The sequence below is a fragment of the [Clostridium] symbiosum genome (assembly GCA_036419695.1).
Classification (GTDB): Bacteria; Bacillota; Clostridia; order Lachnospirales; family Lachnospiraceae; genus Otoolea; species Otoolea symbiosa_A.
In genome coordinates this window covers 3,056,447-3,114,117 of record CP143946.1, presented here as the reverse complement: position 1 = coordinate 3,114,117, position 57,671 = coordinate 3,056,447, and the positions used below count along the sequence as shown (strand labels likewise).

The following is a 57,671-nucleotide window of genomic DNA, read 5'->3' as shown; positions in this document are numbered from 1 at the left end:
TTATAACACAGTTTACGTAGGAATGGATGTTCATAAGGAAAGTTTTTCACTTTGCAGCTTCACAATCGAAGAAGACAAAGCGTCCCATGTCCAGAAAGTCGAATCGGATTACAAACAAGTCCTAAAATATCTCGAGTTTCTGCGTACCATTTACGGAAAGGATGCGTATTTCATATGCGGTTATGAGGCTGGCTGTCTCGGCTTCACTTTATATCATCAGTTAACGGAACATCATGTTAACTGCGTAATCCTCGCTCCGACTACCATGTTACAGAAGCGTGGGAAGAAAAAAATAAAAACAGACAAACGCGACGCTGCCCTGATTGGCCGCTGCTTGGCCCAGCATAATTATAGCCCGGTCCATGTCCCTACGGAGCAGGATGAAGAAATCAAGGAATATCTCCGGATGCGAACCGACCACAAGCTGGCGCTTAAAAAGATAAAGCAGCAGATCCTGGCATTCTGCTTGCGCCATAATTATCGCTATGAGAGAGGCGGCAGCCACTGGACTCAAACCCATATCAAATGGCTCAGGGCATTGACCCCGGATGGCCTGTACAAGGAGATTCTCGACGAATATCTGTTGACCTTCGATCAGCTCAGCAATAAACTGGAGCGTCTTGAGCAGCGTATTGAGGAGCTTGGGTCCAGGGAGGAATATCGGGAAGATGTCAAAAAGCTCACCTGTTTACTTGGCGTCAAAACCCAGACCGCCTTGTCTGTCATAGTGGAGGTTGGCGATTTCAAGCGGTTTGCGACAGCAGACCGGTTTGCATCGTACCTGGGGCTGGTACCAGGCGAAGATTCCAGCGGGGACGGACGACAGAGGCTTGGCATCACCAAGGCAGGGAACACCCACGTGCGCCGGTTGCTGGTTGAAGCGGCGCAGAGTTATAGCCGTGGGCAAATCGGATACAAGTCTAGGGAATTAAAAGCCCGCCAGAGTGGAAATACACCACAGGTGATTGCTTACGCAGACAAGGCCAATGAGCGCCTAAGGCGGCGCTATTACAAAATGGTGCTTGGACAGAACAAGCGCAGCAATGTAGCAAAAACAGCAATCGCAAGGGAACTGGCCTGTTTCATGTGGGGAATGATGACGGATCACATAGCCTGATACGGTTACAGCACCGTGCGGCTCCGGTCAAGGCTGCTGCGCACCGCCTGCGGCGTCAGGGCCCTGACAGTAACCGCCCGCTACAGTAGCGGGTAAACAAGCCGATGTAAGCTGGCTAGCGCCACATACATCTAGCCACAATCCAAAGTAACAACTGAAGACATCTTGAAAGGGTTTCGGCCATTTCAAGGTTCGGGCTATCTACGCCTCAACTATGTAGGCACAAATATTTGTGATCCACGCAATTAGACGGTAGAGCCCACGGCGGACCATTGACCTGTAGGTAACCAATCCACGAATATCAGAGTGGCCAATGCCGGGAACTGACACTCCGAAGCTCTTTCCAGATGTCTTCAGAAACAAAAAATAAAAGTATGTGGTGAAGTTCCGCAATTTACACTTGACAAAAGTCATTACATATCAGTTGAGGAATGAGAACGCCGCCGGGACGGCCGGGGGCGGGATGGTGAGAGGGAGGTTGTGAGTCTTCAGTCACGGCTTGCAGGTTGTCGTGGGTGGGGAATCCGGGCAGAAAAAGTTCCTGCGGGAAACGCTTGCGCTCTTTGGAGTGCATAACGGTACTAAGACGTCAAAGAACGCCGTCTAAGTGCCGATGGACTCCCAGGTTCCCTCCGGAATCTTTTTCTCCCTTCTTCCCCACAGGAAGGTTATGGCCCGGGACTGAAGACGCGTTGGTTTTCGCCATCCCGAACCCCGGCCTGCGGCCGCTGAATTGTTCTTATTCCTTCAAAGGGGGAGGAGGAGCGTCGCAACCACTATGTTTCTAAGAATGCTTCAAAATTTCTGCTATCCGGTCTCTGACTGGTTTGGTGAGATACCGTCAGACCGTAAAAGTATCGCAGCTTCGTAGTGGCCGCGACAGGGCCCTCCCCATTTAAGGTTAGAGACAATCAGCGTCCGGAGCGGACTATGTCCAGTGCCGTGCCCCCCGCCTGAGTCTTTTGTCCCCGGCGATAACCTGCCGGATTCCCCCCCTCACGACAACCTCCAATCGGAGACAAAAGACTCAGCCAGCCCCCTCACCACACCGGACATGGTCCGTTCCGGACGCGTTCTCCTCGCCTCCGTTAAATCCTTATGCGGACATGATTAATAATCAGCTAATCGTCTGGAAGGATGTCCCGCTGCTTCTGATCTTTAATCTGGTATTATTCGTGCCGTTTATTTTTACAAAGGAATTTAGGGGGCCGGAAAAGAAGGTTAACAGCCTTTAGAAAAATTTAGAAGAGTTCAGCCTGATGCGGCAGATTTAAAATGAGACGTTAAAATGTTTTGAGCAAGACGATAAGCCGGGTTATGTCGTTGAATGGCCATCTATCTAGTTTTACCGTCGCCGGTAAATTCAAGCGACCTACCCGGAGGCAGACGGGCCGCCTTACGCCTCCTGTTCGGTCTTGCTTCGGATGGGGTTTACATGTGCCCCGGCTGTTACCAGCCAGGCGGTAGTCTCTTACACTGCCCTTCCACCCTTACTGGAACCGGCACAAAGTGCCTGTCCAGCGGTATATTTCTGTTGCACTGTCCTTGGAGTCGCCTCCACCAGACGTTATCTGGCATCCTGCCCTGTGAAGCCCGGACTTTCCTCACCTGCAGCCTTTCGGTCCTGCAGCCGCGGCCATTTGTCTTACTCAAAACGTTACAAGTTTATCATATTTTTCTGCTTTTGTCCAGGGATTTAGTTGAGATGTGAGGACGCCTCTGTAAGACGGCGGACGGGGGAGTGGGAGGTTGGATATGAGTCTTCAGTCCCGGTTTGTAGGTTGTGGTGAGGGGGAATCCAGGAGAAAAGATTCCTTCCCCGGGCAGGTTGTCGACGGGACTGAAGACTCAGGGAAGTGTGTTGCCCCGTCCGCCGGCTTCAGGGGCTGATTGTCTCTTTCGTCAAGTGGGGAGGGAGGTATTGTCGCGTCCACTATGGAGTCGTGAAGCTTTTACCTTTTGAAGATGTTTCGGGCTGAATTCAGAGATAAATCTAAAGCTAAATTATATGATGAATCAAAAATTCAACGGTTATTCAAGGATAGGTAAAACACCAAAGAGCATATTCATCAATTGAATACCATACAGGAGTCATTCTTCTGGAATTCGGGGAAATGTAGTGGCAGCGACAGTACCTCCCCCCTTTGAAGGAATAAGAACAATTCAGCGGCCGCAGGCCGGGGTTCGGGATGGCGACAACCTTCGCGTCCTCAGTCCCGGCCATAACCTTCCCGTGGAGGATCCGGGAGAAAAAGATTCCGCAGGGAACCTGGGAGTTCATCGGCACTTACCGAGGTATTTTCGAGGTTAGTGTCCGCTATGTACTCCAAAGAGCGCAAGCGTTTCCCGGAGGAACTTTTTCTGCCCGGATTCCCCACCCGCGACAACCTGCAAACCGGGACTGAAGACTCATAGTCCCCCTCTCACCATCCCGCCCCCCGACCGTCCCGGCGGCGTTCTCATTCCTCAATAAAATCCTTATTTTGAATATTTCTCCTCACAGTACTGGCATCTGTAGATTTCTTTTTTCTCATCCGCAAGATAGAAGATATGCGGGAGCTCCTGCTCGATGGAGGTGATGCAGCGAGGGTTTTTGCAGTAGATTACATTGGTGATTTTCTTCGGCATCTTCACCCTCTTTTTTTCTACGATATGGCCGTCCTTGATGATATTGATCGTGATATTGTGGTCGATATAGCCCAGGATATCCAGGTTCACCAGGTCGAGTCCGCCGTCGATCTTGATAATGTCTTTTTTGCCCATCTTCCGGCTCTTGGCATTCTTGATAATGGCGGTCTGACAGTCCAGTTTTTCCAGACCCAGTTTAAAATAAATATCCATGCTTTTTCCGGCCTGGATATGATCCAGGACAATGCCTTCTGTTAATCCGCTGATATTTAACATGGTTTCTCCACCTCCAGTAATGTCATAATCAATGCCATCCTCACATACACTCCGTACTGCACCTGCTTAAAATAAGCGGCGCGCGGGTCGTCGTCTACTTCCACGGAGATTTCATTTACCCTGGGAAGAGGGTGCAGGACAAACATATCGTCTTTTGCGAGATCCATCTTCTTCTTGTCGAGGATATAGCAGTCCTTCATGCGGATGTAATCTTCCTCGTTGAAGAAGCGCTCCTTCTGGACTCTGGTCATATAGAGGATGTCCAGTTCGGGCATTGCGTCGTCCAGGTTCTCGAGCTCCCTGTATTCAACATGGTTTGCGTCCAGCACATCCTCGCGGATGTATTCCGGCACGCGCAGCTCCGGCGGGGAAATCAGCACGAAGCGGATTCCGGTATAGCGGACCAGGGCGTTAATCAACGAATGGACCGTACGCCCGAACTTCAGGTCACCGCAGAGTCCGACCGTCAGATTGTCAATTCTTCCTTTTAAAGAGCGGATTGTCATGAGATCGGTTAATGTCTGGGTGGGATGCTGATGGCCGCCGTCGCCGGCATTGATAACTGGAATAGAAGATTTGGTAGAAGCTACCATAGGGGCGCCTTCTTTGGGATGACGCATGGCGCATATATCTGCAAAGCAGGAAATAACCCGGATTGTATCAGAAACACTTTCGCCCTTGGCAGCAGAACTGGAATCGGCGGAAGCAAAACCTAATACGCTGCCTCCCAGGTTTAACATTGCCGCTTCAAAGCTTAAACGTGTTCTGGTGCTTGGCTCGTAAAACAGTGTTGCTATCTTTTTGCCGTCACATACGTGGGCGTACCTGCCGGGGTTCTTCTCAATGTCAGAAGCCAGATCAAGCAGCAGCTCGATCTCCTCGACAGAAAAATCTAAGGGATTTAACAAATGTCTCATTTGGCTCTCCTTTTTTATGCTTTTTGAAAAATATTATATAGCATTTCAGGTCAGATTACCATAGGTTTTGTAAAAAAAATGGAACACAGTGCGGCGCTGCGTCCCTGATACTTTGTATTCGGGTCCTTTTATGGAGCATTTTCTTTTAAATGGTTCTGTAGTATGATTGAACAAATAGGCGGGGAGGAGAAGTACGGGAATACAAAGCTTTTTATAAGCCGTACGCAGTTTTTGGAAAGTCCGGCAGTAACGGTAAATCAGTCTGCGGCCAGCCACCCGGCAGCGCCTCAGGGCAAGCGTTTTTCAGAGGCGCTCCGGCGTCTTATCCTTTTGGTTCGGATTCTCCGGCGGGGGCATTTTTTTTCCTGGACTGTCTGTCTTCTTCCACAAGCCTTTCTAATTCCTCCAGCATTTCTTCAGACATCATTGTAGGCTTTTTTCGTTTTGTCACAATGTGAATGATGTGAAAAACAAAGCCGGTTACAACAACATCAGCGGCCGATAAATAATACAGAATATTGTTTTTAAACTGGTGCCATTTACGTTTCATTTTTTCTCCTCCTGTTTTTGCGTAAACACGGTATATAAATGGATGATACGGCAAAATCGCAGTCCGTAGATTAACCGCAGTCAGCTTATACCCTCCTTATAGAAAATAGTTTAGTAAATATATGTACTAAAATCAATAGTAAATATGTTTACTATGTTATTCTTTTTTCACCAAAGGGGATAATGGAATTATGGAATATGTAAAAATTATCAAAGACCTGAGAGAGGACTGCGACATGACACAGCAGATGGTTGCCGATTATCTGGGCACCAGTCAGACAATGTACGCGAGGTATGAGAGGGGAGCGTCGGAACTGCCGATCCGACATCTGCTGAAATTGTGCGACTTGTACGGTGTGAGCGCGGATTATATCTTGGGCAGAGGAAAAAGATAGGGCAGCCTGAAGCGTGGGCTGCCTTTTTCGCAGGCAGATTCCGGAAAAGGAAATCTGGAACGGAAATTCAGAAAGGAAAAAACTGGCAAAAAGCAAAGTGGAATGAAGATTCCGGTACGGATGGTTTGATGATGAAAGAAAAGTTGCGATATCTGCATGGGAGAACGAAGGAAATCGAAAATATAGATTTTAGGGAGAGCCGAGAACCGGCATCTGCCGGTTTTCGGCTCTCCCCGCCCCTGATTATTTAGCTGTGAGGAGTCCTAAGGCCATCAGGTAGCCGCCCCTGAAGCCGTACTCCTCCCAATCGGCGATTACATCCACCAGGAGCGTCTCCATGACTTCCCCATCAGGATGGGCGTGCATCATTTCTATCAGTTTTTTTTCTGCATTGGTAGGAGCATGGTTGCCGGCGATCTCTTCGCGCGGTCCGGTTGCGTACCAGGAGTAGATTTCTTCTATATTCATAATGTTACCCCCTTTTCATTTGTATGTGCTAGGATTTACGAGCTTCCAGCCTGAAAGTTCAGCACAGGCAGCCGGGAAAGTATGAAACCTGAAAAACAGGGACAACAGGGCAGACGGCTATTGTTTATCTGCTTCCTCCGCAATTTTTTTCAGTTCATTCAGTATTTCATTTTGGCTATATCTTGTCCTTTTTTGAGGTAATTTTCCTGTTTTAATAAAATGGATGATATAGCCGGAGAGTCCGGTTAAAAAAACATCAAGGACAGACCAATAATAAATAAGATTATTTTTTATATGGTTCCTCTTCATACTCTTTTCCTCCCTACTTTAAAGAATATCACTGTGTTCCCCTATTTTCACTGGTAAATATTGGAAAATATTTTATGGCCAAAACAGGGAAAATATTGTGTACTTAAAATAAGTCCATTTGCAACATTGTATCATAAAACGTACTTAAAATGTACTTGATATTAAACTTTGGAGGAAAAAAACATGGAAAAGAATAAACATCTTGGATTGAGAATAGATGAAAATACGCACCGGAAGCTGACGATTCTGGCGGAATACGAGGGACGCTCCATCAACGGAGAAGTCCTGTATCTGATCAGACAGGCGATTGCGGAACATGAGAAGCAGCATGGGAAGATAGAATAGATAAGGCGGCAGGGATTTTCCTGCCGCCTTTAGAGTGTCGACAAAGTCGCCACTCTGTAGAATTCATGGCATATGCCATAAATTCTGGTCACTGAAGGTAGAACTGCCGATTTCCTCGCACAAGGGCTAAAGCCCCTGGAAATCGGCAGTTCAGCACTACGGCGGAACTACATTCTTGCCAGGAGAGTGTTCCTCCACAGAAAACTAGTGAGTTGAGGACTTCCCTTTCGTATTCATTTTATTGGTCAGATAATCGGGAAAAATAGCAGTGAAGCAAAAGATAATTATAAAAAAATAGTTTAATAAAGGTGAGCTGAATAAAAAAGAAGTCTGTGTGAGTAAAACAAAGACAATTCATTGAAGAATATCGGATTATTCATAAAATCACTCAGATCCTGCTTCATTTAGCTCTCATTAATATCTTGAATATTAAAATAAGTACAAAGTTAAGGGGTGTTGAGAGATAGTTGTTTTTCTTACGATGTTGTTTGGCCTTCTATTTATATTCTATAATATGCCGAAATTTATATGTGTTATTTGAGGAGGATTTTCTTGGAGTGTTTGGTTTCTTGGGAAAAATGGAGAGGAGTAATTTATGAGGTCTTTACTGGATATAAAAAAAGAGGCTTTGATGTGTGCTAAGAGGCATAATGTTTCCAACGAAATTAAGTGTATGCAGTAGAAGCTTAGAAAAGAGATTAATGGTGATAGGAATATTTATTTGTATTATAAGGTTGAATGTGAAAAGGGATTAGAATATGAAACAATAACGTTTTCTCTTTCTGCAATAGAAATGTTCTTGATTGACCTAGTAGTTAAAGTGAGCTTGCTGCTATATATATGCTTTTGAGAGTGAGCTGAATGTAACAGATATTATAAGATTGTGTTAGTAACAACCTCAACGGTTTTAACGGATTTCTGCCGCCTCCCGCGTAAGAAATCTTTAAGGAACTTTAAGAAAAATGAGGTGGGACAATGGGAGTCTATTATGTATAATAATATAGAACAGCAAAACCAGGATATGACACAGGAGGAAACAATGTGGAACTTAGCCATGAAGAACTTGTAAAAGAGAAGATTCCCGCCATACAGGTGAAGAATTTATACAAGGTCTACCGCGTTGGTGAGACGAAAGTATACGCCCTGAACGGTGTTGATTTTACAATGTATAAGGGAGAATTCTGCGCGATAGTCGGAACGTCCGGTTCCGGTAAATCGACTCTGTTGAATATGCTGGCGGGTCTTGAGAAGCCGACGAAAGGCGAGATAGTCATCGCGGGAAAGCATATTGAGAAGCTGAATGAAAACCAGCTGGTATCCTTCAGACGGGAGCGGGTCGGATTCATCTTCCAGTCCTATAACCTTTTAAATACGATGAATGCGGTGGAGAACATCGCTCTGCCCCTTTCCTTTCAGGGAATTGGCAAAAAGAAAAGAATCGAGCGGGCGAAAAAGTACCTTGATCTGGTAGGCCTTGATAAGGTGGGCAACCATATGCCGAACCAGATGTCGGGCGGCCAGCAGCAGAGGGTCGGAATCGCCAGGGCGCTGGTGGTGCATCCCCAGATCATCTTTGCCGATGAGCCGACGGGAAACCTGGATTCCAGGACGACGATGGAGGTGTTGAAGCTGATGCAGAAAATCGTGCGGGAACACAACCAGACGCTTGTCATGGTTACCCACGACGACCACCTGGCTACATATGCAGACAGAATATTTCATATTATCGACGGAAAGATCGTAAAGATAGAAGAAAATCACCAGCGTGCCGGTGGTGATACGGAAGACGGGGAGGAAAAGACTGAATGAAAATGTGGAAGAGAGTGCCGGTGATTGCATTGATTGTCGTACTGCTGGCAATGATGGGAACGCAGGTGGCGACGGCGGAGATGCTGGATATGAACCAGTTTAACGACGATACAATCACAGTGAGTAAAGTGCCGAAGGGAAAAGCGGGAAATAAGATTTCCATCAAGATGACAATCCATAATAAGGGCACAAAGGGAGACAACAATTTAGAGAAGATCAGGCTGGCCAACTCCTATGAATATGAGCGGATTATGGAGCGGCAGTTCGGTGAGGCCGACGACTCGGACGAGGGAGAACTCCGGTGGTATGACAAATCATTCCCCTTTGAGGCTGATTCCACCACGTTTAAAGAAAAAGACATCAATGTAAAGCCGGGTTCCTCCAAGAGCGTTACGCTGAGCTATAAATTAAGACGGGATTTGACGGCAGGCTATTACCAGGCGTTTTTTATCATTGACGACAGTATCGAAGTAGGCGTCAATATCTGGGTTTCCGCCTACGATGGTTCCACGGAAGAGGATGAGAATACAAAGCTGGACTACGATTTTGCAATCGGTGAAAATCAGTTCACCCCGTCCGCTGCCTATTCCCAGGTGATGAACTTTGGAGTGAATTTAAGGAACAGCGGCCTGAAAAAGGTCTATGATGTCCGCGTAGACATGCAGCTGGATCCCGACATCACGAAGTTCCCGTTTGATATTAACGAAGGGAATTACCTCCGGTACATGGGAGACATGGATCCGGAGCAGACAGTCACCGTTCCTTACAGCATGGCGGTGAGAGAGGAAGTCAAATCGGGTTTCTTCCCAATCCATTATAAGATTTCGTACAGGGAAGAGAGCGGGGGCGATTTCATCGATCCGATCGATAAAGTATTTTATGTCAGGGTAGTGGGCAAGGATGAGGATGAGCTTTCCGCCGACGCCGGGGAAGAGGACAGAACCAAGGCCAGAATCATCGTAGACAGCTTTTACACGGTTCCGGATGTCGTTTTTGCGGGCCAGCCCTTTGAACTTCATGTCACAATGAAGAACGCCTCATCCAATGTAACATCCAGCAACATCATGTTTACATTTGCTTCGGAGGAAGTGGAGAGCAGCCCTGTTTTCACATCAGATACGGGTTCCACCTCCGTGGTGGTAAACCAATTGGCCCCCGGTGCAACGACAGATTTAAAGATGACTTTTAAATCATCGCCGACGGCCAACCAAAAGTCCTATACGATGACAATTAAAGAACAGTATGACAGCCCGGAGTTCAAGAATGCCAAAGAAGAAGTCAAGATATCGATTCCGATCAAACAGGAACCGAGGCTGAATACGGGTACCATTGAGGTCATGCCGGACAGTATCAGCGTGGGCTCCGAGACGAACGTAATGTTTGGAATTAATAATACCGGCAAGGTGCTGCTTTACAATGTCATGGTGCGTTTTGAGGCCGATTCCATCCAGACGACCGACGCCTATGTGGGCAATATCAAGCCGGGCGAGACAGGCAATCTGGATACCATGGTGACCGGTGTGGCTCCGACTGAGGACGACGGGAAAGTGAAGATCATCATTTCATATGAGGATGAGAATGGACTGGCGACCGAGATTGAGAAGGAGATGATGCTCTATGTCAATGAGGAGTCGGACGACTTCGGAGATATGGAGGCGGGAAACATCGACGGCATGGAGGGGATGGACGGCATGGAAGGGGAACAGACCTTCTTCGGTAAGTATAAGATAGTGATATTCCCGGCCGTCGCCCTTATTATTATCATTGCGGCCACAACGGTAATTGTAATCAGGAAAAAGAAGAAGGCGGCGCAGGAAGAAGGAATGGACGATGAGATTCTTTGATCTTTTGTCAATGAGTGTCAACAGCCTGCTTCGGAGAAAACTCAGGACATTTCTTACGGTTCTGGGGGTTGTGATTGGTACGGCTTCCATTGTGGTCATGATTTCTCTGGGAATTGGACTGAACAAGTTCACGATGGAGCAGTATGAATCGTCGGGGAGCCTGACCGCGATCCGGATCTACAATTACGATCGCGGCAATTCCAGTGATAAGACCAATCCGGAAGACAGCTTTATGACGGATGATACGATGAAAGTGTTTGAGCGGATCCCACATGTGGTTTCCGCCTACCCAAAACTCAATATGTATGTGATTATGAAACAGGGAGTTTATGAGGGGAATGTCCAGTTAGTTGGAATCCCCTTATCGGCCATGAAAGACATCAAACTGGGTGAGGGAAAACTTCCCGACGCCGACTCTCAGGATTTGGAGATGGTGGTCGGAAATATGGCTTCGCAGAACTTTTATAATTCAAAGACCGGGGACGGATTTGACTACAGGACGGGCAAGGGCCCCGATGTGGATTTCATGAATAAACCGCTCTTTACGATCTTTGATACCGATGCCTATTACCAGTCGAAATACCCGTCCGGAGGTGATGGGACGTCTCCGGCAAAGCCGCCGAAAAAATATATGCTGAAGACCGCCGGAATGGTGGAAGGCGGACCGGAGGACTGGAATGAATACAGCTACGGCATTTACGTCGATATCGAGAAGCTGAAAACACAGCTCAAGCAGATTTTTAAGAAAAATCCGATCCCGGGACAGCCGACCAACAAAAAAGGCAAACCGTACAACTATTTTGTCTACGAACAGGCCACTGTGAATGTTGACGATATGAAGAATGTTGTGGAGGTCCAGAAGACCATCAACAACATGGGGTACGAGGCAAACAGCCAGATGGAGTGGCTGGAGCAGTCCCAGAAGCAGTCCAACATGGTGCAGGCCGTGCTCGGCGGCATCGGGGCGGTCTCTCTCTTTGTAGCGGCCATCGGTATAGCCAATACGATGATGATGTCTATCTACGAGAGAACCAAGGAGATAGGCGTTATCAAGGTGCTTGGATGCGCAATGGGAAATATCAGAAGCATGTTTCTGATTGAGGCCGGATTTATCGGTTTTGTCGGGGGTGTAATCGGAGTGCTCTTAAGCTACGGAGTCTCTTTCCTGATTAATAAATTCCTGGCAGGAGCCCTGTTATACGGAATGACCAGCAAGCTGTCGATGATACCGCCGTGGCTGGGCTTTGCATCAATCGGATTTGCCGTATTGATCGGTATGATTGCGGGATTCTTCCCGGCCCTCAGGGCGATGAAGCTGAGCCCGTTAGCGGCAATCCGGAATGACTGAAAGAATATTAAAAAGGGACGCTTTTTCGGGCGTCCCTTTTACTGAGTGACAATGAAAAGTCCGCAAAGCGTGCTTTTCATTGTTGAAATCGTGAATCTGCGAAATAAATGCGGAATACGGCTGTCCGGTTCTTTGGACTACATCATTTTATAAAAGTTACAGATGAATCCTGCATCAATAAGTCACATTTCTTTAATGACTTTACTTTATTAAAATGGTATCTTTTAGTTATAGAAGAATTCCACTTAAAAAGAAGTCTTGCGGGAACCGGTAAAATATCATAGAATTGTTATATCAGGCGTCATTTGGAGAATGGAAGCTTATGGAATATGGAGAGACAGGGGATGAAAAAATCCCGTTATACAGACAGATATCCGATGAAATCAGGAAACAGATTGAGGCGGGGGAGTTAGAAAGCGGTATGCGTCTTTTGTCCGAAGCCGCCATGTCCGGACAAAAGGGAGTGTCGGTTGGCACGGTAAAGAAAGCTTATGCGGAGCTGGAAAAACTGGGGTATATTTATAAGGTGCGTGGTGGTGGAGCCTACGTTTCGGGGAAGGCAAAGGAGGCGCTGCCGGAGAGCGGAACGCCGGAGGAGATTATCGCGGAAGCGGTCAGGGAGCTGTCTCAGTGCGGACTTAAGATGAACCGGATTTTTTCTATTATCCGGGAACAGAGCGGACAGGTGTTTTGCAGCGACCGGAGGATCCGGGCAGCGCTTGTGGACAGTAACCCGGAGGTCATGCATTATGTGATGATGGAGCTGAAGCAGTTTCCCTTTCTGGACGTAACACCGTACCAAATCGGCGGACTTCTCTCAGGGGAAACAGTGCCGGGGGCTGATTTCGACCTTGCCCTCGTATCGCACAAATATTACGATGAATTTATCAGCTACGCGGATTCCATCCGCCTGAGGACGGAGAGGATATCGCTCAGAGAAAGCCGTGAGACAATCGCCCGCCTGGCAGTTCTGCCCGACGGGCAGGATATCTGCGTCATCTACAGGAGCCGTGAATTTTTGGAAGAGGTACGGTATGTGCTGAAGGAATTCGGCAAAAAGAATAAACTGCTCTGCATCAATGAGGAGCGTTTCACAAGCGAGGATGAACGTTATATTTATGAGAAGTTTCCGCTCATCATTCCGCCCGATTACATGGATTACAGCGGGCCGGGAATTCTGCAGCTCATCGTGAGGGCGCAGAAGGTCGGCTGTCTGTTGATTCCCTTTGAGATTAAGATCGATAAAGGTTCCCTTATCCATCTAAAGCAGACGCTGGAACGAATACAGACCAGGGAGGCAAAGTTTATCATATGACATTTGCAATTGATAAGAGCTCCGGAATCCCGGTTTACGGCCAGATTGCCGACTGGGTGGAAAGACAGCTCGAAACCGGTTTTTTTAGGGAGGGAGAGCATCTCCCCTCAGAGCGGAAAATGTGTGAGATGACGGGAACGGCCAGAAATACGGTGAAACGGGCTTATGAGGAGCTTTCGCGCCGCGGGATTGCCGGGAACGATAAAAACGGCAGAATCTACGTGAAGAGCCGCGATACAAAGCTCCGGGAGAAAGACGCGGAAAAAAAAGCGCGGGAGTTCATTGTGAGACTTAAGGAATGCGGACTTTCCTGGCACAAAACGGAATATCTGTTTCTGGAACAGATTTGGGAGCACCTTCCGGCGTCGGAAAAGCTCCGACTGGTATGGATCGACTGTAGCGACGAGATACTAAAGGATACGGCCGAGAAAATTGAGAAAAGCTGCAATGTTCTCGTGACTCCCCTGCTCATGGATGACCTGGAACTGAACCCTGATCTTTTGTCGGAAGGGGGATATGATATTGTGGCAACCACAATTAACCACTATGACGAAGTGATGCAGTTGTGGGAGCGCGAAAAGGGAGAGCCGCCCCGGTTTGAGATAGATACGGTGGTCCTGACGATCAGCCGGGAGACAATCAGCCGGATCGCCAGGCTGGAGCCGGATATGCAGGTTATTGCAGTCTACAAGAGCGAACTGTACCGATTCAGCCTTCAGTGTTACCTGGAGGAATTTGCAGTACAGGGGAAAATCGTCTATGTGCCTCTTGATGAGGCGGGAACTTATTTAGAACAGAATACTGGACGTAGGGCGGTGATCCTGCCTCAGGATTTATCATATCAGGAGGGGGAAGTAAGACGCATTTTTGAATACTGCATGGATCACAATATTTTTTGCCTGACGTTCCAGCAGATTATCGACAACGGGTCTCTGGCGCATCTGAAGAAGCGGATTCAGCAGAAGTGGAGCGGAGAAGGGGAAAAGAACCGGGAAGGCTGAATTTACGCCGTCCCCGGTTCTTTTCCCTTTTTGGGAGAAATCAGCAGCAGGATCCCGGCCAGTACGGAGAGCGAGCCGAACAGTTCCGGAAGGTGCATCGGTTCATGAAAGAGGAGGACGCCGAACAGCACACTGGTGGCGGGTTCGAGAGCCGAGGCCATGGCGGCCGCAGCGCCTCCTGCAAGCCGCACGCCTTCCTGAAACAGAAGTCCCGCAATCATGGCGCAGAGGGAGTTAACCACCGTAAAAATGTAACCCGCGGCAGTCATTGTGAGGGAGAAGCCGCCCGACAGGAGGCCGTAAACTCCGACGACAATGCCCATTATAATGGAAAAGAAAAACAGGAGCCGGCAGGTATCCATCTCCTGAAGTGTGGAGTGGCCTAAAAACATGATATAAAAGGTGTAGGTCATGCCGGATAGCAGAGCGAGAGCCACACCCAGGGGAGCAGCCGAGGCAGTGTTCCAGGAGAAACATACCACGCCTGCGGTCACAAGCAATAGCGCGGCCCTGGCGCCCCCGTTTAGGCGTTCGCGAAAGATTATGGCGCCGCACAGCGATGTCAGGGCAGGATAGGTAAAATGCAGCGTTGTGGCAAGCCCACTTCCGATACGGGCGTAGGAGCCGCTGAGCAGGAGAGCGGTGGCGGTCATTCCCACGGCGCCCGCAAGCAGCAGGTCCCGGAATTCATTAAATTTCACACGGAATGTCATGCGCCGGTACAGGATGAAAGCAAACAGAAACGGGATGGCGGCGAAGGCCCGGAAAAAGGTTACGGAGAGCGGTGTGCCCCCTTCTTCGTAAGAATACTTGCAAAATACCGGGCACAGGCCGAACAGGACGGCGGAGCTGAGCGCACAGACGAGGCCCTTAAAACGATTATTCATAATAGTAAACTCCTTTTAAAGACAGCCGCCCTGTTATGGGCGGCTGTTTCAATCTCATTTTGTATGTACTGCTGATGCATAGACAGCACCGCCGGAAGTTCGGGCTTCTATGCCTCCTCGTAGCTGATCTCCATGTGTACCTTTCCCGATTTCTCACGGAAATACGCATATCCGACGCCAAAGATCAGAACCGCAACGTTACCGACGATTTCCCAGGGAGCCAGGTCGCTGAAGAGCAGGAAGGTCTGTGCTACCAGGGAGATAAATCCGATGGTTGAAAAGGTTTTGAGCACTTTCCGGCTCACATGGAATCTCGATTTTTCCCAGAGCTCAGGGATCCTGTCAGGAAGATTTCCCGCGCTCCAGGCAAGGATTGCAAAGAATACGTTACTGAGGATAACCGCCAGGTTTCCGAGCGTGGAGATCGGCACCTTAAACAGAATCACGATAATGCATTCAATGTAGAACATGGTGAGGATCACGACGGGTGTCTTGTATTTTTTGCTGATCGTAGCCATTTTTGCCGGGAACCAGCCGTCGACAGAGGCCTGGAGTATTGGCTTTGTCACCCAGCTCAGGGCCGAGTTGAGCGTGGTGGAAAGGGCAAACATGGCGCCGCCCACGATGAAAAATACATGGAGCGGGTAGGGAAGAACCTCTGCCGATACGAGTGTGAGGGGCTGGCCCGCCACTACCGATACGGGCAGGACGCCGGAAGCCACTACCACGAGTCCTGCATAGAACAAGGCGATAATAGATGTTGCGGCAATGATGACAAACGGGATATCCCTGGTCGGGTTTTTACACTCCGCGCCCAGATGGATGACTACATTGGCGCCGCCAACCGCCCATGTAAACAGGGCGCCGGTCGAAAGAACGGACTTGATGCCGCCGGTCATGAACTCCGGCTGTGCGAAGTAATCGGGCGTCACCCGCGGAAGTCCGTAGGCGATAAATACCGTCAGCGCTACCACCAGGATTGCCATCATCGCGTTCTGAAGCTTTGCAGCCCCTTCAATTCCCATCATGTTCGTCACATAAAATATTGTCATTACGACAACGGCGATGAGAGTTTTGTAAGGCGCCACAGCCGGAAGCAGACCGAGCATATAATCGGAAAAGCTGATTGCGTAGATTGCCAGAGCGGTCCAGGACAAAATATGTACGATTACGAAGAATCCCGCGCTCACATTGTTGGCAAGAAGAGCGAGCTGGGTGTAAAAGCCGCCTCGCAGCCGCACCGTTCCGGCAACGAATAACAGCGGCAAATCGGTAAGAATGGTAAATACAGCCGCGATCAGCATGGAGATACTGGCAGATCTGCCGGTCATTGCAATTCCGATGCCGACCATAGCGAAGATCCCCGAGCCGATGGTCTGGCCGACGCCAATTGATAAAAGTTCCTTTCTTCCGAGCACTCTCTTAAGCTCTTTGGTCGATGTCATTTCAGACATATTATTTCCCCCTTAATTTGTGTTGGTTCGATACCTTCTCTTTGTTATGCGCCGTTATGCGTTCCTGCCTGCAAAATATCCGCCGCAGATGGCCTGACGGATCTGGCCGGCTTTCACGCAGTCTCCGACGGGTATGAACTCAGCATCCATGGTCCGCAGTTTTTCCACTTCCCTGATTTTTGCCTTCATTCCCGTTGCCAGGATAACGGAATCGGCTTTATAAACCGTTTCATTCCCATTTCTGTCCGTGACATGGACGCCGTCATCGTCAACCAGGGTGCATTTTACGCCTGTCACAACATGCAGACGGTCCTTCCGTTTGTCGTATTCCAGCATCATGGCTTTTTTGTGGAGGATGTCGGAATCCTTCGCCACATCATCCATCATCTCCAGGACGGTTGCATCTTTTCCCTCCATTGCAAGAGAGAGCGCTTCCTCACAGCCCAGCAGCCCGCCGCCGATCACAACGATTTTATCACCGAACCGGAGATCCGGGCGGTCCAGATCTGTTACTTTGATTACTTCTTTTCTGTCGAGTCCCGGAATATTCGGGATCACCGGTTCCGCACCTACCGCGCAGATTACGGTGTCCGGCGAGATTTTTTCTATCAACTCCGGCGTGGCCTCCGTGTTCAGCATGACAAGGATGGATTTCTGTTCCACCATGCGGATCATGTATTCCATAAAACGTTTCAAATCCTGTTTGAACGGGATTTCTCTCGCAGCGACATGCAGCATTCCTCCGAGGTGGCTGTTCTTCTCCACGAGAATCACCTCATGCCCCTGGGCCTCTGCTTTTAACGCAGCTTCCATGCCGCCCGGGCCTCCACCGATGACAAGCACCTTTTTCGGACGCGGTTTCGGCTCATACATGGATGATTGCAGTTCCCGGCCTATTTCCGGATTGACTGTACATTCGGAAATGCCGGAGCACATATCCACATAAGGCACGAAGTCGAGAGAGAGGCAGTGGTTGCAGCGGACACAGGGCCTTACCTCATTAAAACGCCCCGCCTTCACCTTATTCGGAAAATCAGGATCCGCCTGAAGCTGGCGTCCCACTACCACGATGTCGGCTTTACCGGATGCGATAATGTCCTCCATGTAAGCCGGATCGGCCAGTGCGCCGACCGTGGCGACCGGGGTCTTAACCGCTTTCTTGACTGCCTCAGCCAGATAGACATTGCATCCATGGTCCAGAAATGCGGATGGGAACATCCGGCAGCCGGAATTTACATCCCGGAAGGAGGTGGCAGAGACATGGATTAAATCTACCCTGCCGTCCAGCATCCTGGCGAATTCTACGGCCTCGTCAAGCCCGTAACCACCCGGTATGAATTCGTCGCCGGACATGCGGAATTCAATTGGGAAATCCGGTCCTACAGCCTTGCGGATACGGTCGATGACCATAAGAGGGAATCTTGCCCTGTTCTCAATCGAACCGCCGTACCGGTCGGTTCGAGTATTGTAAAGCGGTGACAGGAACTGGCTGAGCAGCCATCCGTGGCCGCCGTGGACCATTACCATATCGAAACCGCCGTATTTTGCCACGAAGGCGCCGTGGGCAAAGGCATCGGCTATCTCATTCATAAAATCTTCATCCATCGGAGTTACATCGACGCCGTAAACGCCCGGCTGGGCGCTGGGACCGTAGATAACCCCGTTCGTAAACTGAGGATGTGCACGGGCCCCGGCGTGAAGAATTTCAATATTTGCCAGTGCGTTATGCTGATGGATCCGATCCGTAAGCTGCAGATGGGAACACATAAAGTCTTCGTTGTCCAGATTGCATAAATTTCCGTGGGCGCTTCCTGTATGGGCATGTACCAGAGTCTCTCCCCTCGTCACGACGGCTGCTCCTCCCTTTGCCCTTCTTTCATAGGCCGCCAGGTTTTCCTGGGACAGATAACCGGTTTTATTGGGATCTGTTCCCATGGGGGCGGCTTCAATGCGGTTTTTCAGTGTAATATTGCCGATTCGTAGCGGGCTGAACAAATGTGGATATTGTGATGTCATAATACTTCTCCTTTTGGTATATATTAATTTTGAAATTCGCCTATTTCCCGGGAAGGCATTGATTTATTTGGTATATCCTTATGATAGCATTTTATATAATAATTTTCAATATCTATCATTAATTTCGTGGTTTTACTCTATTTTTCCTTGGATTTTTAGAAAAATTGAATAAAAAGAAATAGTATATTTATAATTAGTATATACCATAATTTTAAATTAATATAGTCCATAATTCGTGGACGAGGAAATTATCGTGGGCTGCTGGAAATATTATTTTAGTGCAGCCTATGGGATACGGACCGGATAGGGAAGGTGGACAGGAGATGAATGAAGCAGATTTAAGAGGGTACGGCAACAGCCGGGCGGGAAGAGAAAGGGGAGAATGAAAAGAGAAGCCATTGTAAAAACAGCCGGATAATCTGTTTTTGCAATGGCTTCCCATTTAATCAAAGCTTACATCTTTTGGCAGCGGAGCATTGTACAGCCCCTGCTTATGAAACTGGAACCATTCCATAATTTTATCCTCGGGAGCGGCTTTCAGGGTGAGGAGGACTTCTTTTGCAAATTCCAGAGGCGCCGTGCCGTTTGCAGTAATGATATTCCGATCACTCACCGCCGGTTGAAGTACATAGTTTTTCTCTCCCGTATATGCTTCTTTCGACCATGTCTTCAAATCATTCAGATCATTGCTGGTATGCTTTCCGTCATTTAATACACCACATGCGCCCAAGAAAACAGAGGCATCGCAGATACCGGCTAAAATCCGGCCTTTTTCGAGGCACTGTTCGACGAGCGGCTTAACCTGCAGCGCCGATTTTTCTCTCCATGATAAGCCGCCGACTAAAACGAGAGCCTCATAATCATCGGGGACGGAGTTTACCGTATAGTCGGGCAGGGCGCGGAAGCCTCCGATAGACCGGACGGCCCCTTCGGTCAGGGATACCGTTTTGACTTCATATTCTGTCTGGCCGAGCATATAGAGGGCGGAAGACAGATAAGCCGCCTCCCAGTCCGCATATTGTTCCAGAATCACAAATAAAATTGTTTTCTTCATTGATTTTCTCCTTTTCAGATGTCATATCGTTTCTATTATAACACGTCCCGCTGTTTATTTATGCTTTTTCTCAAAATGGAAGTCACAGAGTTCCCCACCCGTACCGAGAGACTCTGTTCTCTTAAATTGGATTTTTGACAGCCCTCTGAAATTCTCCCAGTCACTGTCGCAAAAGATTTTGCAGAGTTCGGGGCAGCCGCATTCCGCACAGGTGTCGTACCAAAGGCACTTATGGATCGTAAATCCGAAGCCATCCCTGGAAGGAGGGCCTGGCTTTGTCCGCCAGTTTTCACTGTGTGACATGGAAAAAAGGAATATGCGCTTAAAGAGATGATAGAATCCGGGGATGCGTTCCATTTTTAAATACTGCCTGTTCTTTGGAGGACACACCACCGTCCTGGTATAAGTCCAGGTAACGTCATAGGCCTCGCGGGCGGGCATAATTTCCTGTAAAGACTGGTAAAGGGCTATTCTGGGAAGGATTGCCGTCTTCATGGTATTCTCCTGGGAGGCGCTTTTTCCCATGCAGAAGCGTTCTAAGGCCAGCCGTCTTTTACCAATGTCTGCAATGATTGTCCCACCCATTTCCGTGCCGAAGCGCGACAAAATAAATTCTTCCATATGATCCCTCCATGTCGTTTGATTGATTTGTTCTAGGATAGAGTATAGCGCAGGTTATGCAGAAAGTCAATGAATGATATTCATTCAAAATCTGGTGGAATGACAGGCCAAAGGCGGCGGGAAAGCATCTGCTTCCACCGCCGCCCTTACAATATTTGTGTAACCTTAGTCTACCGTCACATGCTGTCTCCATCTCCCTGAAAGAATATAGAAAAATACGAGAATCCCCCCTCCAAGGGTGGCTGCCGGGACTGCAATTCCGATCCCGAGGATCCCCATATGAAATCCAAGGGCGAGCAGATAGGCGGCTGGAACCCGTATGATGAGTCCCTGCAGCGTGTTGCTGCACAGCGTAATCAGCGTGTGGCCGGTTCCGTTGATGAAACCGTTGGCCGAGAACACGAATGCAGTCAGAAGATAGTCCGCGCAGAAACCACGGATGTACAGGGTGCCGTAACGTATCACGTCCGGTTCACCCCGGGCAAGTACACTCATGAACTGCGGTGTGAAACAAATGGTTGCCAGAAAGAGAGGAATACCGATAAGGAGGGAAAGACTGATTCCCTCTCTCAGGCAGGAGAGGGCGCGCTCCGGTTTTTTTGCGCCGATATTCTGTCCCGTCATGACGGCCATGGCTCCCGACATTGCGGAGCTGGGCAGCATGGCGATGTTGTTGAATTTGCCTGCCAGTTGGGCGGCAGCCGAAGCGGCGTATCCGTACTGGTTGATCAGGGCCGTCAAAAACATGAAAGAGACGGAGGAGATGCTGTTCTGGACGGCGGCCGGAAAGCCGATCTTGATAATGAGAAAGACTTTGGCGCGCCTGAACCGTAAATTCCTGCGTGACAGCCGGAAAATATTGCTCTTTTTGACAAGGTATACTGCGGAGATAAAAAAACTGACTGCCTGGGAGATAACTGTGGCCCAGGCGGAACCGTCCGGGCCCATCCTGAATCCGGCGACAAACAGCAAATCCAGGAACACGTTGAGCGTTCCCGACACGGCCACAAAGAACAGGGGCCTTTTGGAGTCGCCGGTTCCATTTAAAACTGAGCTGATGGCATTATATTCAAAGACAAAGAAATTGCCAAGCATACAAATGCGCATATAGCTGCAGGCATTGTCAAATGATTCGGCAGGAGTTTTCAGGAGTATCAGGAAAGGGCGGGCTGCAAGGTACATGACAGATGTCATAAGCACGGCGCAAAGGGCAAACAAAGTAAGCAAGGTTCCAATGGTCTCTTCTACATCCTCCCTGCGCTGTGCTCCGACGTACTGGGATATTAAGACGGTTCCGCCCGAAGCGAAACCGATAATTAAAAATGTAAAAGCAGATACAACCTCGCCGCCGATGCCGACTGCCGAACTGGCGGCGGCTCCGCCTACCCACTGAACGATCAGCATGTCAGCAGTCATGTACAGATTTTGAATCAGGCTGGACAGGAAGAAGGGGAAGCTGAAGAGGATCAGCTGTTTTCTTACGCTGCCCTCGGTGAGACTGTGTCCAATCTGCATGAGGTGAAACTCCTTTTCCTTTAATTATGGTGATGTAACCCGTGCGCAGTGCGTACGGAGTATTCGTGTTTGAGGCGGTAAAAAGCCGTAATACATGCTTTTCACCGCCTGATATAAAGATGATGGATTGTGACCTTTATAAGTCCATGGCTGCAAAGTAGCCGTAATGAAGCGCTTCCAGAATCTTAGCCGGTTTCTTGCAGTCGCCGACTACGTAATATTCATCGACACAGCCGCGCAGACGGTCGGTTACGTCGTCTAATGCCTTCATTCCGGCAGCGACGAGAACGGTTCCGGCAGGGAATGCCACTGCGTTTCCTTCTGCGTCTGTTCCGTGTACCCCGTCGTCTGCAATTTCCGAACATGTAATCTGAGTCCGCAGCGTGAGTTTTTCTTCCTTTTCAAGCTCAATCATCAGAGCTCTCCAGTGCAGGAACGGGGCATCGGTGGCGGCGGCGTCCTTCATCTCAAGGATCGTGACGTCATATCCTTTTTCCTTTGCCAGGTGAAGGCCTTCCTCACAGCCGACAAGTCCGCCTCCGATTACGACAACCGGTCCCTCGATCTTTACGTCATCCTCTAAATGGGCGGCGAGATGGACAAAAGGTTTCTCCATGCCGGGAATCGGAGGAACGGCGGGAGCGGCGCCGACGGCGATAATCAGTGCGTCCGGTTTGATGGAGCTTATCAGTTCCGGGGTTGCCTCCGTATTCATCAGAATCTCGATTGGGCGGTTCTTTACACGGTTTTCCAGTACCTGCATCAGCTTTTTAATATCTTTTTTAAAGTCAGGGCGGACAGCGTAGTTTAAAGCGCCGCCGAGAACGGAAGATTTTTCAACAAGTGTTACGTCGTGGCCTCTGTCGCTGGCCGTTACGGCAGCCTGCATGCCCGATGGGCCTCCGCCCACAATGACAACCTTTTTGCTGACAGGAGCTTTTTTCGGCTGCCTGCTTTCCAGTTCCCTGCCGCAGAGTGGATTAACGGTACAGCGGCTGACCCTGGTCGGGTATTTTATGTAAGGAACAAAGTTGCCGCTCAGGCAGTAGTTGCAGCGGATACACGGTGTGATGTCGTCCGCATGGCCTGTTTTGGCTTTTACCGGAAAATAGGGATCGGCTACGATGCCTCTGGCCATTGCTACCATGTCGGCGGTGCCGGAGCTGATGATTTTCTCAAGCTCTTCCGGATCGTCGAGCGCGCCTACGGTCGTTACCGGTGTGTTCTTCACTGCTTTTTTAACCGCCTCCGCCAGATAAACGTTACAGCCCCTCGGAAGGAAGGTGTTGGGGAACATTCTCTGTGCGGCGTCCTTATCATGGAAGCTGGTTGCGGATACGTGAATCAGATCCACCTTGCCGTCCAGCATTTTTGAGAGTTCAATGGCCTCATCCAGGTTGAAACCGCCCGGCATAAATTCGTCGCCGCTGATACGGTATTCAATCGGGAAATCTTTGCCGCATTTTTTACGGATATTATCAATGACCATCATGGAGATTCTGGCCCTGTTTTCAAGGCTGCCTCCAAAACGGTCGGTACGCTGGTTGTTGACGGGAGATAAGAACTGTCCCAAAAGCCAGCCGTGGCCGCCGTGTACCATACACATATCGACACCGCCCAGTTTTGCCATCTCCGCGGCATCACCGAATTTTTCCACGATATATTCGATCATGGCTTCATCCATCTCGATGACCTGGCCGCCGTAAATGCAGTCACCTGCACTGGGGCCGTAGACCTTGCCGTTCGTATACTGAGGGTGTGCGCGGCGTCCGGCATGAATCAGTTCAATGGAGGCGGCGGCGCCGTGGCGTTTAATCTCGTCGGTACAGTCGATAAGATAGGGGAGTATCTCTTCTGAATCGAGGGGAACCATGCGTCCGTGTGCTTTGCCCGTAACGGTGTCTACAAGGCTTTCTCCAATGGTTACAATGCCGGCGCCGCCTTTTGCGCGTTCTCCATAGAGGGCTATATTGGCCGGGGTAAGATAACCTTCCGGCGTGAGATCGGAGACGCCCATGGGTGCCACTTCAATTCTATTTCGAATTGTAAGAGAGCCAATTTTGATGGGTGAAAATAAATTTGGATACATCATAAGTCTGCTACATCCTTTCATAAAAAAATTTCTGCATGCCGTCATGCAATGATTGACTGACGATGAAAAGTCTGCAGTGCGTACTTTTCATTGTTTTTGATAACATTAAATTATTTTGTAAATTTTCAGAAATATGCTGTTGATCGGATCATACACAAAAAAGCGCGTTAAGTCATTTCAGAAAACAGACAGATTGTTTTAATATTTGTGCATAGAAACAGAAAATGATCTAGCCCAATGTCGGAAAAGGTATATTTTTTTACGAAAATATAGTATAATTTAAAAAATAAGGTGGGATTGGTTTATGAGGATAAAAATTGATATGAAGGACAGCAAGCCTGCTTACATGCAGATGTCCGAACAGATTATAGGAGCCATAAAGGCCGGGGAGTACGGACAGGGGGACAGGCTGCCGTCGGAAGCCGAATTCTGCAGCGAAACGGGGCTCGCTAAGGGCACGGTCAGGAAGACATTTGATAAACTGGAGGCGGAAGGATATATACGGAGAGTCCATGGCAGCGGCACTTATGTGCAGGGCTGGCAGCCTGGTATCAGGCACATGGTTCTGTTTGGGGACAAGTGTGCAAAGGAGGGACTTGGGCCCGAGGAAACTTACCGGCTTATCAGTGAGGCCTGCAGCCGCTTTTTTGTGCCTGATGTACCGGAGGAGGCGGCCATGATCGACTGCACACCGGAGATTGCAGGCGACATAATCAGAGATCTGCTGAAGGTGTGGAAGTTTAACATAACTTACTACGAGGTTGGCAGCGTGAGGGCCGGAGAGGTGATTCCAAGGGAGGAGCTTTGGATCACCACGAAGACTCATTTCGAAGAGGTGCTGCCCGTGGCGGAACTGGCCGGGAAACAGCTTTTGCAGGTGAGGCTGGCCGTACCCGACACGGAGGAGGAAGAGATTGGAGAACTCGATGACGACTGCCTGCTTGGCATCGTCTATGACAGCCAGGATTTTCTGATGCACATCAGCCATACTCTTGCTCTTTTAGGAAGGCACAATACCTTTTACCTCTGCCAGAAGGAAGAGTGGGCGGATAAGAAAAAGGCAATCCGTTCCGATGATATTATATGGCTGGTATCCGTGCAGGAAGAGGAGATCATCAGGCAGATGAAGACGATGGGAAGCCGCTACATTGTGTTTAATTATGGGGTGACCAAGGAATCTTTGGAGCAGATTAAAGGATTTATGGAGCGGAGAAAGAGATGACGGAGAGAAAAGAAACACCGGTCTATGGAAAGATTGTGGATGATGTCAGGAGAAGAATCGAGTCCGGGCAGTGGCGGGAAGGCCAGAAACTCCCCGGGGAAAGAGAACTCTGTAATCTTTACGGGGTGGCGCGCGGAACCTTAAAGGCTGCGTTTTCCGAACTTCAGAAGGCAGGTCTTATCAGGCAGGTGCGCGGGAGCGGAACTTATGTGGAGAGCAGGGAGAAGGGAGTGGAAGATCTGGAGAAACAGGCCGATGATCTCGTCTCTTTTCTGGCTTCCCTGAAGTTGGGTGAAGACGAAATACTGACACTTGGAAAAACATTCATATTACAGAAATCAACGATAGAAACCAAAGACGGAAAATAAACTTGCAAAGAAAATGCAAAAATATGTTGACAATTTACAAAAAAAATAGTAAACTTTGGACAAGTTACTGATGGATGGCTTAAATAACAGATTAAAATTCATGTGATGAAAGCTCAAATCAGGATTGGTAGTGAAGCAATCTGAAATATCAAATGTGTGTGGAATTTCGGAACGTTTTGCTTACCTTTAATTGGTGATGGTGTAAGGCCGGATTATTGAGCCTTATATTGTTGATTGGCAGTGAGGAATATGCAAGGCATATTTTTCATTGTTGAGTGGCAATGAAAAGTTCGCGAAGCGTGCTTTTCGCTGCTTTGTGAAAGCAATTCTAAGGTTTTACAGTAAGGATATCAGTATTTCAGTCATTGCTTCCGTTCCTGCTAACGATTTAAGTGGAAAAGGAGAGAGGCAAATGAAGGGAATCAAGAGTTTGAAAAAATCTAACAGGAAATATCTTGCGCTGCTTATGGCCGCAGTTACGGCAGCAGCTTCTTTAAGCGCATGTTCCGGCAGTACGTCCGGGGATGCGGCACAATCCTCATCAGCAAAAACAGAAAATGGCGGGAGCAGTTCAGGCGGCTCCGTACTTCGTGTAGGCAGAACCTGGGATTCTGGCAACGGCAATTTTGATCCGGCTACCTTCTCAGGCATCTCCTTCCAATTCGGCCCGGACGTATTCGAGTCGCTTCTTCAGTATGACGAGAATCAGGAACCAGCTCCGTTTCTTGCAGAATCATGGGAAACTTCCGATGATTTAAAGACCTATACATTTAAACTCCGCCAGGGTGTGCAGTTCCACTATGATTACGGCGAGATGAAAGCTTCCGATGTAGTATTTTCGGTGGGCCGCCTCTCGGATCCGGCCATCAACAACACGGCGACAAATGCGACGAACCTTGGTCTTGCGAATATCGATAGGGTGGAGGCCCCGGATGATTATACTGTAGTATTTACCTTAAAAGAAGGCGATGTGTTCTTCCCTGATAAGGTTGCCAGATCTTACCTCACCATCACAAGCCAGAAGGCAGTGGAAGAGATGGGACTGGAAGAATACCAGAAACGTCCGATTGGAACAGGCCCATTCATGCTGGAAGACGGCGGTGTGCCGGGAGAGAAATACAGCACGGTTAAATTCGACGGATACTGGGGACAGAAAGCCAAACTGGATCGCGTGGAATACTATGTAATCCCGGATGATGTAACACTCGCCAATGCGATGGAGGCGGGAGAAATCGATACATACGACGTAAATAATCTGGAAAAAGTTGAAGAATACATGGCAAATCCAGACACTTATGTGCTTCTTAACGCCAGAGATTCCGCACAGTCCTTTATCGGAATCAATGCCAATTTTGAACCGTTAAATGATCCGAAGGTACGCGAGGCAATTGCACTCAGTATCGACCGCGAAATGGTCTGCAACGAGTATTTCAAGGGAACGGAAGAGGTGTCCAAAGGTTTCCTTCCGACATTCTGCCGTTACGCACTGGAAGATTACTGGAATCCGGAATACAACCCGGAAAAAGCCAAAGAACTTCTCGCAGAAGCCGGATATCCGAACGGTTTTGAGATTGACATGTACTCCCCGAACGATACACTGAGCTCTGGCCCGGCTACACTGGTACAGCAGTTTCTGACACAGATTGGCCTGAAAGTGAACCTTCAGACGGTAGACTTTGGAGTATGGCTGGATAAGGCAAAGGCCGGAGAAATCCCGATTTACCTGTTCTGGGATTCTTGTCCTGTTATTCCTGACAACGTATTAAAACAGTTTACAAGCGAAAGCACCATCAACTATATTGCATACAACGACCCGGAATACGACAGACTCGTTGCAGCGGCAGTTGAAGAGAACGATTTGACAAAGAAAGCGGAACTCTACAATGAGGCACAGAAGAATATCATGGATTCAGGCTGCCTTTACTCAATGACCACCTATTCCATCCACCAGGTTGTAAATCCGAAAGTAAAAGATTTAAAGATTACAACGGGTCTGATGCTGACATGCCGGGAGGCATACATCGAGGAATAATGGTTGCGCAGTAACTATGTTAAGGAGTAGTCTATGAAAAAATATTTTGGTATGCGTGTTTTGATGGCGATTCCGACCATTTTAGGCGTGTTCCTGGCTGTATTTCTGATTATCAGGATGGTTCCCGGAGATCCGGCCTCCGTCATGCTTGGAAAGACTGCAACCCCGGAAGAGATCACACTCTTCCGGGCGCAGAACGGCCTGGATGAGCCGATGCTTACACAGATGGGAATTGCCGTAAAGAAATTCTTCACAGGTGACCTGGGTGAATCCCTGTCGTCCCACAAAAAAGTGACGGTGCTTTTGAAAGAACGCTTTCCGCGTACGCTGGAGCTGGTGCTTTGGGGAATGGCGCTGAACTCGATTCTGGGAATCATCTGGGGAGTAGTGGCCAGCGTACACAGGGGCAAATGGCCCGACTATGTTATCAGCGGCATGAGTACGATAGGAATGTCCCTGCCCTCGTTCTATGTGGCGATTATCGTTCTGGTGGTGCTTGCCGTGAAGCTGAAGCTGATACCGGTTATCGGCATCCAGAGTGAAAGCGCCAACTATTTCCAGACTATTGTGGCTCCCGTGCTTACGATGGTGCTCGGCGGAAGCGCCCTGACCATACGTACGACACGTTCCAGCATGCTGGAGGTAATGGGGGAGGACTTTATCAGGACCGCAAGGGCAAAGGGACTCAGCGAGAAAGCCGTTTTATTCAAACACGCCCTGAGAAACGCGGCAATCCCCATTGCCACGATCATCGGCTATAACCTGGCGTCCAGTTTTGGCGGTTCAATCGTCATTGAGACTGTCTTCAACAGGCCCGGTATCGGAAAGCTTCTGATGGATGCGGTGACTAAGAGGGATTATCCCGTCGTTCAGGGAACGGCCGTATTTATTGCCATCCTGCTGATCGTCGTAAACCTGTTGACGGATGTCATGTACAGCATCATCGATCCGAGAATCCGTGTTCAGTCGGATAAATAGTGAAGAAAGGCAGTTGGGACAATGAGTGTAATGCAGGAATGTGTGCAGGATAACGACGATATCCTGCAGGTAGAAAATATATGCAAATATTATAAAGCAAGCAGTGGAAAATTATTTGATAAAACAGTATTCAAGGCTGTCAATCAGGTGTCCTTTTCTGTAAAACGCGGAGAAACCTTTGGACTCGTCGGAGAATCCGGCTGTGGAAAGAGCACGCTGGCGAAGCTGGTTATGAAACTGATGGAAGCATCAGGGGGAAAGGTCATTTTCGACGGCCAGGATATCACGAACATGCCGAAGCGGCAGTTAGATGCAATCCGCAAGGACATGCAGATCGTGTTCCAGGATCCTTACGACTCCCTGAATCCGCGGTTTAATTTAAAACAGATTGTTGCCGAGCCGATGGAGAATTTTGGCTACAGCAGGGAACAGATAAACGAACGTGTAAAAGAGCTGTTTCAGGAAGTGGGGCTGCCCGAGAAACTGATGGTCCGCTATCCCCACCAGTTATCGGGAGGACAGAGGCAGAGGCTCTGCATCGCCAGAAGTCTTGCCCTGTCGCCGAAACTGCTGCTCTGTGATGAAGTCGTATCGGCGCTGGACGTTTCCATCCAGGCGCAGATACTGAACCTTCTTCTGGATTTAAAGGAGAAAAACGGCCTGACCTATGTATTTATTTCCCACAACCTGGCAGTGGTAAAATTTGTTTCCGATAAGATCGGGGTTATGTATTTTGGTAAGCTGGTGGAGGTTGCTGATAAGGACGAGCTGTTTGAAAACTGTCTCCATCCATATAGCTGCGCTCTTCTCTCGGCAGTGCCGATTCCGGACCCCGACGTGAAGACGAAACGTTTGATTCTGCAGGGGGATCTTCCGAACCTCATGAACCCTCCAAAGGGCTGCATTTTCCAGGACAGATGTCCATTTGTTAAGGATTTATGCCGCTGTGAGGAGCCGGAGCTTACCGAGTTTTCACCGGGCCATCAGGTCGCCTGCCACAGGGCCGGGGAACTGGATTTAAGCATTGTACAGGAATAGGCAGGAGGATAAAGCTATGATTAAATTTTTAAAGAAAAATAAGGGGATTGCGGCCGGCCTGCTTATCCTGGCTGTCATCGTCTGTCTGGCGGTTTTTGCCAATTTTCTGACCCCTTATGCATTTGATACGATAACGCTTTCCGATAAGCTGCAGCCGCCCAGCGCCAAACATATTATGGGCACTGACAACTTTGGCCGCGATGTCTGGACCAGAGTTATCTACGGAGCCAGAATTTCCCTGACCGTATCCCTGGCAGCGGTGGCGCTGGGCCTGGTGCTCGGTTCCGTTCTCGGCCTGATGGGCGGATATTTTAAAGGTCCCTTCGACTTTGCCCTGGGCCGTGTCATGGACGTATTCATGTCATTCCCATCGATTTTGCTTTCACTGCTGATTGGAATCGCCCTGGGGCCGTCCGTCCTCAACATGTGCCTGTCGCTGGGAGTTCCGTTAATACCGGCCTTTTACCGTGTTACAAGAGGGGCGGCCCTGAACGTGGGGGAGAGAACCTATGTTATGGCGGCGAAATCCATGGGCACAAAGAGCAGTAAGATTCTGTTCCGCCATATCCTTCCGAATACGCTGCCTCAGATTTTCGTAATTCTTTCTTTCAGCGTCGGCGGTTCCATAATGGCGGAGTCCTCACTGGGATATCTGGGATTCGGCATTCCGAAACCGACACCGTCCTGGGGACTTGTTATCAGCGAAGGCAAGAGCTACATATTCAACGCACCCTGGATTGCAGGTTTCGCCGGACTGATGATTGCACTGACAATCTTTGCATTCAATCTTTTGGGCGATGGTATCAGAGATTATCTGGACCCCAAATTAAAATAATGGCAGTAACGCTTTAGGAGGTACGAAGTTGGATAATGATAAAATTTTGGAAATAAAAAATCTGTTCGTAAAATTTCCAATGGACGGCGGAGCAATCCATGCGGTAAACGGCGTGAACCTGTCACTGGGCAAAGGTGAGACTCTGGGAATTGTAGGAGAGTCAGGATGCGGCAAGAGCGTTACGATGTCGGCGATTCTGCGTCTTTTAAAGACGCCGCCCGCACAGATAGAAGGGGAAATCTACTATAAAGGCCAGAACATTCTGGATATGCCGATGAGGGATTTCACCAGAATCAGGGGAAAAGAGATTTCCATGATATTCCAGGAGCCAATGACCAGCCTGGATCCGGTTATTAAAATCGGACCGCAGATTGCAGAGAGCCTGATGCTGCATGAGAGGATGCTGAAAAATGCGGCGATGGCAAAGGCCCTGGAACTTCTCAAACAGGTGGAGATCCCCAATGCGGAAAAAAGGATCAATGACTATCCCCACCAGCTTTCCGGAGGCATGCGCCAGAGGGTTATGATTGCCATGGCCCTGGCCTGTAAACCGCAGATTCTGCTGGCGGACGAGCCGACTACGGCTCTGGATGTGACAATCCAGGCACAGATTATGGATTTGATTAAGAAGCTCCGCGGCGAATACGGAATGAGCATTATGATTGTGACGCATGATTTGGGCGTAATCTCCGACGTCGCCGACCGCGTTGTGGTATTTTACAGCGGCCAGATTGTGGAGGAGGCCTATACGGCCGACCTGTTTAAACATCCGAAGCATCCCTACACGAAGGGGCTTCTCACCTGTATTCCGACGCTTCAGACCAAGGCAAGCCGTCTGCAGGTAATAGAAGGAAATATCGCCGACCCGGCCAACCGCCCAAGCGGTTGTCCCTTCCATCCGCGATGCCAGTATGCGACGGAGCGCTGCGAAAAAGAAAATCCGAAGCTCCACCCATGCGGAGACGGACATCTTGCGGCCTGCCATTTAATGGAGGGCAACGGCTGAGAGCAGTGAGGCAGCTATGAAAGTACGGAATCATTATGTTTCATTTAAGGAGGATACTATGCCCAGGATTACAACTGTGTGCGGTGACATTGCACCGGAGGAATTAGGCTATACCGATATGCACGAACATGTGATGTTTGACGGGACCGATATGGGGGAGATTTGCCGCCCTTCGATGCCGAAGAACCTCCCAATTCAATGGGAAGACAAGATTTCACTGGAAAATATCGGCCTTTTAAAACGCAACTTTACCCTGTGCCAGGATGCAATGAATCTTGACGATGAGGAAGTTATGACGGGAGAAGTTGCCGATTATAAAGAATCGGGAGGAGATTCCCTGCTGGAACTGAGCGTTCCGGGAATCCGCCTGGATGTGGCGGCGATTAAAAGAATTTCAGAAAAGACAGGGGTCAATATTATCACGGCCACCGGCTTTTATATTGAATCATCCTGGATGGGACGTTTTGACGGCTGGAAGACAGCCGATTTCTATCAGCGTATGATGGAGGAGTTTGAAAACGGCATCGGGGATACCGGAGTGAAACCCGGCTGTGTAAAAATAGCGCTTTCAAGCTTCACAAGGAGAGAGGAGATGTCCCTGCGGGCCGGAGGCCAGATGGCAAAGGATACGGGGATGTCGATTACGGTTCATCCCTGCGGCCAGGGAGGAGGCGATCCAAGGAAGGTTGTGGAAGTCCTGAAGGAAGAAGGCGTCCCGGCAGAGAAGATTGTCATTGCACATGTTCCGATGGCGAACAACAGGGGACTGTCGGAGATGATACGGTATCCGGAGCTTTGGGCTCTTAACCTGGATGTGGCGAAAGCAATCCTTTCAGAGGGAGCCAACGTATCCGTGGAGTTCATGTCGGGCCAGATTGACCTGGAGGCCCTGGGTTCCCAGTCAAATCCGGATTATATGAAATTAGCCGGCCTTGTAAAACTGATTAATGAAGGCCACTGCCGGCAGATGGTACTGGGCACCGATATGTGCGTCAAAACAATGGCCAGACGATGTGGCGGGGAAGGCTACTGCCGTCTTACCAAATTTGCAGTACCGGCGCTCAAACAATACGGCGGTGTGTCGGATTATGCAATCAGGAGTATCATGATCGATAACCCGGCCAGAATTCTGGCGTATTGACAGGGGTACCGGATATCCGGGCGTCATCCGGCTGCCGTAAAGCGTATAGCCGGAACCGGTGGGAAAACGGGCGCCGCAGACGGGCGGCCTGACGCCCGGAACAGATGATTAAATAATGTAAATGTAAAGAATATGCTGAGATAAAAAATTTAACTACTACACAAAAATAATGAAAGAAAAAAGAGGTATAAAATCATGGCAGAAATGTATAAAGTAAAATTAACAGTATTAAAGACAGCAATCTATCCGGAACTGGCAGAGAAATATTTATCGATCGGAAAAGAACTGAAACCATGCGGAGGCTTTAAAGAGGGCCAGGAAATTATCGTAGATGCATTTATGACATGTCCGGAGGGGTTCTGTCCTCAGGCATGGGCCGCTCTTTACCCACAGATGCTGACGATCAGCCGAGGCGGTTCCTACGCACCCTGGACGAAAGAAGACGGAGTTGAGGTCGGCTGCTGTACAGACGGACTGAGACCGGTAACGTTTTTGATTGAGAGAGATGAAGTTCAGCCTTTTGATCTTTAAATGAAGCTGAGGAAAGAGGACGCGGACGGCAGGGCCGGTATTGTTGCAGCCACGGCTTGTGCCGCGAAGGATTCTGTTTACGCGTCTGGCAGTTTATAGAATTGTGATAGTACTTTATTCCGAGTGGATGATATGACACCTCCTGCAGGTGTCTATCTCATTACAAGCGGGATAAAGTACTTTTTTATTGGCCTATGCGTGCGCTGGGTATCCATGTACGCGGATATATTCTGGGGATGTGGTACTGGGGATACGGTATGAGATATGGCGTGACATAGACTGGGGAAGGTTGTATATTAAAATAGACGGCCGCTATGATGTGATAACTGGAAACGGAAAGGAATACTGGATTATGAATTATGAGAATACTCCGGCGCTTGAGACGGAGAGGCTTATTTTGAGAAAATTTACAGAGGATGACGTTAATGCTCTGTTTGCAATTTACAGTGATGAGGATGTGAATACCTTTTTGCCCTGGTTTCCGTTAAAATCGGTGGAGGAAGCCGGGGAATTTTTAATGGAAAAGTACATTTCTGCCTATCAGCAGCCCAGGGGTTATCAATATGCCATTTGTCTGAAAGAGGATAATATCCCAATCGGATACATCAAGGTCAGTGTTGAGGATAATCATGATTTAGGTTACGGACTTCGGAAAGAATTCTGGCATCGGGGGATAGTCACCGAGGCGGGCAGAGCGCTGATTGAACAGTTGAAAAAAGACGGCATGCCCTATATCACGGCCACCCATGACGTCAAAAACCCCCGAAGCGGCGGCGTAATGAGGCAGCTTGGCATGGGCTACGAGTACAGCTACGAAGAGCAGTGGCAGCCCAAAAACATCCTGGTAACCTTCCGCATGTACCAACTCAATCTCGACGGACAGAACGGGAGAGTATATAAAGAATACTGGAACAAATCAACCGTACATTACAAAGAAACAGGAATCCAGAGTTAAAATCCCCGAAGGGGACGTTGGAGTCCATCGGCACTTGGACGGCGTTTTTCAGGCGTCCTAGTACCGTTATGCACTCCATAAGCGGAAGCGGGTCCCTGCAGGAGATTTCTTTCTTCCGGAATCCCCACCCAGCGCTCCCCTTTCCCCGGGACTGAAGACAATCCCCATTTCTATTTGAATAAACCCCCCCTATATGATATAATTTCCCCAGTTGATAAAATGTTGGAGGCATTTATGGATAAACAGGACAAGATTGCAGTATTGATAGACGCAGAGAACGTATCGAAAAAGTACATTAAATTAATTATGGATGAAGTAAGTGATTACGGAATTGCTACATACAAGCGTATTTACGGCGACTTTACCAACCCCAGTGTCATGGCATGGCAGGATGCGCTGCGTGACTTTGCGCTTACGCCGGTTTTCCAGTTTAATTATACAAAGGGGAAGAATGCCTCGGACTCTGCTCTGATTATAGATGCAATGGACATCCTGTATTCGGGAAAGGTCAACGGGTTCTGTCTGGTGACATCGGACAGTGATTTTACAAAATTGGCAATCCGGCTTCGTGAGGCCGGCATGATCGTAATTGGAATGGGGGAGCAGAAAACTCCGAATTCCCTCGTTTCCGCCTGTGAGACGTTTAAATTCCTCGACTTACTGTACCAGGAGAGCCTGGAGGAGCAGGCGGAGGATAATAAGGTAACAGCGGAGAAGACCGCTAAAATCGCGGAACCGCCGGCGGCCTACCGGCCTTCGGAGGAACGGGATACGAAGAAACCTTCCGAAGGAAGGCAGAAAGCCCATCAGGTTGAAGCTCCGGACAACCAGGAGGAAAAAACGGATCATGTCAAGGACGATTTGAGACTGAACAATGTGCCGACAAAAGAAGAGATTGGTGCGGAGATTGTCTCAATCATCGAGTCGAGATCCGATGAAAACGGCTGGATCAACCAGTCCGAGATAGGAACCGTGCTTCCAAAGAGAGTTCCCGGCTTTGATCCACGTAACTATAAGTGTAAAAAACTGGGCCAGTTTATTGAGAGTTTTGATTATCTTGAGACAAGGACAATGAAGAATCCAAATAATAAACTGCTGAAAGTGGTATATGTGAAAATTAAACAGATGTAGGATATTAAAATACGTTAATCATTTCAATTTTAAACACTGCGATGATAAAAAATCCGTTCTTTCCATCAATATGGGAGGCGCGGATTTTTTAATCAGTACCAACGCTATTATTAAAGCGTCATTTAGGGTAAGAACCCTGAGCCATTTCCGGTTATACCTCAAGATCATCCGCATAACGGTCCAAAAATGAGAATATCTTACAAGATTTTTCCTCCCCGATATGATAAGGTAATCGATAAGCATTAGAAACAGAGAAAGCAGGGCAGCAGGCTGGAGCATAAAAGAGCTGCAGGAATACCGCATTTGAGTACAGGAGGAACAAAAAATGGATTTACAAAACGAGAAATGTGTCATGATCATCGATGATCAGCTTCCGCTGGGAATCATTGCAAATACCACAGCGATTATGGGAATCACACTGGGAAAAGAGATGCCTGAGGTGGTTGGAGAGAATGTAACCGACCGAAACGGCAACGAGCATCTGGGCATCATCGGAGTTCCTGTGCCGATTTTAAAGGGTTCACCGGAAACAATCAGGGAAATCAGGGAAAAGCTCTATCAGCCCGATTTTCAGGAACTGACGGTGGTGGATTTTTCGGATTTGGCACAGAGCTGCAATGACTATGGCGATTTCACGGAGAAAATGGGAAATGCCCCTGAAAGTGCCCTGCAGTACTTTGGGCTGGCCATCTGCGGGCCAAAGAAAAAAGTAAACAAGCTCACCGGCAGCATGCCTCTGCTCCGATAAGGGGAGGCTGGGCTTTCAGTAAGAGGAGGCCGCATACTTTTAGAAAGAAATAACGTTTCAACAAACGAAAAGGAAATTCCCTCCGGGCAGGTGGTGAAAAATATAAGGCTGCTTACCCGGGAGGAAGTTTATTGCGTTAAAGGACGGTACTGTTATGTTTCGCTCATCTAGCGCCGCGGCATCTGGAATCCGGCCAGAGCCCGGTTTAAATAATCATTAATGTCTTCATATAGTTCCTCCTGTGATGTTCGATTGCTGCCGGATCGGTTCTCCGGATCAGCCCTTCTAAGAGATTAGACAGTGCCGGAATCAGATTGTGACAGGAAGCCGGGAAAATATTTAATTCAGACTGTCCGGAACCGTCAGGAAGCGGTGTATTGAAAGGAGCAGATACCGGGATTCCATCATATCCGTCCGGCAGGGCTATACCACTTTGTAAAGTGTATGTATAATTATTGTATAAAAAAGCAGGTTTCTTTAATGACTTTACTTTTCGGAAATGTTATCCTTAAAACATAAAGAAATTCCACACACACAAATTTCCTTACTTATTTTAAAACAATTCTATTCAGTGATTCTTCTGAACACAGTGTGAGCTCACATATTAAAAAAATGGTGTACACCGGGAGACTGCATATCAGATATGGTATGGTTATTGTCTGTCGGTTTTTTTGTTGGAAATATGGAAGAACAGGAAAGCTTTGTGGTACACTTGATTAAAAAAAGACTACAAGGAGTGCTGCAAGATGGATTCAAACGAGATTATTATTAAAGATATTCCTGCATTTTTCAGAAAATTTAAAGGCAGTACAAAAGACGGGCAATATGATTTGTACTGTCAGGAGTTCGCCTACAGCATCATATATGGAAACCTGAACAGCAGCCATGTGGATGAGATCCTGCAGTTGGTTGGACTCAGCTGCGTTCCTGACCGGCTTCTGCTGATACAGACGGATTATAACGACGTGTTCCAGTTTTATCCGGAGTTTAACCAGTTCCCGAGACGTTTCAACATAACCCAGATCCTTCAGCGGTGTGTGAAGCGAAGTGGTATAGAGGGGCTGGTGGCATCCTATACGGGAAGAGGCGTAATCGGCGTATTCCTGTGCACCGGCCAGCAATCCTCCTCGGAAGAAAAAGAGGTCACAGAGAAAATCAGGGAACTGGCATCGGAGATGATTGTAAGGGTCAACGAAGAAATCGGAGAGGGCGTTGCAATCGGAATCAGCAGATACTGCAGCAGCCTTTCAAGATTTCCGCAGGCCTATGCCGAGGGCAAGGAAGGATTGTTCCATTGTTTCAGGCTGGGGAAGAACCATATGGTATTTTACAAGGACATTAAAGAACCTAAGACGGTTTTTTCCAGGGACGAGCTTAAAAATTTCGGCTCTGAGATTGTCTCCGGTATCACGGCGGGAGAACAGAACGCGGTGAAAGAACAGGTGGGCAGGATGATGCGGTACATGCTGTCCGTCGCGATGTCACCGACCAATATACGCCTGATACTGGTAAGTTTCACCGACTCACTGAGAGAGCGGTTCTGCGGCTCCAGAATACCGATTGATACACTGGAAAAAGCATATTTGAACACATCGAAACAGATTATCAACAGCATGTTTGCAGACGATATCGAAAAGGCGATGGAACAGTTTTGCAGTAAATTAATAAAGGAATTGGGAGCGGAAGCACAGAGTTCTGAGGAACTGCTGTTACATAAAATCGACGAGGTAATAGAAAAGTATTATCCCAACAGCGAGTTTAATCTGGACGTAATGGCGACCCTCTTTCATTACAGCTCTTACCATTTCGGGCGCCTTTTCAAAAATATGCGGGGAGAGTCTTTCAGACAGTACCTGGCGAAATACAGGATAGAGCGGGCAAAGGAGTTTCTGGCCAAGGGAGGTAAGCCGAACGAAGTCGCATTTCAGACCGGGTTTAACAGTATCAGCTATTTTTGCACGGTCTTTAAAAGCCTGACCGGTATTTCACCGAAACAGTATCAGGAGAACTTTATGAAATAATTAGCCAATGATGGAGGACAAAGGAATGTCAGTTTTGGCAGATCTTGTTTTTATGAATGGAAAGATCGCAAAAGTCGATACGGATTTTAATTTCTGTACGGCAATTGCGGTAAAAGACGGATGGATCATCGATACCGGAAGTGATGAAGAGATAAAATGCCATATCGGGAAAGGAACGGAAGTAATTGATCTGAAGGGAAAGCTGATGCTTCCCGGCGCCCAGGACTGCCATACGCATGCCTGTCTGGCCGGACTTTATAAAATGCCCTGGTTCCTGGACGTGGGGGAGGAGCATGTTTCCTGCCTGGATGACATTAAAAAGATATTAAGGGATGCGGCGGAAAAGACGCCGAAAGGACAGTGGATCATGGGTTCCGGCCTGAGCTCCGGCTGCATCCGGGAGTGCGCAGAGGAACATCGGCAGATCACCCGCTGGGATATCGATGAGGCGGTGCCGGATCATCCGGTATGGCTCGCCAACAGCGGACTTCACCATATACTTGTAAACACCAGGGCGCTTGAACTGGTGGGAATTACAAAGGACACGCCGGAGCTTAAGCGCCACGAGGGCAAAATCCAGAGACGGGAAGACGGGGAACCGACCGGGTATCTCGACGATTTTATGCTGATGGATGCGGTTGGAAAAGTGTCCACGCTTCTGAGCGATGAACAGATCCGTGACTGTATTATCCTGCTGCAGAGAGAGATGAATGAGAACGGCGTCACCACCCATACCGACATGGTCGGAATCGGCGGAGATCATCTCTTTGCCGGCGCCGGAGGTTCCCGGGTAATCGATGTGTATGAAGCAATGGGGGAGGCGGGCGAGCTCACGGCCCGTGTTTCGGTCAATATCATGGCGGGCCTTAACGGCCTTTCCACCTATGACGCCATCATCGGGGGAGCGGGAGCCGGAAGGGTTCCGGAATTAAAAGACAGAAACTGGGTCGACGCCTGCGCCGTTAAACTCTTCGGAGACAGCATGTGGCTGCGCCCGGACGGAAGAAAGACGGGCGGAAGCAGCTATTTCCCGGGAGATACGATAGAGGAACAGAGGGAAGAGATCACGAGAACCATTGTGGAACTTCACCGGATGGGATACCAGATAGGAATCCATTCCACAGGAGGATGCGGAATCGACACCATTGTGGATGCCTACGTGAAAGCAATGGAACTGTACCCTGGAAAAGATCTGCGCCATTTTGTCATTCACGGTGACGATTTTTCGGATGAGAATATGAGAAAATGTGCAAAGCACCATATCGTGCTTTCCTCGCAGGCAGTGGCTCCGTGGGGATTCATGGAATCTCTGGTGAACAGCGTGGACCCGGAGGATCCGTCCAAAATGTTTGATTACCAGCGTTTTATGGACAACGGCGTCGTGGTGAGCCAGGGGTCCGACGCTCCCTGCATGACGGTTAACTGGCTGATGGGGCTTAAATTCGCGATGACGAGAACAACCGTTTCGGGCACCTGCTATAACAAGGGCAACGGCTGCACGATTGAAGACGGAATCAGAATGTACACGATTAACGGGGCATACCAGAACCACAGGGAGAATGTGACCGGCAGCATAGAGGTTGACAAGCTGGCGGATCTTCAGGTTCTTGATACCGATATTTTTGAGATATCACCGGATGAGTTTGATGAGGTGAGAGTTGTAATGACCGTGGTGGGCGGACGGATTGTCCACTCCATTACCGTTTAGAAAAACTAAAAAATAATAGGAGAAATAAAACATGGAATACACTTATTTGGGACGCACCGGACTGAAAGTCAGCCGTTTTTGTCTGGGAACAATGAATTTTGGAACATCCACAGAGGAGAAGGACGCATTTTATATCATGGATAAGGCATTGGATGCCGGAATCAACTTCTTTGATACGGCGGACGCTTACGGCGGTTTTGCCGGAGAAGGCGAGCACGGCCTGACGGAGAAAATCATCGGCAGATGGTTTGCCCAGGAAGGCGGAAGAAGAGATCGCGTAATCCTGGCCACCAAAGTATTTGCCACAATGGAGGATCCGTTTGAGGGACCGAATGATGAAGACGGACTGTCCGCCTGGAAGGTACGCAGGCATATGGAGGATTCATTAAAACGCCTTCAGACCGATCATATTGATCTTTACTATATGCACCATATCGACCGCCATGTAACATGGCCTGAGATGTGGGGCGCAATGGAGCCTCTTGTAAACACCGGAAAGGCCACTTACATTGCTTCCTCTAACTTTGCGGCCCACGATCTCGTCAGGGCACAGTGGGAGGCCGACAAACGTCATTTCCTCGGCCTGGTAGCGGAGCAGCACCAGTATCATCTGCTTTCCAGACTGCCCGAACTGGAAGTGATTCCGGCAGCCAGGGAACTCGGGTTGGGACTCGTTACTTACTCACCGCTGGCCGGCGGAATGCTCGGGGAAAATGCTCTGAAACGGCTCAGCGGTTCACGCAGCGAGAACCGCCACTATTCGGAGGAAATGGTTAAAACACTGACCGACTTTGCAGGCTTCTGCCACGACCTTGGTGAGAAACAGTCGGATGTAGCAATGGCATGGATTTTAAAGAACCCGGTAGTCACCAGCCCTCTCATCGGGCCGAGGACGCCGGAGCATCTGGACAATATCATTCACGCACTGGATGTGAAACTGGACGACAGCGCGATGAAACGTCTGGACGAGATCTTCCCGGGACCGGGAGGAGAGGCGCCGGACAGCTATGCCTGGTAAATAAAAGAAGTAATGGGCGGATTCCCTGGTGGAGACAAGGGGATCCGTTCTCGCGTGAAGATGTAATATGCCGCTGATTTTTTGTTTATGCAATCAAAATTTCAATATCATTCTTTTTTAAAATTTCAATCCATTCGGAAGAAATCCCATCATCCGTAACAATTGTATCAATATCTGTGAGCTGGGCGAACAGAGCAGGTCTGATTCGGTTGAATTTCGAGGAATCTACAAGCAAAATCCGTTTGAGGGCAGCATTAATAATTGCCCTTTTTGTATCAATTTCATAATGATTTCTGCAGGTGATTCCAAGCAGTTCACTGACGCCGGCAGCTGAAAGGAAAACCTTGGTTGCGCGCGTCCGGTTAATCAGACTCAAACCTTCCGGGCTTTCAAACATCTGTGTATTTTCATGGTAAATCCCTCCGGCGAACAAAAGATTCAGATGCGAGCGCCGGATTAACTCACTCATGATGTTGATGTTGTAGCAGAGAACCGTAAGCGGTACCTGATCCGGTATATGCTTGGCGAAATGCTCCGTTGTGGTTCCCGTATCAATGATTACAGTATCACCGGCGGTGAGCAGTGTTGCAGCAGCTTTTCCAATTCTTTCTTTCATCTCGTTATTCACCAGCTTCTCACCGACAAGATCATAAGGACATTGCTCATTGTGGCGCTGACTGTCGGGATTAAAAATGGCAACTCCCGATATGTAATGAATGACATTCTGTTCCCGCAATTCATAAAGATCACGGCGGGCCGTCATCTCAGAAACCTGAAGATAATCGGCAATATTTTTCAGGGAAGCGCCGTTGCAATCCTTTAAAAAAGCAATGATATTTTTTAGACGAACTGTTTTTTTGTTGTTGTTATTCATATCCACCCCTGTCCTTCAGTACTAAAATGTTGTTTTTCTTTCAGTATAACATTGTAAAAATATACTGTAAATAACAAAATACATAAAATATATTTGTTTTAGCGTTTAATAATTAGAATATACTGCCGGTGGTTGACAAAAAAGAAAAAAGTATAACGCAAGAAAATGAAAATGTTATTCTGACGATAAAAATAAGGTCAAAACAGGGAAAAATGAAGCAAAAAATACTACATAATTGACAACTAAATCTTTGAAAAAATATATATTGACAGATAAAATATGATATGTTACCCTAATATCAAGAAAACTAACTAAGAAATAACAGAATATTGAAAGCCATATTCACAAATGTAAGGATTCTAACAAAGAAAGGAGAAGAAAGGAAACGGGGGCAGGAATTTTAGATTGAGAGGAATCATTGGAAAAGTTATTACCACATGGAAAGCGGACAGCTTGTCGGAACAGGCGGGGATTGCAGCGGTGCATCGTCCGTCAGAAATGAAAGAGGAGGATAAGGATGGAGAGAGAGAAAATGTTTTGGGGAGCCGGTACAGAACTTACAATCAGTTATCAGAGGGACGGTACCATCGATCATGGAGCAATCCGTCATATGGTTGACTGGCAGATAGAGAAAGGCCTCGCTTACCTGTTTGCCGGCGGGATTTCCAGCGAAGCTCATATGATGACTTATGATGAACAGGAAGCGCTTGCAAAGACAATGTGCAGTGAGGCCGGAGGAAGAATCCCGGTTATGTGTAATGTGATGGTACCGGGGTACCGGGACGCCGTCGGTATGATAAAGCGCTATGAAGCGGCAGGAGCCGACGCAATATGTATTACTCCGCCCTACCTGACAGATTATTCGGAGAAGGCTCTGGAAGAATATTTCACTGCGTTAATAGAGGCGTCAAGAGTACCGGTCTATATTTATAACGCTCCTCAGACGCATAATATGCTGTCACCCATACTTCTGTCGAAGCTTGTCAATACATACGATCATGTTCACGGATACAAAGACAGCACTCAGAGTATTACTTATCTTGAAACTGCAATGGGTTTGATACAAAAGAAATTCAATTATATTGCAGGGAGTGATTCGACTATATTTACGACGCTGGCTCTCGGCGGCTGCGGAATCATATCCTTTATAAGCATTGCTTTTCCAAAACCGATCATCGAATTGTGCGATGCCTTTTTTGCAGGAGACTTGGACAGGGCCAGAGAATGCCAGGCTTTTATTATGAAAATCCGCGATATTTTAAGAAAAGGCGGAAACAGCGCGGGGTATAAATACGCTTCAGAACTTGTGGGGTGCCCAATCAGAGGAACACGTTATCCGGACAGTCTTCTGATTCTCCCCGAAACTTTGAAAAAAGAGATCCATGACGGATTGAGGGAGCTGGAATTAGTACCATAGGGGGGATAAATGATGGAACATGTATTTGTCATCAACAGCTATTTCTGGCTGCACAGCTTTTACAGCAGTACGCTTCCGGGAAACGGGGAGACGCTGATTGGCACAGGGTACCGCCCGTCAGGAGGAGGCAAAGGCGTGAACCAGGCATTTGCCGCCGCATATGAGGGGTGTTATGTCGAGGTAATCGGGCGCATCGGCGCCGACTATGCAGGAGAGATGTGCAGGAAAGAGTGCGCATCGGTAGGAGGCATAGGCTGCCGTTATCTTCAAAGGGATGAGGAACATGCCACCGGCAGCGGATGTATTCTGCGCGATGAGGAGGGAGGCAACGCGATTGTTATTGTACCGGGCGTTTGCGATGACTTCTCAAAGGCAGATTTTGACGCAGCAAAGGAATATATTAAAAAATGCAAAGCAGGCGGTTTCCAATTGGAAGTGAATCCGGAAACAATTGGATATGCAATAAAAGAGAGCGCAGGGCTCGGTGTAAGGACGTTTCTGGATCCGGCTCCGGCTATTGTCCTTCCGGATGACCTTTATCCATATATCAGCTTTATTAAACCAAACGAACATGAAGCGTCGATTCTGACGGGCATTCGGGTCAGCAGTTACACAGACGCCAGGAGAGCCGGATATTGTCTCATGGAAAAGGGGATAAAAGAATGCGTAATTATTACAATGGGAGAAAAGGGATGTGTTGTTGTAAGCAGAGATGGTGCATATATCGTGCCCTGTCCGCAGGTTTCGGTTGAAGATCCAACCTGCGCTGGAGATTCCTTTGCCGGAAGCTTTATCGCTTCGATAGCAAAGGGAAAGACCATTAAGGAAGCAGTTATTCAAGCGTCCTGCCTAGCTGCGCTGACCGTCTCACGATCCGGCTCAATGTACAACTGTTTTTTTGATTCCAGGGAGCAGCTCGAGAAAATACAGAAAAGGTATCTGGAGAAAATCGAGTATGAAATAATAAAAATATAATTATTCGACAAGGAGATAACAATGAACAACAAAGAAATTCTGGGACATATTGATCACACATTATTACAGGCAACCTCCACATGGGAGCAAATTAAGGTGATTTGCGAAGACGCAATCCGGTTCGGCACGGCATCTGTCTGCATTCCTCCGACGTTTGTGGAGCGGGTACATAAGGCGTATCCGGAGCTGAATATCTGCACGGTAATCGGTTTTCCACTGGGATATCATACGACTTATGTTAAGACGGAAGAAGCTTTGGAGGCAGTTAGAAACGGTGCGAACGAAATTGATATGGTTGTAAACCTGGGGGATGTAAAGGAAGGGAGGTTTGAAAAGGTTACACAGGAGATTGCAGCTCTGAAAGCAGCCGCAGGATCCCGGATTCTGAAGGTAATTATTGAGACATGCTATTTGACGGAGGAAGAAAAAATACGGCTCTGCCATTGTGTGACAGACGCCAAGGCCGATTTTATCAAGACATCGACCGGTTTTGGGAGTGATGGAGCAAAGATGGAAGATATTCTGCTATTCAAACGTAATATCGGTAGCTGTGTAAAAATTAAAGCAGCGGGAGGAGTAAAAAGCAGAGAAGACTTAGAGGGATTCCTTCTTGCAGGGTGTGACAGGATCGGAACAAGTTCAGCAGTGAAACTGCTGCAGGGGGAGACAGCCGAAGAATATTAATGACGAAAACGGGTGCTGCGAATAGGTGCATATCGAGGAGATTTTTGCAGAGAGAGGGGAGGTTTTTATGGTTAATTTTGTACTTCGAAACTATACGGACATGATATACGGAAAAGATCAGGAGACAAAAACGGCAAAGCTGATAAAGGATTTTGGAGGAACCAGAGTTTTGATACATCATTCCGGAGAGGATTTTGTTCTGGAACTGATAGAGCGTGTGAAGGGATATCTGGATGAGGAGGGACTTGCATGGGTGGAGCTTTCAGGCGTTGTCCCAAACCCGCACATTGAACTGGTCTATGAAGGAATTGCATTATGCCGAAAAGAAAACGTAGATTTTATCCTTGCTATCGGCGGCGGAAGCGTAATCGACAGTGCAAAGGCGATAGGGATTGGAACCCTCTATGAGGGCGATGTCTGGGATATTTATGAAGGGAGAGACAGACAGAAAAGGAGCCTGCCGGTTGGTGTCATTTCCACATTTGCAGGAACCGGCAGTGAGGCGACGTTTGGGAGCGTTATCACCAAAGGCAAGATCAAACACGGAATTGAAGATCCTGACGATTTTGTACTGATCCGGCCGAAGTTTGTAATTATGAATCCTGAAATCACCTATACGGTTCCCAAATTTCAGACAGCGGTGGGGATTGCCGATATGCTGACTCACCTGACGGAAAACTTTTTTACGGCTGATCCTGATAATGATTTGTCCGATCACCTGGCCTGTGCCGGGATCAGGACGGTTTTAAAATTTGCCCCTGTTGTTATGCAGGATCCCTGTAATTATGAAGCAAGAGGAGTGCTGATGGTATTAAGTCCTCTGGCAATCAACGGAATCATGAAGGTCGGCCGGTGGGGAGACTGGGGCTGCCATGATATCGAGCATGAAATGTCTGGAGAGTGGAACATTTCCCACGGCGCAGGCCTGGCTATATTGATGCCGGTATGGATGAGATATGTTTATAAAGACCATATGAAATCATTTATCAAATTTGCCGTGGAAATGTTCAGGATTCCGCTTGATGTGGATGAACCTGAAAAGACGGCCCTGGCCGGGATTCGGGCTTATGAGGATTTTCTCTATAATATGCTCGGACTTCCGTCTTCTCTCAGCGCTTTGGGAATTCCACCGGAGGAACTTGGGGAAGAGGTCATTCACAAAGTGGCTGAACAGGTGTTTTACCGGGGAAATGAGACGACGGGCAGGACGCATCCTCTTCGTAAAGCGGATGTTGTCCGGATTCTCAGACAGTGTACAGGGCTGATATAGAGCCGGACGCAGCGGAAGAAGGAGGTTACAGATGATTAATTTTGAACTTAGGAATATGCCGGATTTCTTTTTTGGGAAAGGGATGGAAAGAAGATGCGGGGAACTGCTCAGGGAATTTGGGGGAAGCCGAGTATTGATACACCATTCGGGTGAGGCGTTTGTACGGCCGCTAATTGAGCTTTTAAAAAAAGACATAGAGCGGGCCGGGCTTACCACTATCGAACTTGGGGGCGTGGTGCCGAATCCGAGGCTTTCAAAAATCTATGAGGGTATCGAGCTGGGAAAACGAGAGAAAATTGACTGTGTGCTGGCTGTTGGAGGCGGAAGCGTTATCGACAGTGCCAAAGGCATTGCAATGGGCTGCGCATACGACGGAGACGTCTGGGATTTTTACTGTCAGAAGGCGGTGCCTGAGAGAATGCTGGTGCTGGGAGTGGTTTCCACCTTTGCAGGCACAGGAAGTGAATCCAGCAGAGCCTCGGTGGTTACGAATGACAAGACGCAGCTCAAGAGATCGGCAGATGATTTTGATTTGATGAGGCCGGATTTTGCAATATTGAATCCGGAGCTGACGCAGAGCATTCCACCATTTCAGACGGCATCCGGTGCGGCCGACATCTTTTCTCATCTGTGTGAAAATTACTTTTCTGCTACAAAAGATATTTATCTGAGCCGCCAGCTTCTGACGGCAGGAATGAAAACAGTCCTGAAAAATGCGCCGATCGCGGTCAGGGAACCAGATAATTATGCGACAAGAAGCGCTCTGATGATGACGGCTCCCCTGGCAGTAAATGGAATTATGCGCCTGGGGCTGGTGGGGGACTGGGCCTGCCACCTGATTGAACATGAGATGTCGACAGAATGGGATATACCCCACGGGGCGGGGCTGGCTGTGATTACACCCTGCTGGATGGAGTATGTGTACAGGAGAGATGTAGAATTGTTTGCCAGATTTGCGGTAGAAGCTTTTAACTGCGAGTACGACTTTGATAATCCGGAATGGACGGCAAGGGAAGGAATACGCAAAGTCAGAGGATTTTTCAGAGACTTGGGCCTGCCGGGCAGAATTCAGGAATTTGCCGGTGAAGTATCAAGCGGGACCCTGAAGAAGCTGGCGGCCAGAATTCCTTATGACAAAAACGGGGACAAATGGGAAATTGGCTGTACCTTCCATCTGGAAGAAAAAGATGTTTACGAAATTTATAAGATGGCGCTGTAAAAAAGGGGGAAGGTAACGTACGTAGGAAGATGTGTACATTGAAATGTGGTAATTGTGAGGGCGCTGAACAGATATATAGGGTACATATACACTTCAGGAGAAGGGAGTTTGAATATGAATTTGACGTTATTAATGGCAGTTTTGGGAGTTTATTTTTTATTAATGATCGCAATCAGTGTTGTGGGAAGAAAATATGCTAAAACATATGACAGTTATCTGAATATCGGCCGTAATGCAGGCGTTCTGCTGATTATGGGCGGAGCCATTGGCGGGCATATAGGAAACGGATTCGTGGTGGGCGGAGCCGGATCGGGAGCCGAGATGGGAATCGGCGGTATATGGTATGGAATTGGCTGTGCCCTATCATATGTAGTCTTATCGTTTACAATTAATGATTTTCTTTACAAAAAGGGGTATATCTCGCTTTCGGATTTCCTGAGAGAACGTTATGGTGACCGGGTTACGACACTTGTATACAGTTTAAGTACGGCATTTTCGTTTATTGGCAATATGGCTGCACAGATTATGGCAGGCAAGGCTCTGTTTATCGCTCTTGGCCTTGACGGAAATGTGGGGGCTGTTGTTATTACAATCGTAGTGCTCCTATATTCGCAGATCGCAGGTTTATGGGGAGCCTTCGCCACTTCCGTTGTCCAGACGGCAATCATACTTACCGGTCTAATCGGCACTACCGTTTTTGTTATGATGCAGGGGGGAATAAGAATCATCCTGGAAGCAGTGGAAACAGGCGCCCTTCCACAGAGCTTTTTTACCGCCGTGCCTTTTGATAAAGCTACATTAATTATGCTGATTGTTCCGACCTGTCTTGCCATATTTACGGATCAATGTGTATTCCAGCGTGTCAGCTCGGCAAGGAGCGCACTTACCTCCAAAACAGCTCACCTGCTTTCTACAGTTGTCATGATTCCTCTGGCTGTGATGCCCGTATTTATAGGAATGTATGGAGCGGCTAAATTCGGTGTACGAGACACATCCGCATTTTTTGCAGTTGTTTTGGGCAGCCTTCCAGCTCTCCTTGCCGCGGTTCTTGTGGCGGCGGTAGTGGCAGCGGTTATGTCCACGATAGACACGCTGTTTATCGGCGTATCGGCAGTAGTGCTTCACGATTTGTATAAAGGTTTTATCAATCCCAATGTATCGGAAGAAGCGATTAAGAAGATGAATGTGGTTTTAAATATTATCGTTGCCTGTTTTGCACTCCTGATATCGCTGAGCTTTACGAGTATCGTGGGACTTCTGTCATCTACCTATACATTCCTCGCCTCCTCCTGTCTCGTTCCATTTTTGGGCGGCCTCCTGTGGAAAAAGGGAACGGCTAAGGGGTCTGTGTCAAGCTCGGTAGTCGGTATGATCGTAGTTATTTTAAACATGGTGGGACTTCTGCCGCTGCCGTATGCAAGTGTATTTCCGATTCTTCCGGCATTCATCGTGTATGTGGTGGTAAGTCTTTGTACCCAGCAGAAAAGTTTGGAGGGATAATATGACAAAAAATAATAAGGCTTTTATACTCGGAAGTTACCATTGCTGCTATTCGTTTACAGCAAAAGAAATGCCCTCCATGGGAGAAACCGTTATGGGTTACAGGTTTAAGATGTCGGGGGGAGCAAAAGGACATGGCCAGATGCTGGCGGCTGCATTGGCAGGCGCAGAAATAAGCGGAATCATGAGAGTAGGGGATGATGAATACGGCCACCTGTGTATCCATGATTTTGAGAGAGCCGGTATCGACTGTACGCATGTAAAAATTGATAAGGAACATGCGACCGGCGCAGCCGGAGTTATGCTGAACGAGAAAGGTGAAAATATCATTATTGTGGTACCGGGAGCTAATGCGGAAATTACAACGCAGGATATCGACAACGCGGAACCGATGATTCGGGAATGCGCTGTGGCCGGTTTCCAGTTTGAAAATAACTTTGACGCGATTGAGTATGCAATCAGGAAGGCTCATTCACTTGGAGTAGAGACAATGGTAGATCCGGCCCCGGTCGTGGAATTTAATGAGGAACTGTATCATTTTATTACATATATGAAGCCGAATGAGCATGAGGCATCCTTACTCAGCGGCATCCAGGTGGTAGATTATGATACTGCTGTTCAGGCGGGAAGGATCCTTCTTAAAAAAGGAGTAAATAAAGCCGTAGTTATCACGATGGGCGGCAAGGGTTCCGTTCTGGTGGAGAAGGACGGAGAGAGGGTGTTTCCGTGTGTTCCCGTCATCGTGCGGGATACCACCAGTGCGGGGGACACCTTCGCGGGGGCCTTTGTTGCGGGGCTTGCCTCCGGAATGGAGCTGCCGGAAGCAGTGATCCACGCAGGATGCATTGCCGCCTGTGCGGTGAAGAGAGGTCCGCAGGAGTCAATCTTTGAATTTTTTCCGGAGAAAGAGGAACTGGAGAAAATGAAAGCAGACTATAGAAAATTGCTGTAGTGGAAAAAGACAGCCGGAGTAAGGTGGGCAGACAGAGACTCTGCCTGCCGAAAACCGGGAAAGGAGCGTGAACGGAACGAATGGAAATAACGAAAAGAAATGTAGAACATATGCTGGACGGGTCCATGGCAGCGGCGAATCCTACAATTGAAGAGGCAGTCGCGTTTACAAAGCGGGCGGCGCAGTACGAATTTGCCGGAATACTGGCCTCGGCTTATTTTATCAGGCACGTTGCCGATATCGCCCATGAAGCGGGAAGAAAGATTGTTTCCGTCGTGGATTATCCGATGGGGGGAGCGGTCAATGCGCTCCGCCTGAAGGCGGCACAGGAGGCATTTAAGGCTGGGGCGGACGAGCTGGATGTATCTATGAATATCAGTGCATTTATGGCCGGAGAGTATGAAAAGGTCAAGGATGAAATTAAGGCGGTGCTTGAACTGGCAGGGGAAGATAAACTGATTAAAATTATTTATTTTGCGACTCTGCTCACACCGGACCAACAGCTTAAGGCGGCTGAACTGTGTATTGAATCAAAAGTGCCGTTTCTGAAAACCAATACGGGACATGGATGCAGGAGTACTCCGGAGGAAGTGCGGAATATCAAATCCCATTTCGGCGATGCAATTAAGGTCATGGTTTCGGGAGGTGTCAGAAACGGGCAGCAGGCAAAGGAGATGATTCTTGCTGGCTGTGACAGGATTGCAACAAGCGCGCCGTTTCAGATTTTAGACACCTTTGAATAAGGAGAGGGACACATGAAAAAAGCAGAGTTAGCGAAAAAGATGATAGCGACCGACCTGTCAATCGGACATACGAAAGAGCAGATAAGTGAATTTGTAAGAAGAGCAATCCATTATGATTTGTATGGTGTCTGCGTTTTCCAGAATATGGTGAAGACAGCGATTGATGAATCCAAAGAAAAGGTGAAGGTCTGTACGGTAAGTGGTTATCCATCCGGCATCGATGTACCCGAGACGAAGATTGCGGATGCTTTTTTCTCCGCTAAAACTGGTGCTGCCGAAATTGATATGGGAGTTAACCTGTCGGCATTTAAATCAGGTGATAAAGAGACGTTGGCCATGGAATTGACAGAGACGGTTAAATTAATTCATATGGAAGGAACCGCGTTATTTGCAGTTTTGAATACATATCAGCTCGGCGAACAGGAGCTCGAAGAGCTCGTGAAGTTTTGTGAAGACTGCGGTGTAGACGGGCTGAAGACGACCTCCGGTGATCTGGTCATCCCCAGAAAAACAGTCGCCGGCGATGTGAAGAAGATAAAAAGTGCCTTGAAGCGGGAGCTGCCGGTTAAGGCGGAAGGTCTTGTCGAAACCGAAAAAGAGGTAAGGGATTTGTTGGAGGCTGGGGCAGATATTGTATGCAGCAGCCGGGCCTTTGAGATTCTGGATGCTATAAAGGATTGAGAAAATAAATGAAGGGATGTGAAAAGCAATGGAGCTTAAGCGAAGTTATGAACCGGTATCGGGAGGCCGTATTGCCTATACGGAGGATTTTTACAGAATAGACGGAGAGATCCGGGCATGGAACCTGGAACATTTGAAAAATCTGCCGCCATTTGAGATTCTTATAATCAAGAGCAGGAAATCAAGGCAGCTTACGGTTTGCCCGGAACGGGAATATGAAGGCCCTGTTTTAACTAAAGAGGCGGTTGACTTTCTCGGGACGGTGGGTATTAATACAGTCATTACCGATGCAGGGGAACTGGAATATACAGAGGGCAATATCAGAATTATACAGACAGGGACCTTATATGGAGTCCTTCCCGGATATTACACATGTAAAGAAGTGGACGGTAAAATCCTGATTGGAAACGTCGAAAGAGGCTTTCTGCCATTGGGTGTAAGGAGGGATGGCAGTCTTTATTCCAGGATCCAATGGGCCAGTACAACCGAGAAGAATCCTTATTACTGGGTCTGTAACCTGATTGACGATGACGTGGAGAGGCATGGTGGAACCTGGGGAGCAAATACAATGGGGCCTGCCAATGCGATTCTGGACTTTTTCGGGGAGGAGCAGACAATTGGAACAGTACGTATTTTCCATAACGTAGGTTCCACCATCAGTATTGAGGAGGAGATGGCGGAACATATCCGTCTTTATATCAGCAATGATGAACAATGCTCACGTTTTGGAAGGGAAGATGAAGAGATTGATATTGTAAGCTGGGAGAAAATTCTGGATGTGCACATGGAGATGAAAGAAAAGTGGAACACCTACTTTCTGGAGCGGCCGGTCAAGGCAAGATATCTGCGCATAGAACTGGTTAAAAACTTTGGGACTCCGGAGGATGTGCCGTGGACAGAAACAGCGGAATTAAAAGTGTTCCCCGTGCTCTGAGCGGTTATGTCGTAACTCATTCTTGCAGGCTGCGTTTATGCTGGCAGCCATCTGGAAAGGGGAAAGCATGACTACATCGGGGATGATGGTTGGAATCCTGTTCGTGTATATGATAATGACAGGTTTTATAGGCCTGAGGGGAAGGAAATATGTAAAAACGTTTAAGGACAGCATAACGGCCGGAGGACAGTCGTCTCTTCTCCTGCTTACAGGCAGCGCGGTCGGGATGCAAATCGGCAGCGGCTTTGTAATCGGAGGGGCTGAATATGGGGCTTTATATGGATTGGGGGGAGCATGGTACGGTTTGGGGTGTGGTCTTTCATTTATTGCAGCCGGAATGATTGTGACAAAATTTATCTACCGCCATGGATATGTATCCCTGTCCGACTATTTCAAAGAGCGCTACGGGGGGTATTCCAGCAGGCTGATTTATAGTACCGTCACGCCTTTAAGCTGCATAGCTTTGTTTGCCGGACAGCTTCTGGCCGGAAAAGCTGTTTTCTATTCCGCAGGCCTCAATGGAAACATGGGAGTAATTGTCACCGCAGCCGCTTCCTTTTGCTATGCGGCTGTCAGTGGTTATTGGGGAGCGCTTGTGGCCTCTTTCCTACAGAGTTCGGTCATCTTTGTGGGCATGATGGCGGCTCTTTTCCTGATGGTTTCTGGAAATGGGGTATCATTTCTTCAGTCTGGGCTGCCTGAATCCTGCTTCTCAATGTTTCCGTATGACGGCGAAACATTTGTCATGAATACGGTGCCGACAATTGCTGCAGTATTCGTCAGTCAGGGATTATTTCAGCGGTGCGCTTCGGCTAAGAATGAGAGGGCGGCAGTTTACGGCAATCTATTTGGAGGCATTCTTTTACTGCCGGTGGCTTTTGTGCCTGTTCTTCTCGGAATGTATGGAAGATGCCTTTATCCGGGAAAAAACGGAGACGAGGTTTTTATGCTGCTGATTCTGGAAAAACTGCCTTCACTGGCCGGAGCGATACTTCTGGCAGCTATAATCTGCGCGGTGATGTCGGCCTGCAATTCCATTTTTGCATGCGTGTCGACAAATATAGTACATGATATATACAGGGGAATGATAAAACCAGATGCGGGCGAAAAGGAATGCAGACAGCTGATGTTTATTGTCAATGCGCTTGTATGTATATTTAGTGTAGTCCTGGCCTTGTCTATGAATAATATAATTGAATTGCTGGCACTCAGTTATACCTTTATCAGTGCCGGCTGTCTGCCGGCGTTTGCAGGCGGTGTCTTCTGGAAAAAAGGAAATTCTCGGGGAGCCGTGGCGAGCGCGGTACTTGGGATTGGGTTTGTGCTCCTGAATGGTTTAGGAATAGCAGAGCTTCCCTATGGCAGTGTATTTCCGCTGCTTCCCTCTGCGATAGGATATGTTGTTGTGAGTTTGATGACACAAAATAAGAAACAGGGTTAGGGGCTTCTCCGCAGGCAGTTGGGGAAGCCCCTAACCCTGTTTCTTCCCCAACTGTTATATACCACACATAAAAAACGAAGTTTTTTTTAAAGAGGACCCTCCTGTTTTTGTAATGACAATTAAGTAACAATATGTTAATATTCAGGCATGGAAATAAATTAACACTAAAATATCCAAAAATTCCGGAAAAATAAGGATATAAGTAGTTATAATGGAACAGGAGAAAATAATTCGGATTATTTTTTATATTCGGATTTTCGTGATTAGCATGAAAAGATACTAATTTTATGCAAGTCCGTCTGAAGCGGGGAACAACAGCCATATGACATGAAACCGACGGAAAAAATTGCAATATTAAATTCTTCTGTTTCTTAAAAGGTGAACGAGGGTTGAAAGGAGCCAGAATATGAAAAAAATGAGATTACTGACAACGGCGGCAGCGTTAGCGCTCTCCGTATCGATGATAATAACCGGCTGCGGAGGAAATAAGCAGGCGGCCACAGGCGGAAGTTCCGCCGCAGAGCAGAGTTCAGCCGAAAATGGGGAAAAGGTGCTGAAGGTTGCGACACACTGGGAAAAAGCCACTTTTGATCCGGCGCTCTGGGGCGACGGAGGAAGTGTTAAAGCTGGTATTTCTATTTTCGAGACACTGCTGACCTTTGATGAAGACAGAAATCTGGTTCCCAGCCTGGCAGAGAGCTGGGAGGTTTCCGACGACAGGAAAACTTATACCTTTAATCTGAGAAAAGGCGTACAGTTCCATGCCGGATACGGTGAATTCACATCCGAGGACGTGGCATACACACTGGAACGTTTGAGCGATCCCGACGTGGGAGCCACGGATACAAAATCAAAATGCAAGGTAGACAACATCGAATCCATGGATACCTCCGACCCTTATGTGTTTGTGCTTCATTTAAAAGAAGCGGACAATGAAATCCTGATGGATTTCGCATCGTGGTACAGCAATATCATCTGCAAGAAGGCATACGAGGAACTGAAACCTTCCGGATTTGGTGCAAAACCGGTCGGAACAGGGCCTTTCGAATACGAATCCGGCAAACCGGCAGAGGCATATGTGATTAAACGTTTTGAAGATTACTGGGGAGAAAAAGCCCTTTTAGACAAAGTGGAAATTACGATGCTGGCCGATGAGTCAAGCAGAATCAACCTCTACAATGCGGGTGAAGTAGATATCATGACCCTGAACGATGCCAACAGCATCCTTAAATTCGAGAATACGGAAGGCTGCGAAGTAAAGAAAGTTGCGGGAGCCGGATGTTATTACCTCGGCATGAACCTGGAAAAGGAGCCGTTCAACAATCCGAAAGTCAGGGAAGCCCTTAAATATGCAATCAATTACGATGAAATGCTTAATGATTACTGGAGAGGAACGCTGTTCCCGCCGACAGGCTATGTCCAGTCCTACTGTATTTATGCCAGCACACCGGAGCAGAGCGGTTATACATATGAATACAACCCGGAGAAGGCCAAACAGCTTCTGGCGGAGGCAGGCTATCCGGACGGCTTCTCCACATCGGTTGCCTCACCGAACGACACCCTTTCCAAAGGACCGCTGCTTGTCATCCAGGAGTATATGGCCGACATCGGCATCGATATGCAGTTAAACCTCACCGAGTTTGCAACTTTCCTCGATGATGTGAGAAACGGGCGCCACGAAATGTGGTTCCTGGTAAATGGAGACGGATACCGCGGTGACCAGTGGCTGACTTCGTTCACAAGCGCCAAGATTCCGGGAAGCAACTGGTGCCAGTTTAGAAATGAAGAATTTGACGAGCTTGTAGCCAAAGGTTTTGAATCCATCGATAAAGCCGAGAAAGATAAGTATTTCGGCGATGCACAGAAGATTCTTGTTGAGAGCATTCCTTCCATTCCGATCGCCGAATCCTGCGGTGACATCCTGGTTAAGGATACGGTAAAAGGTTTCTCACTGAACGCTGAACTTCTGTTCCAGTTTAAGGACATGGATCTGCAGTAGTGGACCTGTAAAAGAGCTGCTGTCCACGGTACGGCTGTTTTTCGGAAGAGGAGCGGCCGTACCGTGAATGATAACGCTTCACAGGTTGAAGGAGGGGAAACATGAAACGTTACATATTAAAACGTCTGTTATTTGCCATTCCCACGATTCTTGGAAGCATGATCGTGGTATTCCTGATTATCCGTTCCATTCCGGGTGATCCGGTGGCGATGAAGTTCGGCAAATCTGCCACTGTCCAGGAAATAGAGGAGTACAGGGAAGAGCACGGATATAACCGTCCGATGGCAGTGCAGCTGGTAGATTCCGTATTTGATACGCTGCGGGGAGATTTGGGATATTCGATGGCGAATAACCAGCCGGTATTCGGCATGATACTGGACTGTCTTCCAAACACGCTGGAACTGACGATATTCGGGGTGCTGTTAGCCATTGTGCTGGGAGTGACGTCGGGGATATTTGCGGCATTGTACCGCGGCAGTATATTTGATATGGCGATTCTCAGCCTGAATACGCTCCTGATGTCGATGCCCTCGTTTTTCCTGGGCCTGATTCTCATCATCGTATTCGGCGTTCAGCTGAAACTGATTCCGGTAATCGGCCTGAACCTGGCGCCGGAAGAGCATTTCCTCGGCCTTATCGGACCGGTCATCACGGTTGGCCTCGGTTCGGCGGCATCCATTGCCAGGACGACGAGAACCTCGATGCTAAAGATTCTGGGAAATGACTTTATTAAGGTCTGCAAGTCCAAGGGAATTGCAAAGAGCGCCATCATTTTGAAACATGCCCTGAGAAATGCACTGACACCGATTATCACGGTGGTAGGCGGAACCTTTGCCGCATATCTGGGCGGCGCGGTTGTAACGGAGACGGTTTTTGCAAGACCGGGAATCGGAAAACTTCTGGTCGATGCCATTAACGCCAGGGATTACACGGTAATTCAGGGGACGGCGGTATTTCTGGCAGTATTTATGATTCTTGTAATTCTGGTTACGGATATCTTATACGGCGTGTTCGATCCGCGTATTCGTGTTCAGGATTCTGCAAAATAAGCAAAATAACGAGAGCTGGAATTGGAAGGTTGACTTATGGCTGGGCAAAACAGAGAGAAAGATAACAAAGAGATAGATAACAAAGAAATAGATACGGAAAAAGAAGTGGAAAAAGAAGTAATACTGGAAGTGAGAGACGTAAAAAAATGGTTTCCCAACACCGCGAAGAGCAAGGAGTTTATCAAGGCTGTTGACGGAGTATCGCTTTCCATAAGAAAAGGGGAGACTTTCGGCCTGGTGGGGGAATCGGGCTGCGGGAAAAGCACCCTTGCAAGACTGATCCTCAGTCTGTATAAAGCGACGGCCGGGGATGTATATTTCCACGGGAAACCAATCTATAAGATGAACGCCAGACAGCTTCGCGAAGTGCGCCGGGAAATGCAGGTTATTTTCCAGGATCCTTACGAAGCGCTGGATCCGTATCTTACCATTGAAGAGATTATTATGGAGCCGTTAGATATCCACCAGTACGGCACCAAACAGGAGAAACGGAAAAAGGTGGAAGAGATGTGCAGCCTGGTCGGACTGCCGGTGAACCTTCTTACAAGGATGCCCCATCAGCTGTCCGGCGGCCAGAGGCAGAGGGTGAATATCGCCCGAAGTCTGGCGCTTAATCCGGAATTTGTCATCTGCGACGAGGCGGTGTCCGCCCTGGACGTATCGGTCCAGGCACAGATCCTGAATCTGCTCCGGCATCTGCAGAAGGAACTGGGACTTACCTATCTTTTTATTTCCCATAACCTTTCCGTTGTAAAATACATATCTGATACAATCGGCGTAATGTATTTCGGCCATCTGGTTGAAGTGGCGCCGAAAAACGAACTGTTTGCCGCCGTAAAGCATCCCTACACCCATGCGCTTTTGTCGGCGGTGCCGCTTCCGGATCCGGACTATCAGGTCAATACGGGAGCGCTGACCGGCGATGTGCCGAGCCTCTTAAATCCGCCGTCCGGCTGCATTTTCCATGAGAGATGCCCGTACAAACAGGAGCGGTGCGGGAGGGAGGCCCCCGTGCTTGAGAGTGTGACGGCTTGCCACCAGGTGGCCTGCCACCGGTATAAAGAGCTTACATTAAAGCTGGACTACAGCTCCGGCTTTGGAAAAGGAGGGGAAGGCAGATGATAAAACGGCTGCTGCATAATAAAATGGTCGTGTTCGGGGCAGTTGTCATACTTGCAATGATGTTTCTGGCAGTGGCGGCCCCCTTGCTGACACCCTATGATTATAAGACGAATCACCTG

General features: G+C 48.2%; 51 protein-coding genes and 1 other RNA gene (2 of these 52 running past the window's edge). 38 read left to right on the top strand and 14 right to left on the bottom strand.

Features of this window, described 5'->3' with window-relative positions:
• Nucleotides 1-1,117 carry the 3' portion of an IS110 family transposase gene (locus tag V3C10_14280; protein ID WVP60476.1) on the top strand. Its footprint begins 5 nt before the window's first position, so only the last 1,117 of its 1,122 coding nucleotides appear in the window; its start codon lies beyond the left edge, outside the window; the stop codon is at nucleotides 1,115-1,117.
• Nucleotides 1,118-2,407: 1,290 nt separating this feature from the next.
• Here V3C10_14280 and rnpB read toward each other — a convergent pair.
• From rnpB to V3C10_14260, 4 genes are all read right to left on the bottom strand, one after another.
• Nucleotides 2,408-2,769, bottom strand: an RNA gene (gene rnpB / locus V3C10_14275) — RNase P RNA component class A.
• Nucleotides 2,770-3,595: 826 nt separating this feature from the next.
• Nucleotides 3,596-4,021, bottom strand: a complete 426-nt coding sequence (locus V3C10_14270; protein WVP60475.1) for an aspartate carbamoyltransferase regulatory subunit — start codon at nucleotides 4,019-4,021, stop codon at nucleotides 3,596-3,598.
• The gene (pyrB, locus tag V3C10_14265; GenBank protein ID WVP60474.1) at nucleotides 4,015-4,938 is read right to left on the bottom strand and encodes an aspartate carbamoyltransferase; all 924 of its coding nucleotides are present in this window, start codon (nucleotides 4,936-4,938) and stop codon (nucleotides 4,015-4,017) included. The genes V3C10_14270 and pyrB overlap by 7 nt, the downstream gene beginning before the upstream one ends.
• A 322-nt stretch (nucleotides 4,939-5,260) precedes the next feature.
• Nucleotides 5,261-5,488: a hypothetical protein gene (locus tag V3C10_14260; protein WVP60473.1), complete on the bottom strand. Its 228-nt coding sequence runs from the start codon at nucleotides 5,486-5,488 to the stop codon at nucleotides 5,261-5,263.
• A gap of 190 nt (nucleotides 5,489-5,678) precedes the next feature.
• Here V3C10_14260 and V3C10_14255 point away from each other — a divergent pair, with 190 nt between their 5' ends.
• Nucleotides 5,679-5,882 carry a helix-turn-helix transcriptional regulator gene (locus tag V3C10_14255; protein WVP60472.1) on the top strand — a complete coding sequence of 68 codons (204 nt, stop codon included), beginning with the start codon at nucleotides 5,679-5,681 and terminating at the stop codon, nucleotides 5,880-5,882.
• Nucleotides 5,883-6,125: 243 nt separating this feature from the next.
• Here V3C10_14255 and V3C10_14250 read toward each other — a convergent pair whose 3' ends face one another.
• Both V3C10_14250 and V3C10_14245 read right to left on the bottom strand, forming a co-directional pair.
• Complete coding sequence (locus V3C10_14250) at nucleotides 6,126-6,350, bottom strand: hypothetical protein (protein WVP60471.1); 225 nt, start codon at nucleotides 6,348-6,350, stop codon at nucleotides 6,126-6,128.
• Between the two features lie 117 nt (nucleotides 6,351-6,467).
• The gene (locus V3C10_14245; protein WVP60470.1) at nucleotides 6,468-6,659 is read right to left on the bottom strand and encodes a hypothetical protein; all 192 of its coding nucleotides are present in this window, start codon (nucleotides 6,657-6,659) and stop codon (nucleotides 6,468-6,470) included.
• 183 nt (nucleotides 6,660-6,842) lie between these two features.
• On the opposite strand from V3C10_14245, the gene V3C10_14240 reads away from it, so the two are divergent.
• From V3C10_14240 to V3C10_14215, 6 genes are all read left to right on the top strand, one after another.
• Nucleotides 6,843-7,004 carry a hypothetical protein gene (locus V3C10_14240; protein ID WVP60469.1) on the top strand — a complete coding sequence of 54 codons (162 nt, stop codon included), beginning with the start codon at nucleotides 6,843-6,845 and terminating at the stop codon, nucleotides 7,002-7,004.
• A 1,041-nt stretch (nucleotides 7,005-8,045) separates the two neighbouring features.
• Entirely contained in the window at nucleotides 8,046-8,813 is a 768-nt protein-coding gene (locus V3C10_14235; GenBank protein WVP60468.1) for an ABC transporter ATP-binding protein, read from the top strand.
• Nucleotides 8,810-10,657 (top strand): CARDB domain-containing protein, encoded by a 1,848-nt coding sequence (locus V3C10_14230; GenBank protein ID WVP60467.1) that lies wholly within the window; start codon nucleotides 8,810-8,812, stop codon nucleotides 10,655-10,657. The genes V3C10_14235 and V3C10_14230 overlap by 4 nt, the downstream gene beginning before the upstream one ends.
• A complete protein-coding gene (locus V3C10_14225; protein WVP60466.1) occupies nucleotides 10,644-12,005 on the top strand; it encodes an ABC transporter permease in 1,362 nt (453 codons plus the stop codon). Before V3C10_14230 ends, V3C10_14225 begins: the two co-directional genes overlap by 14 nt.
• A 322-nt stretch (nucleotides 12,006-12,327) precedes the next feature.
• Nucleotides 12,328-13,320: a winged helix-turn-helix domain-containing protein gene (locus tag V3C10_14220; protein WVP60465.1), complete on the top strand. Its 993-nt coding sequence runs from the start codon at nucleotides 12,328-12,330 to the stop codon at nucleotides 13,318-13,320.
• Entirely contained in the window at nucleotides 13,317-14,321 is a 1,005-nt protein-coding gene (locus tag V3C10_14215) for a GntR family transcriptional regulator (GenBank protein ID WVP60464.1), read from the top strand. The genes V3C10_14220 and V3C10_14215 overlap by 4 nt, the downstream gene beginning before the upstream one ends.
• A gap of 2 nt (nucleotides 14,322-14,323) precedes the next feature.
• Here V3C10_14215 and V3C10_14210 read toward each other — a convergent pair whose 3' ends face one another.
• The 7 genes from V3C10_14210 to V3C10_14180 form a co-directional block, all read right to left on the bottom strand.
• The gene (locus V3C10_14210) at nucleotides 14,324-15,208 is read right to left on the bottom strand and encodes a DMT family transporter (protein ID WVP60463.1); all 885 of its coding nucleotides are present in this window, start codon (nucleotides 15,206-15,208) and stop codon (nucleotides 14,324-14,326) included.
• Between the two features lie 107 nt (nucleotides 15,209-15,315).
• A complete protein-coding gene (locus tag V3C10_14205) occupies nucleotides 15,316-16,662 on the bottom strand; it encodes an APC family permease (GenBank protein ID WVP60462.1) in 1,347 nt (448 codons plus the stop codon).
• 54 nt (nucleotides 16,663-16,716) lie between these two features.
• Nucleotides 16,717-18,678, bottom strand: a complete 1,962-nt coding sequence (locus tag V3C10_14200) for an FAD-dependent oxidoreductase (GenBank protein ID WVP60461.1) — start codon at nucleotides 18,676-18,678, stop codon at nucleotides 16,717-16,719.
• Nucleotides 18,679-19,120: 442 nt separating this feature from the next.
• Entirely contained in the window at nucleotides 19,121-19,732 is a 612-nt protein-coding gene (locus tag V3C10_14195; protein ID WVP60460.1) for a DJ-1/PfpI family protein, read from the bottom strand.
• Nucleotides 19,733-19,786: 54 nt separating this feature from the next.
• A complete protein-coding gene (locus tag V3C10_14190) occupies nucleotides 19,787-20,353 on the bottom strand; it encodes an L-2-amino-thiazoline-4-carboxylic acid hydrolase (GenBank protein WVP60459.1) in 567 nt (188 codons plus the stop codon).
• 165 nt (nucleotides 20,354-20,518) lie between these two features.
• A complete protein-coding gene (locus tag V3C10_14185) occupies nucleotides 20,519-21,868 on the bottom strand; it encodes an MATE family efflux transporter (GenBank protein ID WVP60458.1) in 1,350 nt (449 codons plus the stop codon).
• A 136-nt stretch (nucleotides 21,869-22,004) separates the two neighbouring features.
• Nucleotides 22,005-23,960, bottom strand: a complete 1,956-nt coding sequence (locus V3C10_14180) for an FAD-dependent oxidoreductase (GenBank protein WVP60457.1) — start codon at nucleotides 23,958-23,960, stop codon at nucleotides 22,005-22,007.
• A 304-nt stretch (nucleotides 23,961-24,264) separates the two neighbouring features.
• On the opposite strand from V3C10_14180, the gene V3C10_14175 reads away from it, so the two are divergent.
• From V3C10_14175 to V3C10_14105, 15 genes are all read left to right on the top strand, one after another.
• Nucleotides 24,265-25,182: a GntR family transcriptional regulator gene (locus V3C10_14175; GenBank protein WVP60456.1), complete on the top strand. Its 918-nt coding sequence runs from the start codon at nucleotides 24,265-24,267 to the stop codon at nucleotides 25,180-25,182.
• Nucleotides 25,179-25,550, top strand: a complete 372-nt coding sequence (locus V3C10_14170; GenBank protein WVP60455.1) for a GntR family transcriptional regulator — start codon at nucleotides 25,179-25,181, stop codon at nucleotides 25,548-25,550. Before V3C10_14175 ends, V3C10_14170 begins: the two co-directional genes overlap by 4 nt.
• A gap of 412 nt (nucleotides 25,551-25,962) precedes the next feature.
• Entirely contained in the window at nucleotides 25,963-27,582 is a 1,620-nt protein-coding gene (locus V3C10_14165; GenBank protein WVP60454.1) for an ABC transporter substrate-binding protein, read from the top strand.
• 33 nt (nucleotides 27,583-27,615) lie between these two features.
• Nucleotides 27,616-28,560, top strand: a complete 945-nt coding sequence (locus V3C10_14160) for an ABC transporter permease (protein WVP60453.1) — start codon at nucleotides 27,616-27,618, stop codon at nucleotides 28,558-28,560.
• A gap of 21 nt (nucleotides 28,561-28,581) precedes the next feature.
• The gene (locus tag V3C10_14155; protein WVP60452.1) at nucleotides 28,582-29,598 is read left to right on the top strand and encodes an ABC transporter ATP-binding protein; all 1,017 of its coding nucleotides are present in this window, start codon (nucleotides 28,582-28,584) and stop codon (nucleotides 29,596-29,598) included.
• A 16-nt stretch (nucleotides 29,599-29,614) separates the two neighbouring features.
• Entirely contained in the window at nucleotides 29,615-30,433 is an 819-nt protein-coding gene (locus tag V3C10_14150; protein ID WVP60451.1) for an ABC transporter permease, read from the top strand.
• A 28-nt stretch (nucleotides 30,434-30,461) separates the two neighbouring features.
• Nucleotides 30,462-31,439, top strand: a complete 978-nt coding sequence (locus tag V3C10_14145) for an ABC transporter ATP-binding protein (protein WVP60450.1) — start codon at nucleotides 30,462-30,464, stop codon at nucleotides 31,437-31,439.
• 58 nt (nucleotides 31,440-31,497) lie between these two features.
• Complete coding sequence (locus tag V3C10_14140; GenBank protein ID WVP60449.1) at nucleotides 31,498-32,580, top strand: phosphotriesterase; 1,083 nt, start codon at nucleotides 31,498-31,500, stop codon at nucleotides 32,578-32,580.
• A 195-nt stretch (nucleotides 32,581-32,775) separates the two neighbouring features.
• Complete coding sequence (locus V3C10_14135; GenBank protein ID WVP60448.1) at nucleotides 32,776-33,111, top strand: TIGR04076 family protein; 336 nt, start codon at nucleotides 32,776-32,778, stop codon at nucleotides 33,109-33,111.
• 352 nt (nucleotides 33,112-33,463) lie between these two features.
• A complete protein-coding gene (locus V3C10_14130) occupies nucleotides 33,464-34,066 on the top strand; it encodes a GNAT family N-acetyltransferase (GenBank protein ID WVP60447.1) in 603 nt (200 codons plus the stop codon).
• 234 nt (nucleotides 34,067-34,300) lie between these two features.
• Nucleotides 34,301-35,197 (top strand): NYN domain-containing protein, encoded by an 897-nt coding sequence (locus V3C10_14125; GenBank protein WVP60446.1) that lies wholly within the window; start codon nucleotides 34,301-34,303, stop codon nucleotides 35,195-35,197.
• Between the two features lie 325 nt (nucleotides 35,198-35,522).
• The gene (locus V3C10_14120; GenBank protein WVP60445.1) at nucleotides 35,523-35,945 is read left to right on the top strand and encodes a DUF2000 domain-containing protein; all 423 of its coding nucleotides are present in this window, start codon (nucleotides 35,523-35,525) and stop codon (nucleotides 35,943-35,945) included.
• A 746-nt stretch (nucleotides 35,946-36,691) separates the two neighbouring features.
• A complete protein-coding gene (locus tag V3C10_14115; GenBank protein WVP60444.1) occupies nucleotides 36,692-37,966 on the top strand; it encodes a helix-turn-helix domain-containing protein in 1,275 nt (424 codons plus the stop codon).
• Between the two features lie 25 nt (nucleotides 37,967-37,991).
• A complete protein-coding gene (locus V3C10_14110) occupies nucleotides 37,992-39,674 on the top strand; it encodes an amidohydrolase (GenBank protein WVP60443.1) in 1,683 nt (560 codons plus the stop codon).
• A 31-nt stretch (nucleotides 39,675-39,705) separates the two neighbouring features.
• Nucleotides 39,706-40,692 carry an aldo/keto reductase gene (locus tag V3C10_14105; protein WVP60442.1) on the top strand — a complete coding sequence of 329 codons (987 nt, stop codon included), beginning with the start codon at nucleotides 39,706-39,708 and terminating at the stop codon, nucleotides 40,690-40,692.
• Between the two features lie 85 nt (nucleotides 40,693-40,777).
• On the opposite strand, the gene V3C10_14100 is transcribed toward V3C10_14105, so the two are convergent.
• Nucleotides 40,778-41,566 (bottom strand): DeoR/GlpR family DNA-binding transcription regulator, encoded by a 789-nt coding sequence (locus tag V3C10_14100; protein WVP60441.1) that lies wholly within the window; start codon nucleotides 41,564-41,566, stop codon nucleotides 40,778-40,780.
• Nucleotides 41,567-42,083: 517 nt separating this feature from the next.
• Here V3C10_14100 and V3C10_14095 point away from each other — a divergent pair.
• The 15 genes from V3C10_14095 to V3C10_14025 form a co-directional block, all read left to right on the top strand.
• The gene (locus V3C10_14095; GenBank protein ID WVP60440.1) at nucleotides 42,084-42,983 is read left to right on the top strand and encodes a dihydrodipicolinate synthase family protein; all 900 of its coding nucleotides are present in this window, start codon (nucleotides 42,084-42,086) and stop codon (nucleotides 42,981-42,983) included.
• Nucleotides 42,984-42,992: 9 nt separating this feature from the next.
• Nucleotides 42,993-43,958 (top strand): ribokinase, encoded by a 966-nt coding sequence (locus V3C10_14090; protein ID WVP60439.1) that lies wholly within the window; start codon nucleotides 42,993-42,995, stop codon nucleotides 43,956-43,958.
• 21 nt (nucleotides 43,959-43,979) lie between these two features.
• Nucleotides 43,980-44,642 (top strand): deoxyribose-phosphate aldolase, encoded by a 663-nt coding sequence (gene deoC, locus V3C10_14085; GenBank protein WVP60438.1) that lies wholly within the window; start codon nucleotides 43,980-43,982, stop codon nucleotides 44,640-44,642.
• Nucleotides 44,643-44,709: 67 nt separating this feature from the next.
• Nucleotides 44,710-45,912 carry an iron-containing alcohol dehydrogenase gene (locus tag V3C10_14080; GenBank protein ID WVP60437.1) on the top strand — a complete coding sequence of 401 codons (1,203 nt, stop codon included), beginning with the start codon at nucleotides 44,710-44,712 and terminating at the stop codon, nucleotides 45,910-45,912.
• Nucleotides 45,913-45,943: 31 nt separating this feature from the next.
• Nucleotides 45,944-47,131 (top strand): iron-containing alcohol dehydrogenase, encoded by a 1,188-nt coding sequence (locus tag V3C10_14075; GenBank protein ID WVP60436.1) that lies wholly within the window; start codon nucleotides 45,944-45,946, stop codon nucleotides 47,129-47,131.
• 114 nt (nucleotides 47,132-47,245) lie between these two features.
• Nucleotides 47,246-48,631 carry a sodium:solute symporter family protein gene (locus tag V3C10_14070; protein ID WVP60435.1) on the top strand — a complete coding sequence of 462 codons (1,386 nt, stop codon included), beginning with the start codon at nucleotides 47,246-47,248 and terminating at the stop codon, nucleotides 48,629-48,631.
• 1 nt (nucleotide 48,632) lies between these two features.
• A complete protein-coding gene (locus tag V3C10_14065; protein ID WVP60434.1) occupies nucleotides 48,633-49,583 on the top strand; it encodes a ribokinase in 951 nt (316 codons plus the stop codon).
• Nucleotides 49,584-49,663: 80 nt separating this feature from the next.
• Nucleotides 49,664-50,326: a deoxyribose-phosphate aldolase gene (gene deoC / locus V3C10_14060; GenBank protein WVP60433.1), complete on the top strand. Its 663-nt coding sequence runs from the start codon at nucleotides 49,664-49,666 to the stop codon at nucleotides 50,324-50,326.
• Nucleotides 50,327-50,338: 12 nt separating this feature from the next.
• Nucleotides 50,339-51,007, top strand: a complete 669-nt coding sequence (locus V3C10_14055) for a hypothetical protein (GenBank protein WVP60432.1) — start codon at nucleotides 50,339-50,341, stop codon at nucleotides 51,005-51,007.
• A 28-nt stretch (nucleotides 51,008-51,035) separates the two neighbouring features.
• Nucleotides 51,036-51,941 carry a hypothetical protein gene (locus tag V3C10_14050; protein ID WVP60431.1) on the top strand — a complete coding sequence of 302 codons (906 nt, stop codon included), beginning with the start codon at nucleotides 51,036-51,038 and terminating at the stop codon, nucleotides 51,939-51,941.
• Between the two features lie 37 nt (nucleotides 51,942-51,978).
• On the top strand, nucleotides 51,979-53,382 hold the full coding sequence (locus V3C10_14045; protein ID WVP60430.1) for a sodium:solute symporter family protein: 1,404 nt from the start codon (nucleotides 51,979-51,981) through the stop codon (nucleotides 53,380-53,382).
• Between the two features lie 406 nt (nucleotides 53,383-53,788).
• On the top strand, nucleotides 53,789-55,381 hold the full coding sequence (locus V3C10_14040; protein ID WVP60429.1) for an ABC transporter substrate-binding protein: 1,593 nt from the start codon (nucleotides 53,789-53,791) through the stop codon (nucleotides 55,379-55,381).
• A 101-nt stretch (nucleotides 55,382-55,482) separates the two neighbouring features.
• The gene (locus tag V3C10_14035) at nucleotides 55,483-56,430 is read left to right on the top strand and encodes an ABC transporter permease (GenBank protein WVP60428.1); all 948 of its coding nucleotides are present in this window, start codon (nucleotides 55,483-55,485) and stop codon (nucleotides 56,428-56,430) included.
• A gap of 36 nt (nucleotides 56,431-56,466) precedes the next feature.
• Nucleotides 56,467-57,552 (top strand): oligopeptide/dipeptide ABC transporter ATP-binding protein, encoded by a 1,086-nt coding sequence (locus tag V3C10_14030; protein WVP60427.1) that lies wholly within the window; start codon nucleotides 56,467-56,469, stop codon nucleotides 57,550-57,552.
• A protein-coding gene (locus V3C10_14025; protein WVP60426.1) for an ABC transporter permease crosses the window boundary here: on the top strand, nucleotides 57,549-57,671 show its start. It continues 702 nt past the right edge of the window; only the first 123 of its 825 coding nucleotides appear in the window; its start codon is at nucleotides 57,549-57,551; its stop codon lies off the right edge, out of view. The genes V3C10_14030 and V3C10_14025 overlap by 4 nt, the downstream gene beginning before the upstream one ends.

What these genes read in the sequence shown, in the direction of transcription:
- V3C10_14270 (WVP60475.1), bottom strand. Translation starts at nt 4,021, where the DNA reads ATGTTAAATATCAGCGGATTAACAGAAGGCATTGTCCTGGATCATATC.
- pyrB (WVP60474.1), bottom strand. Translation starts at nt 4,938, where the DNA reads ATGAGACATTTGTTAAATCCCTTAGATTTTTCTGTCGAGGAGATCGAG.
- V3C10_14260 (WVP60473.1), bottom strand. Translation starts at nt 5,488, where the DNA reads ATGAAACGTAAATGGCACCAGTTTAAAAACAATATTCTGTATTATTTA.
- V3C10_14255 (WVP60472.1), top strand. Translation starts at nt 5,679, where the DNA reads ATGGAATATGTAAAAATTATCAAAGACCTGAGAGAGGACTGCGACATG.
- V3C10_14250 (WVP60471.1), bottom strand. Translation starts at nt 6,350, where the DNA reads ATGAATATAGAAGAAATCTACTCCTGGTACGCAACCGGACCGCGCGAA.
- V3C10_14245 (WVP60470.1), bottom strand. Translation starts at nt 6,659, where the DNA reads ATGAAGAGGAACCATATAAAAAATAATCTTATTTATTATTGGTCTGTC.
- V3C10_14240 (WVP60469.1), top strand. Translation starts at nt 6,843, where the DNA reads ATGGAAAAGAATAAACATCTTGGATTGAGAATAGATGAAAATACGCAC.
- V3C10_14230 (WVP60467.1), top strand. Translation starts at nt 8,810, where the DNA reads ATGAAAATGTGGAAGAGAGTGCCGGTGATTGCATTGATTGTCGTACTG.
- V3C10_14225 (WVP60466.1), top strand. Translation starts at nt 10,644, where the DNA reads ATGAGATTCTTTGATCTTTTGTCAATGAGTGTCAACAGCCTGCTTCGG.
- V3C10_14220 (WVP60465.1), top strand. Translation starts at nt 12,328, where the DNA reads ATGGAATATGGAGAGACAGGGGATGAAAAAATCCCGTTATACAGACAG.
- V3C10_14215 (WVP60464.1), top strand. Translation starts at nt 13,317, where the DNA reads ATGACATTTGCAATTGATAAGAGCTCCGGAATCCCGGTTTACGGCCAG.
- V3C10_14210 (WVP60463.1), bottom strand. Translation starts at nt 15,208, where the DNA reads ATGAATAATCGTTTTAAGGGCCTCGTCTGTGCGCTCAGCTCCGCCGTC.
- V3C10_14205 (WVP60462.1), bottom strand. Translation starts at nt 16,662, where the DNA reads ATGTCTGAAATGACATCGACCAAAGAGCTTAAGAGAGTGCTCGGAAGA.
- V3C10_14200 (WVP60461.1), bottom strand. Translation starts at nt 18,678, where the DNA reads ATGACATCACAATATCCACATTTGTTCAGCCCGCTACGAATCGGCAAT.
- V3C10_14195 (WVP60460.1), bottom strand. Translation starts at nt 19,732, where the DNA reads ATGAAGAAAACAATTTTATTTGTGATTCTGGAACAATATGCGGACTGG.
- V3C10_14190 (WVP60459.1), bottom strand. Translation starts at nt 20,353, where the DNA reads ATGGAAGAATTTATTTTGTCGCGCTTCGGCACGGAAATGGGTGGGACA.
- V3C10_14185 (WVP60458.1), bottom strand. Translation starts at nt 21,868, where the DNA reads ATGCAGATTGGACACAGTCTCACCGAGGGCAGCGTAAGAAAACAGCTG.
- V3C10_14180 (WVP60457.1), bottom strand. Translation starts at nt 23,960, where the DNA reads ATGATGTATCCAAATTTATTTTCACCCATCAAAATTGGCTCTCTTACA.
- V3C10_14175 (WVP60456.1), top strand. Translation starts at nt 24,265, where the DNA reads ATGAGGATAAAAATTGATATGAAGGACAGCAAGCCTGCTTACATGCAG.
- V3C10_14170 (WVP60455.1), top strand. Translation starts at nt 25,179, where the DNA reads ATGACGGAGAGAAAAGAAACACCGGTCTATGGAAAGATTGTGGATGAT.
- V3C10_14165 (WVP60454.1), top strand. Translation starts at nt 25,963, where the DNA reads ATGAAGGGAATCAAGAGTTTGAAAAAATCTAACAGGAAATATCTTGCG.
- V3C10_14160 (WVP60453.1), top strand. Translation starts at nt 27,616, where the DNA reads ATGAAAAAATATTTTGGTATGCGTGTTTTGATGGCGATTCCGACCATT.
- V3C10_14155 (WVP60452.1), top strand. Translation starts at nt 28,582, where the DNA reads ATGAGTGTAATGCAGGAATGTGTGCAGGATAACGACGATATCCTGCAG.
- V3C10_14150 (WVP60451.1), top strand. Translation starts at nt 29,615, where the DNA reads ATGATTAAATTTTTAAAGAAAAATAAGGGGATTGCGGCCGGCCTGCTT.
- V3C10_14140 (WVP60449.1), top strand. Translation starts at nt 31,498, where the DNA reads ATGCCCAGGATTACAACTGTGTGCGGTGACATTGCACCGGAGGAATTA.
- V3C10_14135 (WVP60448.1), top strand. Translation starts at nt 32,776, where the DNA reads ATGGCAGAAATGTATAAAGTAAAATTAACAGTATTAAAGACAGCAATC.
- V3C10_14130 (WVP60447.1), top strand. Translation starts at nt 33,464, where the DNA reads ATGAATTATGAGAATACTCCGGCGCTTGAGACGGAGAGGCTTATTTTG.
- V3C10_14125 (WVP60446.1), top strand. Translation starts at nt 34,301, where the DNA reads ATGGATAAACAGGACAAGATTGCAGTATTGATAGACGCAGAGAACGTA.
- V3C10_14120 (WVP60445.1), top strand. Translation starts at nt 35,523, where the DNA reads ATGGATTTACAAAACGAGAAATGTGTCATGATCATCGATGATCAGCTT.
- V3C10_14115 (WVP60444.1), top strand. Translation starts at nt 36,692, where the DNA reads ATGGATTCAAACGAGATTATTATTAAAGATATTCCTGCATTTTTCAGA.
- V3C10_14110 (WVP60443.1), top strand. Translation starts at nt 37,992, where the DNA reads ATGTCAGTTTTGGCAGATCTTGTTTTTATGAATGGAAAGATCGCAAAA.
- V3C10_14105 (WVP60442.1), top strand. Translation starts at nt 39,706, where the DNA reads ATGGAATACACTTATTTGGGACGCACCGGACTGAAAGTCAGCCGTTTT.
- V3C10_14100 (WVP60441.1), bottom strand. Translation starts at nt 41,566, where the DNA reads ATGAATAACAACAACAAAAAAACAGTTCGTCTAAAAAATATCATTGCT.
- V3C10_14095 (WVP60440.1), top strand. Translation starts at nt 42,084, where the DNA reads ATGGAGAGAGAGAAAATGTTTTGGGGAGCCGGTACAGAACTTACAATC.
- V3C10_14090 (WVP60439.1), top strand. Translation starts at nt 42,993, where the DNA reads ATGATGGAACATGTATTTGTCATCAACAGCTATTTCTGGCTGCACAGC.
- deoC (WVP60438.1), top strand. Translation starts at nt 43,980, where the DNA reads ATGAACAACAAAGAAATTCTGGGACATATTGATCACACATTATTACAG.
- V3C10_14080 (WVP60437.1), top strand. Translation starts at nt 44,710, where the DNA reads ATGGTTAATTTTGTACTTCGAAACTATACGGACATGATATACGGAAAA.
- V3C10_14075 (WVP60436.1), top strand. Translation starts at nt 45,944, where the DNA reads ATGATTAATTTTGAACTTAGGAATATGCCGGATTTCTTTTTTGGGAAA.
- V3C10_14070 (WVP60435.1), top strand. Translation starts at nt 47,246, where the DNA reads ATGAATTTGACGTTATTAATGGCAGTTTTGGGAGTTTATTTTTTATTA.
- V3C10_14065 (WVP60434.1), top strand. Translation starts at nt 48,633, where the DNA reads ATGACAAAAAATAATAAGGCTTTTATACTCGGAAGTTACCATTGCTGC.
- deoC (WVP60433.1), top strand. Translation starts at nt 49,664, where the DNA reads ATGGAAATAACGAAAAGAAATGTAGAACATATGCTGGACGGGTCCATG.
- V3C10_14055 (WVP60432.1), top strand. Translation starts at nt 50,339, where the DNA reads ATGAAAAAAGCAGAGTTAGCGAAAAAGATGATAGCGACCGACCTGTCA.
- V3C10_14050 (WVP60431.1), top strand. Translation starts at nt 51,036, where the DNA reads ATGGAGCTTAAGCGAAGTTATGAACCGGTATCGGGAGGCCGTATTGCC.
- V3C10_14045 (WVP60430.1), top strand. Translation starts at nt 51,979, where the DNA reads ATGCTGGCAGCCATCTGGAAAGGGGAAAGCATGACTACATCGGGGATG.
- V3C10_14040 (WVP60429.1), top strand. Translation starts at nt 53,789, where the DNA reads ATGAAAAAAATGAGATTACTGACAACGGCGGCAGCGTTAGCGCTCTCC.
- V3C10_14035 (WVP60428.1), top strand. Translation starts at nt 55,483, where the DNA reads ATGAAACGTTACATATTAAAACGTCTGTTATTTGCCATTCCCACGATT.
- V3C10_14030 (WVP60427.1), top strand. Translation starts at nt 56,467, where the DNA reads ATGGCTGGGCAAAACAGAGAGAAAGATAACAAAGAGATAGATAACAAA.